51 protein-coding genes (1 of these 51 only partly in view) are annotated in these 56,585 nt (G+C 74.4%); 30 read left to right on the forward strand and 21 right to left on the reverse strand.

Annotated features, from left to right (window positions below; all coding sequences use genetic code 11):
- Positions 1-171: 171 nt before the first annotated feature.
- Entirely contained in the window at positions 172-1,380 is a 1,209-nt protein-coding gene (locus ACFU9E_RS06770; RefSeq protein ID WP_380714828.1) for an ROK family transcriptional regulator, read from the reverse strand.
- 152 nt (positions 1,381-1,532) lie between these two features.
- Between ACFU9E_RS06770 and ACFU9E_RS06775 the strand changes: the two genes are divergently transcribed.
- From ACFU9E_RS06775 to ACFU9E_RS06830, 12 genes are all read left to right on the forward strand, one after another.
- Entirely contained in the window at positions 1,533-2,792 is a 1,260-nt protein-coding gene (locus ACFU9E_RS06775; protein WP_380690175.1) for an MFS transporter, read from the forward strand.
- Positions 2,793-2,885: 93 nt separating this feature from the next.
- On the forward strand, positions 2,886-3,683 hold the full coding sequence (locus ACFU9E_RS06780) for a dienelactone hydrolase family protein (protein WP_380714830.1): 798 nt from the start codon (positions 2,886-2,888) through the stop codon (positions 3,681-3,683).
- Entirely contained in the window at positions 3,680-4,231 is a 552-nt protein-coding gene (locus ACFU9E_RS06785; RefSeq protein WP_380690111.1) for an RICIN domain-containing protein, read from the forward strand. Before ACFU9E_RS06780 ends, ACFU9E_RS06785 begins: the two co-directional genes overlap by 4 nt.
- Before the next feature lie 77 nt (positions 4,232-4,308).
- A complete protein-coding gene (locus ACFU9E_RS06790; protein WP_380690109.1) occupies positions 4,309-4,872 on the forward strand; it encodes an RICIN domain-containing protein in 564 nt (187 codons plus the stop codon).
- A 67-nt stretch (positions 4,873-4,939) separates the two neighbouring features.
- Positions 4,940-5,476 (forward strand): RICIN domain-containing protein, encoded by a 537-nt coding sequence (locus ACFU9E_RS06795; RefSeq protein ID WP_380689272.1) that lies wholly within the window; start codon positions 4,940-4,942, stop codon positions 5,474-5,476.
- A gap of 58 nt (positions 5,477-5,534) precedes the next feature.
- Positions 5,535-6,077 (forward strand): RICIN domain-containing protein, encoded by a 543-nt coding sequence (locus ACFU9E_RS06800; protein WP_380689273.1) that lies wholly within the window; start codon positions 5,535-5,537, stop codon positions 6,075-6,077.
- Positions 6,078-6,133: 56 nt separating this feature from the next.
- On the forward strand, positions 6,134-6,673 hold the full coding sequence (locus ACFU9E_RS06805) for an RICIN domain-containing protein (RefSeq protein WP_380689275.1): 540 nt from the start codon (positions 6,134-6,136) through the stop codon (positions 6,671-6,673).
- 17 nt (positions 6,674-6,690) lie between these two features.
- A complete protein-coding gene (locus ACFU9E_RS06810; protein WP_380689276.1) occupies positions 6,691-7,200 on the forward strand; it encodes an RICIN domain-containing protein in 510 nt (169 codons plus the stop codon).
- Between the two features lie 74 nt (positions 7,201-7,274).
- The gene (locus ACFU9E_RS06815; RefSeq protein ID WP_380689277.1) at positions 7,275-7,988 is read left to right on the forward strand and encodes a TVP38/TMEM64 family protein; all 714 of its coding nucleotides are present in this window, start codon (positions 7,275-7,277) and stop codon (positions 7,986-7,988) included.
- A gap of 353 nt (positions 7,989-8,341) precedes the next feature.
- A complete protein-coding gene (locus ACFU9E_RS06820) occupies positions 8,342-8,734 on the forward strand; it encodes a cell division protein SepF (protein WP_380689280.1) in 393 nt (130 codons plus the stop codon).
- Positions 8,735-8,881: 147 nt separating this feature from the next.
- Positions 8,882-9,436, forward strand: coding sequence for a TetR/AcrR family transcriptional regulator (locus ACFU9E_RS06825; protein WP_380681020.1), 555 nt, complete (start codon positions 8,882-8,884; stop codon positions 9,434-9,436).
- A 51-nt stretch (positions 9,437-9,487) separates the two neighbouring features.
- A complete protein-coding gene (locus tag ACFU9E_RS06830) occupies positions 9,488-11,065 on the forward strand; it encodes an MFS transporter (RefSeq protein WP_380681017.1) in 1,578 nt (525 codons plus the stop codon).
- A 90-nt stretch (positions 11,066-11,155) separates the two neighbouring features.
- Here ACFU9E_RS06830 and ACFU9E_RS06835 read toward each other — a convergent pair whose 3' ends face one another.
- The 8 genes from ACFU9E_RS06835 to ACFU9E_RS06870 all read right to left on the reverse strand — a co-directional run bounded on the left by ACFU9E_RS06835 (position 11,156) and on the right by ACFU9E_RS06870 (position 23,960).
- Complete coding sequence (locus ACFU9E_RS06835) at positions 11,156-13,621, reverse strand: SpoIIE family protein phosphatase (protein ID WP_380681014.1); 2,466 nt, start codon at positions 13,619-13,621, stop codon at positions 11,156-11,158.
- A 145-nt stretch (positions 13,622-13,766) separates the two neighbouring features.
- Positions 13,767-14,390: a TetR/AcrR family transcriptional regulator gene (locus tag ACFU9E_RS06840; protein WP_380681011.1), complete on the reverse strand. Its 624-nt coding sequence runs from the start codon at positions 14,388-14,390 to the stop codon at positions 13,767-13,769.
- 130 nt (positions 14,391-14,520) lie between these two features.
- The gene (locus tag ACFU9E_RS06845) at positions 14,521-16,113 is read right to left on the reverse strand and encodes a 4-coumarate--CoA ligase family protein (protein ID WP_380681008.1); all 1,593 of its coding nucleotides are present in this window, start codon (positions 16,111-16,113) and stop codon (positions 14,521-14,523) included.
- 340 nt (positions 16,114-16,453) lie between these two features.
- Positions 16,454-17,626, reverse strand: a complete 1,173-nt coding sequence (locus tag ACFU9E_RS06850; RefSeq protein ID WP_380681005.1) for an acyl-CoA dehydrogenase family protein — start codon at positions 17,624-17,626, stop codon at positions 16,454-16,456.
- A 13-nt stretch (positions 17,627-17,639) separates the two neighbouring features.
- Positions 17,640-19,643, reverse strand: a complete 2,004-nt coding sequence (locus ACFU9E_RS06855) for an acetyl/propionyl/methylcrotonyl-CoA carboxylase subunit alpha (protein WP_380681002.1) — start codon at positions 19,641-19,643, stop codon at positions 17,640-17,642.
- Positions 19,644-19,654: 11 nt separating this feature from the next.
- The gene (locus ACFU9E_RS06860) at positions 19,655-21,253 is read right to left on the reverse strand and encodes an acyl-CoA carboxylase subunit beta (protein ID WP_380680999.1); all 1,599 of its coding nucleotides are present in this window, start codon (positions 21,251-21,253) and stop codon (positions 19,655-19,657) included.
- Positions 21,250-22,920: an acyclic terpene utilization AtuA family protein gene (locus ACFU9E_RS06865; RefSeq protein WP_380681023.1), complete on the reverse strand. Its 1,671-nt coding sequence runs from the start codon at positions 22,918-22,920 to the stop codon at positions 21,250-21,252. The genes ACFU9E_RS06860 and ACFU9E_RS06865 overlap by 4 nt, the downstream gene beginning before the upstream one ends.
- A 221-nt stretch (positions 22,921-23,141) precedes the next feature.
- Positions 23,142-23,960 carry a hypothetical protein gene (locus ACFU9E_RS06870; protein ID WP_380680996.1) on the reverse strand — a complete coding sequence of 273 codons (819 nt, stop codon included), beginning with the start codon at positions 23,958-23,960 and terminating at the stop codon, positions 23,142-23,144.
- A gap of 271 nt (positions 23,961-24,231) precedes the next feature.
- On the opposite strand from ACFU9E_RS06870, the gene ACFU9E_RS06875 reads away from it, so the two are divergent.
- From ACFU9E_RS06875 to ACFU9E_RS06890, 4 genes are read left to right on the forward strand one after another with little or no spacing between them, the layout of a single operon-like run.
- Positions 24,232-25,476 carry a hypothetical protein gene (locus ACFU9E_RS06875; protein ID WP_380680993.1) on the forward strand — a complete coding sequence of 415 codons (1,245 nt, stop codon included), beginning with the start codon at positions 24,232-24,234 and terminating at the stop codon, positions 25,474-25,476.
- 43 nt (positions 25,477-25,519) lie between these two features.
- Positions 25,520-26,557 carry a hypothetical protein gene (locus ACFU9E_RS06880; RefSeq protein ID WP_380680990.1) on the forward strand — a complete coding sequence of 346 codons (1,038 nt, stop codon included), beginning with the start codon at positions 25,520-25,522 and terminating at the stop codon, positions 26,555-26,557.
- A complete protein-coding gene (locus ACFU9E_RS06885) occupies positions 26,554-27,717 on the forward strand; it encodes a hypothetical protein (protein WP_380680987.1) in 1,164 nt (387 codons plus the stop codon). The genes ACFU9E_RS06880 and ACFU9E_RS06885 overlap by 4 nt, the downstream gene beginning before the upstream one ends.
- Positions 27,718-27,765: 48 nt before the next feature.
- A complete protein-coding gene (locus ACFU9E_RS06890) occupies positions 27,766-28,749 on the forward strand; it encodes a hypothetical protein (RefSeq protein ID WP_380680984.1) in 984 nt (327 codons plus the stop codon).
- Positions 28,750-28,781: 32 nt separating this feature from the next.
- On the opposite strand, the gene ACFU9E_RS06895 is transcribed toward ACFU9E_RS06890, so the two are convergent.
- Positions 28,782-30,539 carry an ABC transporter ATP-binding protein gene (locus tag ACFU9E_RS06895; RefSeq protein WP_380680981.1) on the reverse strand — a complete coding sequence of 586 codons (1,758 nt, stop codon included), beginning with the start codon at positions 30,537-30,539 and terminating at the stop codon, positions 28,782-28,784.
- Entirely contained in the window at positions 30,536-32,335 is a 1,800-nt protein-coding gene (locus tag ACFU9E_RS06900) for an ABC transporter transmembrane domain-containing protein (RefSeq protein WP_380680978.1), read from the reverse strand. The genes ACFU9E_RS06895 and ACFU9E_RS06900 overlap by 4 nt, the downstream gene beginning before the upstream one ends.
- A 186-nt stretch (positions 32,336-32,521) precedes the next feature.
- Here ACFU9E_RS06900 and ACFU9E_RS06905 point away from each other — a divergent pair, with 186 nt between their 5' ends.
- The 6 genes from ACFU9E_RS06905 (at position 32,522) to ACFU9E_RS06930 (ending at position 37,774) form a co-directional block, all read left to right on the forward strand.
- Positions 32,522-33,895 (forward strand): FAD-dependent oxidoreductase, encoded by a 1,374-nt coding sequence (locus ACFU9E_RS06905; RefSeq protein WP_380680975.1) that lies wholly within the window; start codon positions 32,522-32,524, stop codon positions 33,893-33,895.
- A gap of 73 nt (positions 33,896-33,968) precedes the next feature.
- Entirely contained in the window at positions 33,969-34,571 is a 603-nt protein-coding gene (locus tag ACFU9E_RS06910; RefSeq protein WP_380680972.1) for a hypothetical protein, read from the forward strand.
- Positions 34,572-34,664: 93 nt separating this feature from the next.
- Positions 34,665-35,429 (forward strand): SOS response-associated peptidase, encoded by a 765-nt coding sequence (locus tag ACFU9E_RS06915; RefSeq protein WP_380680969.1) that lies wholly within the window; start codon positions 34,665-34,667, stop codon positions 35,427-35,429.
- Between the two features lie 47 nt (positions 35,430-35,476).
- On the forward strand, positions 35,477-36,148 hold the full coding sequence (locus tag ACFU9E_RS06920; protein ID WP_380680966.1) for a helix-turn-helix transcriptional regulator: 672 nt from the start codon (positions 35,477-35,479) through the stop codon (positions 36,146-36,148).
- Positions 36,149-36,181: 33 nt separating this feature from the next.
- Entirely contained in the window at positions 36,182-36,685 is a 504-nt protein-coding gene (locus ACFU9E_RS06925; RefSeq protein ID WP_380680963.1) for a DUF3291 domain-containing protein, read from the forward strand.
- Between the two features lie 9 nt (positions 36,686-36,694).
- Positions 36,695-37,774, forward strand: a complete 1,080-nt coding sequence (locus tag ACFU9E_RS06930; protein WP_380680960.1) for a hypothetical protein — start codon at positions 36,695-36,697, stop codon at positions 37,772-37,774.
- A gap of 39 nt (positions 37,775-37,813) precedes the next feature.
- On the opposite strand, the gene ACFU9E_RS06935 is transcribed toward ACFU9E_RS06930, so the two are convergent.
- Positions 37,814-38,323 carry a GNAT family N-acetyltransferase gene (locus ACFU9E_RS06935; protein WP_380680958.1) on the reverse strand — a complete coding sequence of 170 codons (510 nt, stop codon included), beginning with the start codon at positions 38,321-38,323 and terminating at the stop codon, positions 37,814-37,816.
- 189 nt (positions 38,324-38,512) lie between these two features.
- Between ACFU9E_RS06935 and ACFU9E_RS06940 the strand changes: the two genes are divergently transcribed.
- Positions 38,513-39,505: an aldo/keto reductase gene (locus tag ACFU9E_RS06940; protein WP_380680955.1), complete on the forward strand. Its 993-nt coding sequence runs from the start codon at positions 38,513-38,515 to the stop codon at positions 39,503-39,505.
- Positions 39,506-39,595: 90 nt separating this feature from the next.
- Here ACFU9E_RS06940 and ACFU9E_RS06945 read toward each other — a convergent pair whose 3' ends face one another.
- Entirely contained in the window at positions 39,596-40,441 is an 846-nt protein-coding gene (locus ACFU9E_RS06945; protein ID WP_380680952.1) for a class I SAM-dependent methyltransferase, read from the reverse strand.
- Positions 40,442-40,713: 272 nt separating this feature from the next.
- On the opposite strand from ACFU9E_RS06945, the gene ddaH reads away from it, so the two are divergent.
- The 5 genes from ddaH to ACFU9E_RS06970 all read left to right on the forward strand — a co-directional run bounded on the left by ddaH (position 40,714) and on the right by ACFU9E_RS06970 (position 46,575).
- Positions 40,714-41,532: a dimethylargininase gene (gene ddaH / locus ACFU9E_RS06950; RefSeq protein WP_380680949.1), complete on the forward strand. Its 819-nt coding sequence runs from the start codon at positions 40,714-40,716 to the stop codon at positions 41,530-41,532.
- Positions 41,533-41,757: 225 nt separating this feature from the next.
- On the forward strand, positions 41,758-43,212 hold the full coding sequence (locus ACFU9E_RS06955) for a hypothetical protein (protein ID WP_380680946.1): 1,455 nt from the start codon (positions 41,758-41,760) through the stop codon (positions 43,210-43,212).
- Positions 43,209-44,426 carry a hypothetical protein gene (locus ACFU9E_RS06960; RefSeq protein ID WP_380680943.1) on the forward strand — a complete coding sequence of 406 codons (1,218 nt, stop codon included), beginning with the start codon at positions 43,209-43,211 and terminating at the stop codon, positions 44,424-44,426. The genes ACFU9E_RS06955 and ACFU9E_RS06960 overlap by 4 nt, the downstream gene beginning before the upstream one ends.
- Positions 44,427-44,620: 194 nt before the next feature.
- The gene (locus ACFU9E_RS06965) at positions 44,621-45,283 is read left to right on the forward strand and encodes a Tat pathway signal sequence domain protein (protein WP_380680940.1); all 663 of its coding nucleotides are present in this window, start codon (positions 44,621-44,623) and stop codon (positions 45,281-45,283) included.
- A gap of 182 nt (positions 45,284-45,465) precedes the next feature.
- Positions 45,466-46,575 (forward strand): hypothetical protein, encoded by a 1,110-nt coding sequence (locus ACFU9E_RS06970; protein ID WP_380689632.1) that lies wholly within the window; start codon positions 45,466-45,468, stop codon positions 46,573-46,575.
- 15 nt (positions 46,576-46,590) lie between these two features.
- Here the strand turns inward: ACFU9E_RS06970 and ACFU9E_RS06975 are convergent, their stop codons facing one another.
- Positions 46,591-47,109 (reverse strand): hypothetical protein, encoded by a 519-nt coding sequence (locus ACFU9E_RS06975; RefSeq protein ID WP_380689634.1) that lies wholly within the window; start codon positions 47,107-47,109, stop codon positions 46,591-46,593.
- Between the two features lie 199 nt (positions 47,110-47,308).
- Between ACFU9E_RS06975 and ACFU9E_RS06980 the strand changes: the two genes are divergently transcribed.
- A complete protein-coding gene (locus tag ACFU9E_RS06980) occupies positions 47,309-48,667 on the forward strand; it encodes a M14 family metallopeptidase (protein WP_380689636.1) in 1,359 nt (452 codons plus the stop codon).
- Between the two features lie 130 nt (positions 48,668-48,797).
- Positions 48,798-49,466 (forward strand): hypothetical protein, encoded by a 669-nt coding sequence (locus ACFU9E_RS06985; RefSeq protein WP_380689195.1) that lies wholly within the window; start codon positions 48,798-48,800, stop codon positions 49,464-49,466.
- 51 nt (positions 49,467-49,517) lie between these two features.
- Here ACFU9E_RS06985 and ACFU9E_RS06990 read toward each other — a convergent pair whose 3' ends face one another.
- From ACFU9E_RS06990 to ACFU9E_RS07020, 7 genes are all read right to left on the reverse strand, one after another.
- The gene (locus tag ACFU9E_RS06990) at positions 49,518-50,996 is read right to left on the reverse strand and encodes an MFS transporter (RefSeq protein WP_380689193.1); all 1,479 of its coding nucleotides are present in this window, start codon (positions 50,994-50,996) and stop codon (positions 49,518-49,520) included.
- Positions 50,993-51,355: a MarR family winged helix-turn-helix transcriptional regulator gene (locus ACFU9E_RS06995; protein ID WP_380689191.1), complete on the reverse strand. Its 363-nt coding sequence runs from the start codon at positions 51,353-51,355 to the stop codon at positions 50,993-50,995. The genes ACFU9E_RS06990 and ACFU9E_RS06995 overlap by 4 nt, the downstream gene beginning before the upstream one ends.
- A 319-nt stretch (positions 51,356-51,674) precedes the next feature.
- Complete coding sequence (locus ACFU9E_RS07000; RefSeq protein ID WP_380689197.1) at positions 51,675-52,583, reverse strand: Gfo/Idh/MocA family protein; 909 nt, start codon at positions 52,581-52,583, stop codon at positions 51,675-51,677.
- Positions 52,584-52,757: 174 nt separating this feature from the next.
- A complete protein-coding gene (locus tag ACFU9E_RS07005) occupies positions 52,758-53,318 on the reverse strand; it encodes a hypothetical protein (protein WP_380683124.1) in 561 nt (186 codons plus the stop codon).
- Between the two features lie 140 nt (positions 53,319-53,458).
- The gene (locus tag ACFU9E_RS07010) at positions 53,459-54,667 is read right to left on the reverse strand and encodes an MFS transporter (RefSeq protein ID WP_380683123.1); all 1,209 of its coding nucleotides are present in this window, start codon (positions 54,665-54,667) and stop codon (positions 53,459-53,461) included.
- Between the two features lie 465 nt (positions 54,668-55,132).
- A complete protein-coding gene (locus ACFU9E_RS07015; RefSeq protein ID WP_380683121.1) occupies positions 55,133-56,170 on the reverse strand; it encodes a hypothetical protein in 1,038 nt (345 codons plus the stop codon).
- Positions 56,163-56,585 carry the 3' portion of a GAF domain-containing protein gene (locus ACFU9E_RS07020; protein WP_380683120.1) on the reverse strand. The gene runs 231 nt beyond the window's last position, so the window shows 423 of its 654 coding nt (coding positions 232-654); its start codon lies off the right edge, out of view; its stop codon occupies positions 56,163-56,165. The genes ACFU9E_RS07015 and ACFU9E_RS07020 overlap by 8 nt, the downstream gene beginning before the upstream one ends.

Consider the following 56,585-nt stretch of genomic DNA (forward strand, 5'->3'; position numbering starts at 1 on the left):
CTGGTCCGCCCCCGCCCGGTCCCGGCCCGCGGCCCATCCTGCCGTACCGGCCGACCGCCGGTGCACACCCCCGTAGGGGCCTCCTTCGAACTGCCGCCCACCGAGCCGCGTCCCGGCACGCACTCCCCCGGCTCGCGGTCCGGGCCGGGGGCGGGAGTTCGACGACGGCGCCTACGGTTCGCCGAAGAGGTCCCGGCGGACGGCGTCGCCGGCGGTGAGCACGGCGCCGCCGAGCACCGCGCCGCCGCCCGCCTCGCCGGGGCGGACCTCGGTGCGCAGCGGGGAGAGCCCGGCGAGCCGCCGCTCCACCCGGGCCGCGAGTTCGGCGCCGCCGGCCCGGCCGATCTCGCCGCCGAGCACGACGCAGCCGGGGTCGAGCACCACGCAGACCGCGGAGACGCCGAGGGCGATCCGCTCGGCGAGCTCGTCCAGGAACGGCCCGCCCGGCAGCCCGTCGCCGAGGGCGTCGAGGGCCGCGCGGACGGCGGTCTCGGCGGCCGCGGCGTCGTCGGCCGGCCCGGCGGGCAGCCCGTGGGCGCGGGCCAGCGCGCAGACGGCGGCGCTGCCGGCGACGCTGTGGAAGCCGCCCTCGCAGCTGGTCGCGGAGGGCAGGGAGACGGTGCCGGGGACGGGCAGGAAGCAGATCTCACCGGTGCCGCCGCCCGCGCCGCGGCGCAGCTTGCCGTTCAGGACGACGGCCGCGCCCACGCTGTGGCCGAGCCAGACGAGCACGAAGTCGTCCCGGCCGCGGGCGGCGCCGATCCGGTACTCGGCGCGGCCGGCGAGGTTGACCTCGTTCTCCAGGATCACATCGGTGCCGGGCAGCTCGCGCAGGGCGGCGAGCAGGTCGACGTGCCAGGCGGGCAGCACTCCGGTGGACTGCAGCCGGCCGGTGGCCGGGTCGACCAGGCCGGGGGCGCCGACGGCGACGGTGTGCAGGTGCTCGACGCCGGCCCGGCGGGCGGCGTCGAGCAGGGCGGCGACGATCCGGTCGGCGGCGGCGCGGTGGGCGGCGGCGTCCGGCCCCGGCTCGGCGACGGCGACTTCGGCGCCGGCCAGCGTCTGCCCGGCCAGGTCGGCGACCACCAGGGTGACGCCGCCGGAGCGGACGTCGACGGCCCCGAGGTGGGCGCGGGAGGCGACCAGGGCGTAGAGCCGGGCGTTGGGGCCGCGGCGCTGCTCGCCGCGCTCGCCGACGACGGCGACCAGCCCGGTCCGCTGGAGCCGGTCGAGCAGGTCGGCGACCGTGGGGCGGGAGAGCCCGGTGAGATCGCGCAGCTCGGTCGCGGTGAGTGGTCCCTGGTCGAGCAGCAGGTTGAGCGCCAAGCGGTCATTGATCGCCCGGGCGGTGCTCGGCGTGGCCGTGCGCGCGGTGGTCATGGCCGGACATCCTTCCAGAGTGTTTCTATCAGGGTCCCTTCCTGATAATTTATCGAACCGTCGCCGCACTGCCACGTCGACGGGCACCACCGCACCCCCACACCACCCCCAGGGCACCGCCGCGCCGCGCGCGGCCGGGAGGGAAGAACCGGATGACCACCAGCCCGACCACAGGACCACTCTTCGACGACCGGGGCGCCGCACGCCGGGCCCGCATCGCCGTCGCCCTCGTCTTCGCCGTGCACGGCGCCGTCGGCGGCACCTTCGCGAGCCGGATCCCGTGGCTCAAGGACCACCTCGACCTCTCCCCCGGCCAGCTCGGGCTGGCCCTGGTGATGCCGGCCATCGGCTCGTCCCTCGCGATGCCGCTGGCCGGCCGGATCGTGCACCGCTACGGCGGACGGGCCGCGGTGGGCGGACTGCTGGCGCTCTGCTGCCTGATCCTCCCACTGCCCTCACTGGCCCCCTCACTGCCGGTGCTCTGCCTGTTCCTGCTGACCTACGGCGCGGCGGCGGGCATGTCGGACGTCGCGATGAACGCGCAGGGCGTGGAGATCGAGCAGCGGCTCGGCCGCTCCATCATGTCCGGGCTGCACGGGATGTGGAGCGCGGGCTGTCTGGTGGCGGCCGGCGTCGGCATCCTGGCCGCCCATCAGGACTTCGACCCCCGGGTGCAGATCGCCGTCACCGCCGTCGTCCTGCTCGCCCTCACCCAACCGGCCTGCCGCGCGCTGCCGGACCTGCGGGCGCCCGAACAGGCCGAGGCGCCACCGCGGTTCGCGCTGCCGCCGCGCAGTTCCCTGGTGATCGGACTGGTCGGCTTCTGCGCGGTGTTCGCCGAGGGCGCCTCGATGGACTGGAGCGGCGTCTACCTGCGCGACGTCACCGGCGCCTCACCCGCCGTGGCGGCGGCCGCCTACACCGCGTTCTCGCTCACCATGGCGGTCAGCCGGCTGGCCGGTGACGCGGTGATCCGCCGGCTGGGCGCCGTCCGGGCCACCCGGCTGAGCGGTGCGATCGCCACCGCCGGCGGGCTGCTGGTGGTCGCGGCCGACCGCCCCGCGCTCGCCGTCCCCGGCTTCGCCCTGATCGGGATCGGCGTCGCCGTGGTGGTCCCGCTGGCCTTCGCGGCGGCCGGCCGGAGCGGTGGCAACCCCAGCCAGGCCATCGCCGGCGTCGCCACCGTCACCTACACCTCGAGCCTGATCGCCCCGGCGATCGTCGGCGGACTCGCCCAGGCCACCTCGCTGACCGCCTCCTTCGGCGTGGTCACCGCGCTCTCCGTGGCCCTGCTGCTGAGCGCGGGGGCGCTGCGCCGGGCCGAGGGGCAGGCCGCGGACGGCCCCGGCCCGGAAAGCGTGATCACTCCGGAATCAAAGAATGCTTTCGAAAAAAATACCCCTGCGATATGATGGGAAATTCCTCGGGGAATTCTCGCTAACATCTCGAACCGCCGGGCACGCGCACCGCGTGCCCGGCGGTTCCGCTGTTGCGAAGGATTTCCCATGTGCTACGAGGCCGATGCCGCCCCGCCCGTCTTCACCCCCGCCACCCACGCCCTCGCCGAGACCGCCGACCTCACTCTGACCTCGGCCGACGGCACGGCGCTCGGCGCCTTCCTGGCCCGCCCGGAGCACCCGGCCGGGCCGGGCGTGCTCGTGCTGCCGGACAACAAGGGCCTTTCCGATTTCTACCGGCGGACCGCCGTCCGACTCGCCGAGCAGGGATTCCCGGCGCTCGTCGTCGACTATTACGGCCGCACCGCCGGAGCCGAGCCGAAGGACCGCGCGTCGGAATTCGGCGAGCTGCCGAACCTGCTGCCGCACCTGCTCGCCCTCACGCCCGAGGGCCTCGACGCCGACCTCGCCGCGGGCATCGACCGGCTGCGCGCGCTGGGCGCCGCCGAGGTCGTCGCGCTCGGCTTCTGTTTCGGCGGCCGCCAGGCCTTCCGCACCGCCGCACCGCGCTTCGGCCTGGCCGGCGCGGTCGGCTTCTACGGCTACCCCGACACCATCAACGGCGCCCCGGGGCCGACCCAGCTCGCCGCCGGACTGAGCGCGCCGATCCTCGCCTTCTGGGGCGGCGCCGACGAGCACATCCCGCCGAGCGCGGTCGCCGCCTTCGACGCCGCGCTCACCGGAGCCGGCTGTGAACACGAGTTCATGACTTTTCCTCAGGCTCCGCACAACTATTTCGAACTGACGGCTGTCCAACACCGCGACGCCGCAAGGGAGTCCTGGATCCGACTCCTCGGCTTCCTGTCCGAGCGCACCACCCGTCGCACCTCAGGAGGACAACCGTGACCGAAGACGCCCCCGCCCGAAGACGCCGCCTCGGCGCGGCCCTCGGCGCACTCGCCACCGCCGCCGCGGCCGCGCTGGTCTCACCCGGCGCCGCCCATGCCGAGCAGATCCCCCGCTACACCCTGTACTTCGAGCTCCGCAACGCGGCGACCGGCAAGTGCCTGGAGGTCGCCGACTGGCGCAAGGACGACGGCGCCCCCGTCCGCCAGTGGACCTGCCACGGCGGCGCCAACCAGCTGTGGACCGCCAACAGCAACGGCCAGCTCCTCAACGCGGGAAGCAGCTCGTGCCTGGACGTGCCCGGCTCCAGCACCGTGCTGGGTACCCAGCTGGTCATCTGGGGATGCCACTTCCGGCCCTCGGCCGACAACCAGCTCTGGTCCGTCCCCCACGTCAACCGGCCCTCGCCCGACTACGTGGGCAGCGCCTTCGGGGTCCTCGACGTCTACGGCTTCGACCCCTCCGACGGTGCCCCGGTCGTCACCTGGGGGCCCAACGGCGGCGCCAACCAGATCTGGACGGGCCTGGAGACCCGGGTCAACTTCTGACGCCGAACCCTGCCCGATCCCGGTTCCGGCGCCTACGCCGACGACCGGCGACCCCACCAGTAGAGGAGAACCGCACCGTGTCCACCCGCACCACCTCCCCCACCCGCCGTCTCGGCGCCGCGCTCGGCGCGTTCGTCGCCGCGGCAGCGGCCGTCCTGGTCTCACCCGGTGCCGCCCACGCCGGGCGGGTCCACAGATTCTCGCCCTACTTCGAGATCCGCAACGTGGCCACGGGCAAATGCCTTGAGGTCGCCGACTGGAGCACCGCCGACCGCGCGCCCGTCCGCCAGTGGACCTGCACCGGCGGTGCCAACCAGCAGTGGAGCAACAGCAACTACGGCCTCCTGACGAACCTGCACAGCGGCAAGTGCCTGGACGTCCCGTGGGACTCCACCGCGTGGGGCACCCAGCTGATGCAGTGGCCCTGCATCGAACTCGGAACCCCTTACGGCCAGTCCTGGCGGACCCCCGGCGTCGGCCGGCCCTCGCCCAACACCGTGCCCACCCCCCTCGGGCTGGTCCTCGACGTGTACGGCTACGACACCTCCGACGGCGCCCCGGTGGTCACCTGGGGGGCCAACGGCGGCGACAACCAGCTCTGGATCGGGATCGACCCCCAGATCACCCTGCCTTCCTTCTGACAGTGGACCCCGGTGCCGGGACGCGTCGCCGTCCCGGCACCGGGACCGATCACCCCCGAGGAGTCCCATGTCCATCCGCCCCGCCGCCGTCCTGCTCGCCCTCACCGCCGCCCTCGCCCTCGCCGCGCCCGCCGCGCAGGCCGACACCTCCAACCCCACCCCGCCCACCGACCCGTTCGCCATCACGAACCTCGACTCCGGCAAGTGCCTGGAGGTGGCCGACTGGCGCACCGACGACGGCGCCCCCGTCCGCCAGTGGACCTGCACCGGCGGCGCCAACCAGAAGTGGTTCCGGGCCGCCGGCGGCCTGCTGGTCAACGTGAACAGCGGAACGTGCCTGGACATCCCCGGCTACAGCACCGAGCCCGGCACCCAGCCCGTGGTGTGGCGCTGCAACGGCGGCACCAACCAGCAGTGGTCCGAGCAGCTGATGCACTCCGGGACGCGCCGCTACGCCAACGTGAACAGCGCGCTCGTCCTCGACGTCGCCTTCGGCAGCAAGGCCGACGGCGCGCCCGTCATCCAGTGGAACCCGATCGACGTGCCCGTCGCCTACAACCAGATCTGGATCCCCTCGAACTTCACCCCGGGCCCGACCGCCTGACCACCCGCACCCGGCCAGGCCCCGGCCAGGGCCCGCCCACCGACCCGCAGGAGGAACCGTGAGCACCCCTCTCCGCACCCGCGCGGCCCGTCTCGGCGCCGCCACCGCCCTCGCCGCCGCCCTCGCCGCGACGCTGCCCGCCGCACCGGCGGCGGCGGAGGAGAACAGCCCGCAGATCGCGCTCCTCAACGTCGCCAGCGGCAAGTGCCTGGAGATCGCCGACTGGCGCACCGACGACGGCGCCCCCGGCCGCCAGTGGACCTGCACCGGCTACGCCAACCAGAAGTGGCACTGGACCGACGCCGGCCAGCTGGTCAACGTGAACAGCGGCAGATGCCTGGAGATCCCCAAGGCCTCGACCGTCTGGGGCGTCCAGGTCGAGCAGCGGACCTGCAACGGCAACCCCGAGCAGCGGTGGAGCGACGCCAACCGCCTGCCCGACGGCACCCGCCTGATCGTCAACCTCAACAGCGGGCTCCTGCTCGACCTGGCCGGCGGCAGCGCCGCCAACGGAGCCAGGGTCGTCCAGTGGGCCTGGAACGGCGGCAACAACCAGAAGTGGTCCTACGACACGCTCCCCTGGACCGGCCCGCACAGCTGACCGCGCGACCGACCGCGCGGCGATCTTCCCGTCCCGTACGCATCGAGGGGATTCCCATGATCCGTCGTCGCACCACCCGCCGCCTCGGCGCGGCGGCCGCCGTCCTCACCGCCGCCGGAACGCTCGGCCTCGTCACCCCGACCACCGCGCAGGCCGGACCCGACGAGCCGTTCGCACTGATCACCGCCAACCACTCGCCCGTCGAGCAGTGCCTGGACGTCACCGGCCAACGGACCGACCCCGGCGCGCCCGTCGAGCAGTGGCCCTGCAACGGCGGCGACAACCAGAAGTGGTACTGGACCGCCGACCACGAGCTGATCAGCGTGCAGAGCGGCAAGTGCCTGGACATCCCCTTCAGCAGCACCGAGGAGGGCGTGCAGGCCATCATCTGGCCGTGCAACGGCGGCAACAACCAGAAGTGGAGCACCAGCCTGGTCCACCACGTCGGCCTGTACACCCTGACGAACGTCAACAGCGGGCTGCTGCTGGACGTCCGCGCCGAGGACCCGACGCCCGGCACACCGGTGATCCAGTGGCACGGGAACTACGGGCTCAACCAGAAGTGGTTCTACTCGCCCAGGCCGGCCGGCTTCTAGTCACCCGGGAGATCACCGTGCGCACCCACCGCACCACCCCTCGGCGTCTGAGCGCGGCCGCCGCCGTGCTCACCGCCGCCGGCGCGCTCGTCCTCGCCGCGCCCACCGGAGCCCACGCCGAATCGGCCCCGACGACGATCAGCAACATGGCCGGCCGCAAATGCATGGAGGTCGCCGACTGGCGGACCGACGACGGCGCCCCCGTCCGCCAGTGGAGCTGTCACAGCGGCGCCAACCAGCAGTGGATCAGAACCGACTACGGAGAGATCGTCAACGTCCACAGCGGTAAGTGCCTGGACATCCCCAACTACAGCACCACCCCGGGCACCCAGGCCGTCCAGTGGACCTGCAACCGCGGCCTCAACCAGGCGTGGCACGTCTACCCTCGCGGGTGGAAGCCGGAGTTCTACGTGTCGAACCTGTACAGCGGGCTCCACCTCGACCTCTTCGAGGGAAGCACCGCCGACGGCACGCCTATCGGCCAGTGGAAGCTGAACGCCGACCCCAACCAGCGCTGGTACTTCTGACCGGCCCCTCCCCGCGCCCGGTCCGCCCCGCACCCGTGTGCCGGGCGGGCCGGGCGCCCGGTTAGGCTCGGGCCGTGCCCGAACCCGTGACCTCCCCGCCTCCGCCCGGTCCCGCCCCGGCCGACCCGCCGGAGCGTTCGCCGTGGCCGCGGTTCGCCCTGCTGGTGGCGATCCTCGGCGCGGCGACGGCCTCGCTGCTGCTGTGGAGCCCGACCGCCCTGTTCGACGGCAGCCTGTTCACCGGGGCGCCCTGGTACTGGCGCGTTCCGCTGTTCACCGCGGTGTACGCGGTCGGTACGGTGGCCTTCTTCCCCCGGCCGGCCCTGAACGCGGCCGCCGGACTGCTGCTCGGCGTGCAGCAGGGGCTGCTGCTGGCCGTGCTGGGCACCACGCTCGGGGCTGCGGTCGCCTTCGGCCTGGCCCGCTGGCTGGGGCAGGACGCGCTCCGGCGCTTCCTGCGCGGGCGGATGCTGCTGGCGCTCGACCGGCGCTTCACCGACCAGGGGTTCCGCAGCGTCCTGCTGCTCCGGCTCCTCCCCGGCCTGCCGTTCCAGGCGGCCACCTACGGCGCGGCCGTCTCCGGGGTCCGCTTCCCGGCGTTCATCCTCGCGACCGCGCTCGGGGTGGTCCCGGTCACGGCGGTCTACGTCGCCGCGGCGGCCACCGCGCGCGAGCCGGGGTCGACCGGCTTCCTGCTCTCGGCCGGGCTGGTCGGGCTGATCGGCGTCGCGGGCCTGGTCCCGGTGGTCCGGGCGGCCGTCCGGCGGCGGCGCGCGGTCCAGGCCTGAGCGCGGGGCGCCCGGGGCGGCGCGCCGGGCGCGGGACACGCCGATGCGCTCGGCCGGACGGGGCCGTTGTCGGTCCCGTGTGAAATCGTTCCCGCATTGTTGACAGAAGGTCAATTGCCCGGTGGACCCGACCGATATCTTCTACGCGCGCAACCGTACGTCCCTCCGCCGCGTCGCTTCTGGTGCCCGGGTCCGCCCGGGCCGTCGGCACGGCGCGACTCGTACGGACGGCGCGAGCGGGCACGACACCGGTGATCAGTGCGATACTCGGACAGTTCCGACGAGTGGATGACGTGTCAAAAGGGCACGCGCACCGGGGGACCTGTATCGGAACAGAGGCAGGGAGGCGCGGCATGGGAGCACTTCGCGACGAGCACCACAACGGGTGGCTGATGCCCTCCGGGAGCTACCCGGCCGCGGTGTACGAGGACGAGTGGGTCGAGCAGGAGACGGTACCGTCCTCCCCCGCCCCCACGAAGATCGTCTCCCTGCGGCCGACCGGATTCGAGGCGGCCCGCACGGTCGGCGAGCACATCCGGGCGAGCACCCCGGTGGTCATGGACCTCACCGAGATGGAGGAGGCCGAGGCCAAGCGCATGGTCGACTTCGCCTCCGGTCTGATCTTCGGCACCCGCGGCGGCATCGAGCGGATCGCCCGCCGGGTGTTCCTGCTCACCCCGGCGGACGTCGAGGTGATGGTGATCGACCGCCCGCTCGACGACACCGGCTTCTACAACCAGAGCTGACCGGCCGGGACGGGCCGGGACGAGAACCGGGGACGGCAGGCGCCGTCCCCGGTTCTTTGTCGTCCGGCCCCGGTACGGACACGCCTCGAACGAGACGTCCGAATTAATTCTGAGACATCCGCGTCTCATTCGACGTACACTCGTTCCATGGCCACCGACCGTGACTCCGTGCTCGAAGCCGCCGTCGGCGTGCTCTCCCGCCGCCCGACCGCCCACCTCGACGAGATCGCCCGCGCCGCGGGCATCAGCCGCGCCACCCTGCACCGGCTCTTCCCGGGGCGGGAGGCGCTGATCCGCGAGGTCGGCATGCTCGCGCTGCAGCGCCTCGCCTCGGCTTTCGACACCGCCGCCGTCGAGGAGGGCGACGCGCACGACGCGCTGCGCCGGCTCACCGAGGCGGTCGTCCCGGACGCCATGCTCTGCGCCTACCTGACCGGCGAGAGCCAGCTCTACGACGACGAGGCCGTCAACGAGCTCTGGGAGGTCCAGGTCGCCCGGCTGCACGCGCTCTTCCTGCGCGGACAGCAGCAGGGCGTGTTCCGCATCGAGCTCTCCGCGGCCTGGCTCAGCGAGGCGTTCCTGGACCTGCTCGCCGGGATCGGCTGGGCCGTCCAGGACGGCCGGCTGGCCCCGCGCGACGCCACCTTCTCGCTGGCCGAGCTCTTCCTCGGCGGCGCCCTGCGCACCCCGCGCCCGCACTGATCCCCACCCCCGTCCACCGCACCGCGGACCGGAAACCGGATACCGATACCCATGAGCAGCACCGTCCACCTCCAGCCCCGCCAGCGCTGGACCGGCCTCGCCGTCCTCGTCCTGGCCGTCACCCTGGTCGCCGTCGACGCGACCGTCCTGTCGCTGGCCATCCCCTCGATCAGTGAGACCCTGCGCCCCAGCGGCACCCAGCTGCTCTGGATCGGCGACGCCTACTCCTTCGTCCTGGCCGGCCTGCTGGTCTCGATGGGCTCGCTCAGCGACCGGATCGGCCGCAAGCGGCTGCTGCTGGCCGGTGCCACCGCGTTCGGCGCCGCCTCGCTGCTCGCCGCGTACGCGCCCAGCGCCGGCTGGCTGATCCTGGCCCGGGTGCTGCTCGGCGTGGCCGGGGCGACCATCATGCCGTCCACCCTCTCGCTGATCCGCACGCTCTTCCCGGACGACCGCGAGCGGGCCACCGCGATCGGCATCTGGGGGGCCGCCGCGTCCGCCGGTGCCGCGCTCGGTCCGGTGGTCGGCGGCGTGCTGCTGGAGCACTTCTGGTGGGGTTCGGTGTTCCTGCTGAACATCCCGGTGCTGGCGCTGCTGCTGGTCTTCGGCGCCTGGCTGCTGCCGGAGTCCAAGGACCCGAAGCCGGGCCGCTGGGACGTGCTGAGCGTGCTGCTGTCGCTGGCCGGGGTGATCGGTGTGGTCTACGCGATCAAGGAGGCCGCGGCGCACGGTGTCGCCCGCTGGGACGTGCCGGTCGCGGGCCTGCTGGGCGCGCTGGCGCTGATCGTCTTCGTCCGGCGTCAGCTGCGGCTGGAGACCCCGCTGCTGGACGTCCGGCTCTTCCGCAACCGGCGCTTCACGGCCGCCGTGCTGGCCTCGCTGATCGCGCTGGTCGGGCTCTCCGGGGTGGTCTTCGTGACCTCCCAGTACCTCCAGCTGGTCCGTGGTTACCCGCCGCTGAAGGCGGGGCTGGCCGAGCTGCCCGCCTTCGCCGGTGCGATGGCCGGCGGTCTGCTGACCGCCTGGCTGGTGCGCCGCACCGGGGCCCGGGCGGCGCTCACCCTCGGCCTGCTGGTGATGGGCGCCGGGATCGGCATCCTCGGCTGGGTCCAGCAGGACACCACCTACCTGGTGATGGCCGTCGCCTTCCTGCTGGTCGGCACCGCTGAGGGCGTGGTCTACACGCTCGGCGCGGACCTGGTGCTCGGCGCCGCCCCCGCCGACAAGGCGGGCGCCGCCTCGGCGGTCTCCGAGACCGCCTACGAGCTGGGCACCGCACTCGGCATCGCCCTGGTCGGCTCGCTGGTCGGCGCGCTGTACGTGGACCGGCTGGTCGTCCCGGCCGGGACGGACCCGGCGGCGGCCGCGCAGGCCGGGCACTCGCTGGGCGGCGCGGTGGAGGCCGCGCACGGGCTGCCGGACACCCTGGCCGGGCCGCTGCTGGCGAGCGCCAAGGAGTCCTTCGTGCACGGCCTCAACACGGCCGGGATCGTGGCGGGCGTGATGCTGCTGGGCGCGGCGGCACTGGCCTGGCGGCTGCTGCGCGGGCTGAGCGGCGGCACGGCGGCGGAGTCGTCGCAGGAGACGGCCGCGGTCCGGGAGCAGACACCGGAGAAGGCGAGCGCCTGAGACATGACGGTTCCCCGTACCCCCACCGACCGGGGGTGCGGGGAACCGTCATGTCCGCCGGGGCTCGAACGGGTGGCCCGGACGGGCGGCTCAGACGGTGCCGAAGGGCAGTTCCAGCTCCGCCCAGACCACCTTGCCGTCCCGGGTCAGCCGGCTGCCCCAGCGCTGGGCGAGTTCGCTGACCAGGAACATGCCCCGGCCGCCCTCGTCCTGCTCGGCGAAGGGGCGCAGCTGGGGCGTCTGGCCGCCGGCGTCGGCGACCTCCAGGGTGAGCACCCGGTCGCGGAAGAGCCGCAGCCGGCGCGGGGCGTCGGCGTGCAGCAGGGCGTTCGTGACCAGTTCGCTGACCAGCAGCTCGGCGTAGTCGCAGAGCGCGCTCAGGCCCCAGGCGTCGAGCGTGGCGCGGGTGAAGCGGCGGGCCTGGCCGGGCAGCCGGCCGCCGCCGGTGAGCGGGAGGGTGGCGACCCGGTCGGCGGGCAGCGGCAGCACCCTGGCCATGATCATCGCGATGTCGTCGTCACTGCCGCCGCTGACCAGCGCGCCGAGCACGGCGTCGCAGTTCTCCTCCAGGGTCCGGCCGGAGCCGGACAGGGTGCGGGCGAGCAGGTCGATGCCGTCGTCGAGGTCCTGCCCGCGCCGTTCGACCAGGCCGTCGGTGTAGAGGGCGACCATGCCGCCCTCGGGGAGCGCGAACTCGATCGACTCGAAGGCCACCCCGCCGACGCCGAGCGGCACGCCGGGCGGCATCTCGACCCGGCGGGGCGTGCCGTCCGGGGCGACCCAGACGGGCGGCAGGTGGCCGGCCGAGGCGACCTGGAGGGTGCGTTCCAGCGGGTCGTAGACGGCGCAGATACAGGTCGCGAACTGGCCCTCGCCGATGCCCGAGGCGGTCTCGTCCAGCCGGGTGAGCACCTGCTCGGGCGGCATGTCGAGGGTGGCCAGGGTGCGGGCGACGGTGCGCAGCTGGCCCATCGTGGCGGCGGCCCGGATGCCGTGGCCCATGACGTCGCCGACGACCAGCGCGACCCGGCCGCAGGAGAGCGGGACCACGTCGAACCAGTCGCCGCCGACCTCGCTGGTGACGCTGGAGGGCAGGTAGCGGTAGGCGATCTCCAGGCCGAGGGTGCGGTGGATCTCCTGGGGCAGCAGGCTGCGCTGGAGGGTGAGCGCGGTCTCCCGCTCGCGCCGGTAGAGGCGGGCGTTGTCGATGGCGAGGGCGGTGCGGGCGACGAGCTCCTCGGCGAGGGCGACGTCGGCGGAGGTGAACGGCTCGGGGTTGCGCATGCGGATGAACTCGGCGCCGCCGAGCACCATGCCCCGGGCGGTGACCGGCAGCATCAGGTAGGAGTGGATGCCCGCCGCGAGGCCGGGGGCGACCCGGTCCGGGCTGGCGACCAGTCCGCGCAGCACCTCGGCGTCGACGCGGGCGCGCAGCAGCGGCCGGCCGCTGCGCAGGCACTGGTTGTAGCTGCGTTCGGGGGCGTACTCGGAGACCTCGCCGACGACGTCGACGGCGTTCGCGAGCCCGGTCTCGTAGGCCTCGCCGACGGCGAGGGCGCGCAGCTGGACGGGGCGGTCCTCCGGGACGGGGGTGGGTTCGGCGCCGCGCAGCACCGTCTCCAGCAGGTCGACGGTGGCGAAGTCGGCGAACCGGGGGACGACGGCCTCGATGAGCTCCTCGGCGGTGCGCTGGAGGTCGAGGGTGGTGCCGATCCGGGCGGTGGCCTCGGCGATGGTGGCGAGGCGTTCCTGGGCGCGGGCGGCGCGGGCCTCGGCCTGGAAGCGCTCGGTGACGTCGATGATCGAGGAGCAGACGCCGAAGACCCGGCCGGCGGAGTCCTCCAGCCGGAAGTAGGAGGCGGACCAGGCCCGGTCGCGGCGCGGGTCGCCGGGAACGCGGCCGTGCGAGCGGGCGTCGACCACGGGCCGGCCGGTGGTCAGCACCTGCTTCATGAGCTGTTCTATCTCGGTGCTGTTGATGCCGGGCAGGATGCTGCTGATCCGCCGGCCGAGGTGGTCGGCGACGGGCAGGCCGTTCATCCGGGCCAGGGACTCGTTGAGCCGGACGTAGCGCAGCTCGGTGTCGTAGACGGCCATGCCGATCGGGGACTGGCCGAAGATGCCGTCGAGGACGGCGAGGTCGGCCTCGACCCGGTGCAGGGCCGCGGTGTCGGAGGCGGTCGCGAGCACCAGCAGGGTGCCGCCGGGGCCGGCGATCGGGTACGTGCGGAACTCCAGCTCGACGGTGTGGCCGTCGCGGTGGCGCAGCGGGTGGATGCCGGACCAGCCCTTGCCGCCGAGGATGCGCGCGAAGAGTTCGAGGACCTCGGGGCGGTTGTCGTCCTCGGTGAGCAGCCGGGCGGCGTGGCTGCCGACGGCCTCCTCGGCGGTCCAGCCGAGCAGGGCCTCGGCGTCCTCACTCCAGTGCAGGATGCGGCCGTCGTCCTGGAGCAGGGCGGTGGCGAGCGGAAGGAGGCGATGGCCGTCCAGGCGTGCGGGCGTGGCGCCGGCTCCGGGGCCGGTGGCGTTGGTGGCGTCCCACTCGTCTCTCCGCATGATCAGGCTGTACCCCGGTTCGGCTCGTGCCCGGCCGGACGGACCTCGTGGGTCCGTGCGGTCGGGGTTCTTCTCCAGACTGCACGGACATCGGCCGCCCGGCGACCCCTTGGTGAGGGGCGCGGGTCGTCCAGGTGTACGGGCGTCATGGGCCTACCGGCCGCAGCGTACTCTCCAGAAGGCCCGCCCACTGCCGGATCACTCCGGATCGTCGGGCGCTGTCGTCCGTGAGCAGATTGGCGAGGCCGAGGCCGCGGGCCATGTCGAGGGTGGCCTGCACGGTTTCGCGCACACCGGGGTGCGTCTCGTCGGCCCCGAGGAACTCGACGGCGGCGCGGTGGGCCTCGCGGCCGACGTGGCCCTCCAGGCCGATGATCCGCTCGCGCAGCGGTTCCTCGGTGGCGGCGGCGACCCACAGGTGGAGGGCGGCGCGGAACAGCGGGCCGGTGTAGAGGCGGACGATCATGTCGACGACCGCCTCGGTGCGGGCCGGGCCGGCGGCGGGAAGTGCGTCGGCGTGGGCCCGGACGGCGGCCAGCCGTTCGGCGGTGACGTGTTCGACGGCCGCGGTGAAGAGGTCCTCGCGGGTCGGGAAGTGGTGCTGGGCCGCGCCCCGGGAGACGCCGGCGCGCTCGGCGACGACGGCGACGGTGGAGCCGTTCCAGCCGAGCTCGGCGAGGCAGTCGACCGCCGCGGCGAGCAGCCGGGCCCGGGTGGCGCGGCTGCGGTCCTGCCGGGGGGTGCGGGCGGCGCCCGGGTGGGTGGTCATCGGCGGCGGCGGTTCCTGTCCGTGCGGGGGTGTCGGCCGGTCGATCCTCGCAGACGGTGGCCCCGCGGACGCTGGTGAGGGGCGGTGCGGCCGGTGGGACGGCCGCACCGGGAGTCGCCGGGCGGCCGGTTCAGCGGGCGGCGGCCGCCTCGCGCTCGCGCAGCTCGCGGCGCAGGATCTTGCCGGCCGCGGACTTCGGCACGGCGTCCAGGAACTCCACCGACCGCACCTTCTTGTACGGCGCGACCTGGCCGGCCACGAAGGCGGTGACCTCCTGCTCGGTGAGGGCGCTGCCGGGGGCGCGGACCACGAAGGCCTTGGGGCTCTCGGTGCCCTCGGCGTCGCGCACCCCGATCACGGCGGCGTCGGCGATCTGCGGGTGGCTGAGCAGCAGCGCCTCCAGTTCGGCGGGGGCGACCTGGTAGCCCTTGTACTTGATCAGCTCCTTGACCCGGTCGACGATGTACAGGTAGCCGCGCTCGTCGACGAACCCGATGTCGCCGGTGTGCAGCCAGCCGTCGTCGTCGACGGTGGCGGCGGTGTCGGAGGGGCGGCCGAAGTAGCCCTTCATCACCTGCGGGCCGCGGATCAGCAGCTCGCCGTGCTCGCCGGTGCCGAGGTCGGCGCCGGTACCGTCGAGGGCGGTGACCCGCAGTTCGGTGGAGGGCACCATCCGGCCGACCGAGCCCGGGGAGGGGTCCGGGTCGGTCGGGTCCATCACGTGGCAGACCGGGGAGAGCTCGGTCATGCCGTAGCCCTGGAGGATGTGCGACAGCCCGAGCCGGCGGGCGCAGGCTTCGGCGAGTTCGCCGTCCAGCGGGGCGGCCGCGCACAGCAGGTACTCCACGGAGGAGAGGTCGTACTGCTCGACGACCGGGTGCTTGGCGAGGGCGAGCACGATCGGCGGGGCGGCGAGCACGGACTGCACCCGGTGGTCCTGGACGGTGCGGCAGAACTGCTCCAGGTCGAAGCGGGGCAGGACGACGACGGTGGCGCCGCAGCGCAGCGGCTGGTGGAGCAGGGCGGCGAGGCCGTAGATGTGGAAGAAGGGCAGGACCGCGAGGAGGCGCTCGCCGGGCTTGGGGCGGAAGACGGCGTCGGTCTGGGCGAGGTTGGTGGCGATCGAGCGGTGGGTGAGCATCACGCCCTTGGGCAGGCCGGTGGTGCCGCTGGAGTAGGGCAGGACGGCGATGGACTCGGCCGGGTCGAGGGCGATATCGGGCTCGGGGCCGGTGGCGGCGAGCAGGTCGGCGAGTGAGAGGTGGCCCTCGGCGCCGTCCAGGACGACGATCCCGGCCAGCGGACGGCCCTCGGCGGCGATCCGGTCGGCGGCGGCGCGGGCGGTGGGCAGGAACGGCGAGACGGTGATCAGCCAGCGGGCGCCGCTGTCGGCGAGCTGGACGGCGAGTTCGCCGTGGGTGGTGAGCGAGGAGACCGGGGTGACGGTGGCACCGGCCCGGGTGGCTCCGAAGAACGCCATCGGGTAGCGGATGCTGTTGGGGCTGAACAGGGCCACCACGTCGCCCGGGCGGACGCCCGCCTCGGCGAGTCCGGCGGCCACCCGCCGGACGGCATGCGCGAGTTGTGCGTAGCTGACGGTCTCGCCGGTGATCCCGTCGATGAGGGCGGGCCGGTCGCCGTGCCGCTCGGCCTCGCCGAGGACGGCGTCGTGCAGGGCGAGGTCGACGATGCCGACGTCCGGGAACTCGCTGTGGAACACCAAGGCGTGCCTCCTGTGCGGTTGTTGGCGCGGGGCGGGACGGCCGGCTGGAGGTCGTTGCGACCGGCCGTGCGGCGTGCGGACAGGAGCATACGGACAGTGGGCGCCCGGTGCGCCCCAGTGACGGACGTTTGGCGGAGCGCGCGGGGCGCGGGGGTGGCGCGGTATGGCGAATTCCGAGGTGGGGGCAGGTCCAGGGGGTTCCCGTGCGGGGGGTTCGGTCAGATGTCAGAACGATGATGCGACGATCCGTTCGAGAATCCGGGCCCCGGCCGGCCCGCCGGTTCCCGTGGAGGGCTTCGGCAGGACCTCAGTAGGACCTCAGCAGGACCTCAGCAGGACCTCAGTAGGACCTCGGCAGGCCGAGGGTGTGCTGGGCCACGTAGTTGAGGACCATCTCGCGGCTGACCGGGGCGACCCGGCCGACCCGGGTGGCGGCGAGCAGCGCGGCGAGCCCGTACTCCTGGGTGAGGCCGTTGCCGCCGAGGGTCTGCACGGCCTGGTCGACGGTGCGGGCGGCGGCCTCGCCGGCCGCGTACTTGGCCATGTTGGCGGCCTCCCCGGCGGCGGCGTCCTCGCCCGCGTCGTAGAGCAGGGCGGCCTTCTGGGTCATCAGCCGGGCCAGTTCGATCTCCACCGCGCACTGGGCGAGCGGGTGCGCGAGGCCCTGGTGGGCGCCGATCGGGGTGGACCAGACGGTGCGGGTGCGGGCGTACTCGACGGCCTTGCCGAGCGCCTGGCGGGCGAGGCCCAGCGAGAACGCGGCGGTCATGATCCGCTCGGGGTTGAGGCCGGCGAACAGCTGGAGCAGTCCGGCGTCCTCGTCGCCGACCAGCGCGTCGGCCGGCAGCCGGACGTCGTCCAGGAAGACCTGGAACTGCCGTTCGGGGGCGACGAGTTCCATCGCGATGGGCCGGTACTCGAAGCCGGGCGTGTCGCGCGGGACGACAAACAGCGCGGGCTTCAGCCGCCCGGTGCGGGCGTCCTCGGTGCGGGCGACGAACAGCACGGCGTCGCAGTGGTCGATGCCGGAGACGAACACCTTGCGGCCGGTCAGCAGCCAGTCCACGCCGTCGCGCCGGGCCACGGTGGAGATCCGGTGGGAGTTGGAGCCGGCGTCCGGTTCGGTGATGCCGAAGGCCATCCGGCGGCTGCCGTCGGCGAGGCCGGGCAGCCAGTGGCGCTTCTGCTCCTCGGTGCCGTAGCGGGCGATCACGGTGCCGCAGATCGCCGGGGAGACGATCAGCAGCAGCAACGGGCAGCCGGCGGTGCCGAGTTCCTCCAGGACGATCGCGAGGTCGCCGATCCCGCCGCCGCCCCCGCCGTACTCGGCGGGGAGGTTGACGCCGAGGTAGCCGGCCTTGCCGGCCTCGGACCAGAGTTCCTCGGCGGGTTCGTGGGCCCGGGCCCGGGCGAGGTAGTAGGCGGACCCGAAGCGGGCGCCGAGGGCGGCGACGGCGCCGCGCAGGGCGCGGCGTTCGGGGGTTTCGAGGAGCTGGCTGCCGATGGCGGACATGCGCGGTCCTTCCTCAGACCTCTTCGGGGGACGGTGCGAGGGGCTGCACGGGAGACGGTCCGGGGGACGGTGCGGGGGACGGTGCGGGGGACGGTGCGGGGGGCTTCACGACGGCGAGCAGGGTGCCGGTCTCGACCTGCCGGCCCGGGGCGGCGCGCAGTTCGACCAGGATCCCGTCGGCCGGGGCGGCGATCCGGTGCTCCATCTTCATCGCCTCCAGCACGAGCAGCGACTGGCCGGCGGTGACGGCGTCCCCGACGGCGGCGGTGGTGCGCACCACGGTGCCGGGCATCGGGGCGAGCAGCGCGCCTGGGTCGGTGCGCACCGGGGCTTCGGCGAAGCGCGGCAGGGCGGTGAGCGCGGTGGCGCCGGCGGGCGTGTCGATGTGCACCCGGTCCCCGTAACGGGCGACCCGGTAGGCGCGCCGCACCCCGCCCTCGCGCAGTACGACCAGGTCGGGCGCAGCGTCGAGCAGTTCGACGTCCGGGTGGCCCTCGGCCCGCAGCCCGGTGCGGGTGAGCCGGTAGCGGACCTCCCGCTCGGCGCCGTCCTCCGACCGGTAGCGCTTGAGCTGCGGCTGGGAGGGCAGGTTGCGCCAGCCGGAGGGCAGCGCGGTGCGGCGGGCGGCGGCGTCGGCGAGCGCCGCTGCCAGGGCGGCGAGCCGCTCGGCGTGCGGGTCGGGCAGGGCGGTCAGGGCGTCGGCGTGCTCGGCCAGGAACCCGGTGTGCAACCGCCCGGCCAGGAACGCCGGGTGGCGCAGGGCGCGGACCAGTGACGCCCGGTTGGTGGCGGGCCCGTGGATCCGGGCGCGGGCGAGCGCGTCCGCCAGCCGCCGGGCGGCGGCGGCCCGGGTCGGCGCCCAGGCGATCACCTTGGCGAGCAGCGCGTCGTAGTGCGGGGTGATCGCGCAGCCGTCCCCGACGCCGGAGTCCAGCCGGACCCCTCGACCGGTGAACTCCTCGTGCGGGACGGTGAGTTCGATGCGGTGCAGGGTGCCGGTGGCGGGCCGCCAGTCGTGTGCCGGGTCCTCGGCGTAGAGCCGGGCCTCGATCGCGTGGCCGGTGATCGGCGGGGCGGTCGGACCCGGCAGCGCCCGGCCCTCGGCCACCGCGAGCTGCAGGGCGACCAGGTCGAGGCCGGTGACCGCCTCGGTGACCGGGTGCTCGACCTGCAGCCGGGTGTTCATCTCCAGGAACCAGCAGCGGCCGTCCGGTCCGAGCAGGAACTCGGCCGTCCCGGCGCCGGTGTAGCCGATCGCCTTGGCGGCGGTCACCGCGGCCTCGTTCAGGGCTGCGCGCACCGCCGGGTCGAGCCCGGGCGCGGGGGCCTCCTCGACGACCTTCTGGTGGCGCCGCTGGAGCGAGCAGTCCCGGTCCCCGACCGCCCAGACCGTGCCGTGCGCGTCCGCGAGCAGCTGCACCTCGACGTGCCGGCCGGCGGGCAGGTAGCGCTCGCAGAACACCTCGTCCGAGCCGAAGGCCTGGGCGGCCTCGGCGCGGGCGGCGGCGAGTTCGCCCGGCAGGTCGGCGAGGGCCCGCACCACACGCATACCGCGCCCGCCGCCGCCGGCCGCCGCCTTGACCAGCAGCGGCAGGTCGGCCTCGGTGGGTGCGTCCAGCGCGTCGAGCACGGGTACCCCTGCGGCGGCCATCAGGCGCTTGGCGGCGGTCTTGGAGCCCATCGCCTCGATCGCCGCCGGTTCCGGGCCGACCCAGACCAGCCCGGCCGCCCGCACGGCCCGCGCGAAGCCGGCGTCCTCGGAGAGGAAGCCGTAGCCCGGGTGCACGGCGTCGGCGCCGGCGGCGAGCGCGGCCTCGACGATCAGCGCTCCCCCCAGGTAGGTGTCGGCGGGCGCCGCGCCGGGCAGCCGGACTGCGGCGTCAGCCTCCCGGACGTGCGGCGCCCCGGCGTCCGGGTCCGCGTACACCGCGGTGGTGGCGATGCCGAGGTCGCGGCAGGTGCGGAAGATCCGGCGGGCGATCTCGCCGCGGTTGGCGACCAGCAGGTTGGTGATCATGTGGTTCTCCCCTACATCCGGAAGACGCCGTAGCCGGCGGCGCCCTCGACCGGCGCGTTGTGGATCGCGGAGAGGCAGAGCCCGAGCACGGTGCGGGTGTCGCGCGGGTCGATCACCCCGTCGTCGTAGAGCCGCCCGGAGAGGAAGGCGGGCAGCGACTCGGCCTCGATCCGCTGCTCCACCACGGCCCGTACGGCGGCGTCCGCCTCCTCGTCGTAGGGGCGCCCCTTGGCCGCCGCGGACTGCCGGGCGACGATCGACAGCACCCCGGCGAGCTGCTGCGCGCCCATCACGGCCGACTTGGCGCTCGGCCAGGCGAACAGGAACCGCGGCTCGAAGGCCCGCCCGCACATGCCGTAGTGGCCGGCGCCGTAGGAGGCGCCCATCAGCACGGACAGGTGCGGGACGGTGGAGTTGGCGACGGCGTTGATCATCATCGCGCCGTGCTTGATGATGCCGCCCTGCTCGTAGTCCCGGCCGACCATGTAGCCGGTGGTGTTGTGCAGGAACAGCAGCGGCGTCGCGCGCTGGTTGGCGAGCTGGATGAACTGGGCGGCCTTCTGGGACTCCTGGCTGAACAGCACGCCCTGCGCGTTGGCCAGCACGCCGACCGGGTAGCCGTGCAGCCGGGCCCAGCCGGTGGCGAGGCTGGTGCCGTAGCGCGGCTTGAACTCGTCGAAGTCGGAGGCGTCGACGATCCGGGCGATCACCTCGCGCGGGTCGAACGGCACCTTGAGGTCGCCGGGGACGATGCCGAGCAGCTCCTCCTCGGGGTACTCCGGCGGCTCGGCGGCGGGGTCGGGGCCCGGTCCCGGCTTGCGGTGGTCGAGCCGGGCGACGATCCGGCGGGCCAGCCGCAGCGCGTCCGGCTCGTCGAGCGCGAAGTGGTCGGCCAGGCCGGAGACCCTGGCGTGCATGTCGGCGCCGCCGAGCGACTCGTCGTCGGACTCCTCGCCGGTGGCCATCCGCACCAGCGGCGGCCCGCCGAGGAACACCTTGGCCCGCTCGGCGACCATCACCGTGTGGTCCGACATGCCGGGCACGTAGGCGCCGCCGGCCGTCGAGTTGCCGAACACCACGGCGACGGTGGGGATCCCGGCGGCGGACAGCCGGGTGAGGTCGCGGAAGAGCGCGCCGCCGGGGATGAAGATCTCCTTCTGGCTGGGCAGGTCGGCGCCGCCGGACTCGACCAGGTTGACCAGTGGGAGGCGGTTGACCAGGGCGATCTCGTTGGCGCGCAGCGCCTTGCGCAGGGTCCACGGGTTGGACGCCCCGCCGCGCACGGTCGGGTCGTTGGCGGTGATCACGCACTCGACGCCCTCGACGGTGCCGATGCCGGTGACCAGCGCGGCACCGACCGGGTACTCGCTGCCCCAGGCGGCGAGCGGGGAGAGCTCCAGGAACGGCGAGTCCTCGTCGATCAGCAGCTCGATCCGCTCGCGGGCGAGCAGCTTGCCGCGACCGCGGTGGCGTTCGACGTAACCGGGGCCGCCGCCGGCCAGCGCCTTGGCCTGCTCGGCGTCCAGGTCGGCGAGCCTGGCGAGCATCGCCTCCCGGTGGGCGGCGTACTCGGCGCCGCCCGGGTCCAGGCGGGTGGGCAGCACGGTCACAGCAGGGCCTCCGGGATGTCGAGGTGGCGCGAGCGCAGCCACTCCCCCAGCGCCTTGGCCTGCGGGTCGAACCGGTGCTGGGCGGCGACGCCCTCGCCGAGCAGGCCGGTGATGGTGAAGTTGAGCGCGCGGAGGTTCGGCAGCTGGTGCCGGGTGATCGGCAACCCGGCCGTCTCCGGGAGGAGTTCGCGCAGCCGGTCGGTGTTGAGGGTGCGGGCGAGCCAGCGCCGGCCGGGTTCGTCGCGGGCCCAGACACCGAGGTTGGCGTCGCCGCCCTTGTCGCCGCTGCGGGCGCCGGCCACCAGGCCGAGCGGGGCGCGGCGGGTGGGGCCGAGGTCCTCGGCTCCGCCCGCCGGCTCCTCCACGGGCGCCGAATCCGGCGCGATGACGGGCGGCGTGACCGGCGTCGTGACGGGCGTCGTGACCGGCGCGGGCGGGATGCCCACCCGCCGCCCGTCCGGCAGCACGGCGGTGTGCTCGACGGCCGCCGGGTCGACGTACGCTGCCTCGAACACCCCGTACGGCGCGCCCGGTCCCGGTGGCGCGGTGAGGTGGAAGCCCGGGTACCCGGCCAGCCCCAACTCCACGGCCACCCGGCCCAGTTCCCGGCCCACCCGGTCGGGGTCGCGGTCCCTGGCGGTGAGCCGCAGCAGCGCGGAGGCGGCCTCCTCGGTGGCGGCGTCGACGTGGTCGGTCCGGGCCAGGGTCCAGCGCAGCTCGGCGGGCCGACGCACCAGCGCGTCCTCGAACTGCCGCCGGACGAGTGCCGCCTTCGCCTCGACGTCGAGTCCGGTGAGCACGAACACCACCTCGTTGCGGTGGCCGCCGAGCCGGTTCAGCCCGGCCTTGAGGGTGGCCGGCGGCGCCTCGCCGCGCACCCCGTCGATCCGCACCCGGTCCGGCCCCTGCCCGGTGAGCCGGACGGTGTCCAGACGGGCCGTGACGTCCGGCCCGAGGTAGCGCGGACCGGCGGTCTCGTAGAGGAGTTGGGCGGTGACGGTGCCGATGGTCACGGCGCCACCGGTCCCCGGGTGCTTGGTGATGACGCTGGAGCCGTCCGGGTGCAGCTCGGCCAGCGGGAAGCCCGGCCGGGTGACGTCGTGCTCGCGGAAGAACGCGTAGTTCCCCCCGGTGGCCTGCGCCCCGCACTCCAGCACGTGCCCGGCCACCGTTGCGCCCGCGAGCGCGTCCAGGTCCCCCGCGCCCCAGCCGAACCGCGCGATCGCCGGCCCCACGACCAGCGACGCGTCGGTGACCCGTCCGGTCACCACCACGTCCGCCCCGGCCCGCAGGCACTCCGCGACACCGAACGCCCCCAGATAGGCGTTGGCGGCCAACAGCCCCTCGGGCAGGCCAAGTTCCGACCGGCGCGGCAGCAGGTCGTCGCCCTCGACGTGCCCGACCGCCGCGTCCAGCCCGAGGCCCTTCGCCAACTCCCGTACCGCGTCCGCCAGTCGCGCCGGATTGAGCCCGCCCGCGTTGACCACGATCCGCACCCCGCGCTCCAGCGCCGGCCCGAGGCACTCCTCCAATTGCCGCAGGAACGTCCTGGCGTACCCGAGCGAGGGATCCTTCAGCCGGTCCCGCGCCAGGATGAGCATGGTCAGCTCGGCCAGGTAGTCCCCGGTGAGCACGTCCAGCGGCCCGCCGGTGAGCATCTCGCGCATCGCCGAGAACCGGTCCCCGTAGAACCCCGACGCGTTCCCGACCCGCAGCACCGGCCCAGCTCCCACCGCCCGCACCCGCGACCCCACGTGCACGCCTACCCCCACAGGTGGCCCAACGTTCGCCGTCGGTCAGCAGGTTGACACTCCGCGCGAGAGAAAGCAATCACGCGTGCTTGTTTTCGCCCCCACCCCGGCCGCCGAGCAACGCGCCGCCGCGACGGTCAGCGACGGTCGGCCGTCACCGACGGCTTCAGCTGCCGCAGGCGCGCGGCCTGCTGGTTGAGCGCGGTGACGCTGAACTCCGGCAGGCCCGCCGCCTGCAGGGTGGCCGCGATCCGGTCGATGGTGTCCGGGAGGCCCGTGGAGCGGACCTCCCGTTCGTCCGGCGTCACGGCCAGCCCGAACTGCTCGGCGCGCCCGACGATGTAGTTGGCGATGGCCTGGGCCGTGGTCGTGATGCCCACGAGCGGGTTCGCGTAGCTCCCGTTACTGGGGACGGTGGTCTCGACGAAGCGCAGGATCGTCCGCACCTCGATCCAGTAGGCGAAGGGCTCGCCCTGGTGCTTCGGATCCGCCAGCCCCAGCAACGCATGACCCATCTCGTGCAACGGGACCATCGCCGAACGGAAGTTGACCTCGGCGTCCTGGAGGTCGTCCAGCCAGCTCGGCGGGCACCTCACCAGGATCACGGGCAGGTGGAACCGTGGCGGTGCCCCTGAAGGCGGGTCCGACTGCGAGCCCGGCTCGTACAGCAGGTACTCCGGCATCGGGTATTCCGGAGGAGGGCCGTAGGTCTCGTTGTAGTCGTTCATGCACTTCTGGATGCTCTGCGCCTGCATCCGGCCGCGGGGCCTGTCCGGCAGGTACAGGGCGTAGTTCGCCTGGCCGAGGTTGACGGCGGCATCCGGGCCGAAACAGAGGATCCTGACGTTCTCCAGGCTCGCCGGTTTCGGGTACAACACGTCGGCCACCTGGGCGTTCCGGGCGTACCACTCCCTCAGTCGCGCGTACCGGTCGATGATCATCTGTGGCAGAGGCATCGTCCACCTCACCTCGCGACGCCTGCACGCCTCGCCGGCCGAGGGGCCGACAGGCTCCTCCTTCCATCTACGCACCGGTGGCGGGCGCCCGCATCTCGACGCCGGAGCGACCGGCCAGAACGTCAACTCCTCGCTCCGCGCAGCCAGTCGAGGGCCCTGCGGATGCGTCGGCCACCGGACGGGCGCACCCTGGAAGTGACATGAGGGCAGTTGCATGCACCTGCGGCAGCGAGTCGGTGACCGCACCTGTGCCGACGGAAGGGACGGGGACGTGAGAAGGCAGGCCGAGAAGGTCTACAGCATCATCGAGGTGGCCCAGCAGGACGGGACGTGGGGGTACTCCGACATCAACTTCTCCGAGCGGCGCCCGGCCGGTTCCCCCGGGTCCGGCACCGGGCCGGAGTGGCGGCAGGTCAGTCCGTTGCCGCTCGCGGGCAGCGGTCTGGCGGCCGCGGGTTCGGAGGACGACCGGCGGCGCGTCCACTACCAGGAGCAGGACCGGGGTGTGGTCGGCACGGCGTACGAACCGTCGTCGCCGGACGGACGCTGGACCGGGTACCGCGTCCTCACCAGGGAGACCGGCGCCCCGGCCGCCCACGCGGGCGGCGCGGTGGCGGTGACGGGCCGGATCGGGGAGCTGCGGGTCTACTACCTCGACGGCGGGCAGGGCGAGGAGGGCCTGCGTCCGGTGCGGCTGGCGGAACGGGGAGCGGAGTGGACCTACGCGGCGTGCGACGAGGCCCCGCGCGGTTCCCCGATCAGCCCGCTGGCCGCGGTCACCACCGAACGGGGCGAGTACGCCTACTACATGGACACGCCGGGCCGGCTGGTCGAGGTGTCCTGGCTCGGCGAGGAGGGCTGGTCGGTCCATGACGTGACCTCCGGTGTCGAGGGGTGTCCGGCCCCCTCCGCGCTCAGCCGACTCGCCGCCGTCGGCCACGGGACCGACTCCCGCCTCGTGTTCTTCCTGGACGAGGACAACCGCCCGGTCCAACTGGAGCACACGGTCGTCGCGGGCACCAAGAAGCGGCCCGAGGGCGGCGAGGAGTGGCGGGTGCGCCGCCTGTCCGCGTACGGGGCGCCGGTCGCGGCGGCGGGCGGTCAGCAGGCGGTCGTGCTCTGCGCCGACGGTCATCCGCGGCTCTACTACCTGGACGTGGACCGGATGGTGGTCGAGGTGGGGTTCAACGGTCGCGGGTGGGAGGTCAACCACGCCGGGGCGGAAGCCGATCGGGGCACGGGGGCGCCCGCCGCGGCCGCGGCGAGTTCCCTGGCCGCCGTGCCGGAGGCCGACGGCCGGGCGGTCCAGGTGTTCTACCTGGGCGCCGTCGACCCGGGTGACGGCGCGGGCGCGGGTGATCACCACCTGATCGAACTGCGCGGGTCCGGGGCCCGGTGGAGCTCCCGCGACCTGGGCGCCGAGCTGGACCTCCCCGACGTCGCCACCGGCGTCCCCAGCCCGCTCGCCGCCATCCGCACCACCGGCCCGCGTGTCTACTACACCAGCGAGGAGTAGGCGGCGGCGCGGCCCGCGGGCCGTACGCGCGAAGGAGCGACCCATGCAGACGGACGACACGTACCGGGACGCCGTGAACGGCACGCTCGTGTCCGTGGACAACGGCAACCGGACCACCATGACGGTCACCAACGGCACCCCGGTGCACCTGCTGGTGTACTGGGTCGGCCTCGACGGCCTGCTGTACGGCCGCAACCCGCGGACCCGCAGGCTCGCCCCCGGCTACCCGGGCCAGGTCCTGGACCCCGGGGCGAACGCGACCTGGACGAACATCGACCGCACGTACTACTTCGTCGCCAAAGCCGGCTACTCGGGCGCCTTCGCGGCGGTCTGGTGCGCCGCGGAGGACAACGCCGCGGTGACCCTCACCGGCCGGGACCTGAGGGATCCGGACGACGTCGGGGAGACCCCGGTGCCGACCAGGTCCGTGATCGTCCCCCCGAACGGGCCGAGGATCCTGGTGGGCGCGGGCACGCTGCCGAACGGCAATCCCGTCACCCGCGAGCAGTTCTGGCAGCGCCTGCCGGAGTCGTACAGTCTCGCGGCGGGTGAGGAGAAGGCCGTCAACCACACCCAGACACAGGGGATGCAGTCGAACTCCTCGGACACCAGGACGGTGACGGCGTCGGTCAGCGCGAGCGCGAGCGCCGGCTGGGGCCCGTTCAGCGCCTCCGTCAACGCCTCCCTGAGCAAGTCCTCGACCAGGACCCAGCAGGTCACCGTGTCCACCCAGACGACGAGCTTCACCTCCAACCAGTACAGCAACGACACCGCCCACGGACGGCTGTGCCTGTTCTGGCAGCTCACGGACGTCCTCACGGTGTTCGACGCGACGGGGACGCCGCTGTCGTCGGTCGTCTCCGCCAAGGGCCCGACGGTCGTCTGGGGGCCGGTCGACGTCGATGCGCTGGACGCCGGGAAGCCGGGCACTTCCGCGCGGCGCGTCGACGCACCGGACGTGCCCGAGCTCGTCTCGGTGCGGCCGGCGGCCGGAGCGCCCCGACCGGCGCTCCCGCAGCGTGCAGGCACGGGCCGCGCTCCGGGCGCGGCGGCGTCCACCGGAAGCCGGAGGCCGTCATGACGACAACGCGTGCCCGCCCCCTGGGTGTGACCCCGGGCGGAGGCTACACGGCGGTCATCGAGGTGGCCCGGAAACCGGACGGCTCGTTCGGGTGGACCAACCTCAACATCGCCGCCGGGAAGGAGGTGGGCCCCGGCATCCTCCGGCCCGCCCCCTTCCCCTCCCTGACCGGCGGCTTCGCGGCGACCGGCTGGGGTACCGACAGCCGGCGGGTCTACTACGCGAACACCGACGGCGCCGTCGGCGAGTTCGCGACCGACGGGGACGGCTGGACCTACCACAACTTCACCAGCACCGAGGGGACGCCCGCGGCCGCCTGGAACAGCCCGCTGGCGACCGGCGGGATGCGGTCCGGGACGATGATGGTCCACTACGCGGACGAGACCGGCCAACTCGTCGTCATGAAGTTCACCGGCAGTTGGACCTGGGGCGCCAATCCCGCGCTCCCCCGGGTCCCGGAGTGGAGCCCGCTGACCGCGCTGCACAACGGGAGGGGCCGTTTCGGCTACTACTTCGACGCCGACGACCACCTCACCGAGGTGGAGGAGTACGGGGTGGCCGGCAGGTTCACCGATCTCACGAAATACGTCGGCCTGCCCGCCGCGTCCCCGATCAGCGGACTGTCCGCCGTGGGCTGGGGCAGCGACAGCCGGCGCGTCTACTACGCCGACCGCGAGGACAACGTCGTCGAACTGGTGGGCTTCGGGGACGAACGCGGCTGGAGGTGGCAGAGCCTCACCCCGCTGAGCGTCAGGCAGGCCAAGGCGGGCAGCCCGCTGGCGGCCGCGGCGAGCTCCCAGGGCCTGGCGGGCGTCGCGCTGTGGAACCGGGCTTCCGAACCGTTCTGGGCGGGCCGGGTGGGCGGATGGCGGAGCCAGGAGATCCGCGCGACCGGGGACGGATCCCGTCCGGTGGTGGCCGCCAACAGCTCCGTGGCGTCCGCGGTGGCCGGCGACGGCCGCCCCTGGGTGTCCTACGTGGCCGAGGACAACCACCTCGCGCTGTGGCGGGGGCCGCAGGAGGACCGGCTGTGGTGGGACCTGACCGCCGACCTCGGCCTTCCGGCGGCCGCCAAGGTGGCCACGCAGGGTCCGCTGGCCCTGGTCCACACCGAGCGCGGTCCTCGGGTCTACTACCTGACCGACGAGCCCGAATTCTGACCGACCCCGCTCCGCGCGCGGACGCGCGGCAGGCGATCGGAGCCCACCATGCGCATGACCGAGACCTACCAGGCGGCCCTCGACGGGACCCTCGCCTCGCCCCCGAAGAAGTCCCGGGCCGAGGTCCTCGTGATCAACGACCTCTCGATCCCGCTCGACCTCTTCTACCTCGACCAGTCCGGCGACCTGTGCGGGCCCGTCAACGGGCGCTGGACCGCGGGCGTGCCCGGGCTCGTGCTGGAGCCCGACGGCGGCAGCGTGGTGATCAGCGGGGACTGCTGGGCGGACGGCTACTGGCTGGCCAAGTCCCACTACTCCGGTGCCTTCGCCGCCGTCCTGCGGAACCTGCCGGGCAAGAGCACCATGACCTTCTCCGGATCCGACCTGCTGGACCCCAACAACATCGGACCGGTCCCCGAGCCCACCGCCGACGTGCTCATCCCGCAGGACGGCCCCAGCGTCCTGGTGGCCACCGGTCCCGTCCAGCACGGCGCCACGACCCGCACGCCGGTGACCGTGCCGGGGGACGACCAGACCGGCCTCGGCGCGTCCGTCACCCGTGAGCAGTTCTGGCACTGCACCGGCGAGTCGTACAGCCTCGCCCCCGGGGAGAGCCGGACCGTGAGCTACACCGTCACCCAGGGGAAGCAGGACAGCAGTTCGGAGTCCGACACCACCAACGCCTCGGTCGGCGTGAGCGCGAGCGCCGGCTGGGGACCGTTCAGCGCCTCCGTCTCCGCCTCGCTGAGCGAGTCCTCCACCACCACCCAGCAACTCACCGTCTCCACCCAGTCGACCTCCTTCGTCTCCAGCACGTACATCAACCTCGGCCAGTACCCGGAGCTCAACCTCTTCTGGCAGCTGACCGACGTCGTCACCGTCCACGACCGGACCGGACAGCCCCTGGCCTCCGTGATCTCCGGCGAGGCGCCGTCCGTCGTCTCCGGCCCCTGGGAGGTCCAGGAGATCGAGGAGACGAAGAAGAAGAAGCTGGAGCAGAAGGCCGGCCACGACCGGCCCACCAGGAAGTGAGCGGACCACGGGTGCGCACGGCCGCCCTGCGGTCAGGCGCCGTGCCAGGACCTCCAGAGCGCCGCGTAGCCGCCGTCGGCCGCCAACAGCTCGGCGTGGCTGCCCAGTTCGGTCACCCGGCCGCCGTCCATGACCGCGACCCGGTCGGCGTCGTGGGCGGTGTGCAGGCGGTGGGCGATGGCGATCACGGTCCGGCCCTTGAGCACGGCCGCGAGCGAGCGCTCGGTGTGCCGGGCCGTGGTCGGGTCGAGCAGGGAGGTCGCCTCGTCCAGGATCACCGTGTGCGGATCGGCCAGGACCACCCGGGCCAGGGCGAGTTGCTGGGCCTGCTGGGCGTCCGGGCGGTATCCGCCGGGGCCGAGTCCGGTGTCCAGCCCGCCCGGCAGCCCGTCCACCCAGTCGACGTCGACGGCGGCCAGCACCGCGCGCAGCTCCTGGTCGGTGGCGTCGGGCGCGGCGATCCGCAGGTTGTCCCCGACGGTGCCGAGGAAGACGTGGTGCTCCTGGGAGACCAGCACGACGTGGCGGCGCAGCAGCGCCGGCTCCAGCTCGGCGACCGGCACCCCGCCCACCGTGACCCGGCCGGCGCGCGGCGCGTCCGCTCCGGCCAGCAGCCGGCCCAGGGTGGACTTTCCGGCGCCGGAGGGGCCGACCACCGCCAGCCGCTCGCCCGGGCGGACCGTCAGGTCGACGCCGTGCAGGACGTCCCGCTCCCCCTGGTAGGCGTACCGGGCGCCGACCACGTCGATCCGGTCGTCGGCGGGCCGCCCGCCGCCGGCCGCGACCGGCGCCTCGATCCGTCCGATGCCCTCCACCCTGGCGAAGGAGGCGTTGCCGCGCTGGAGTTGGTCGACCCAGAGCAGGACCTTGTCCAGCGGCTCGGCGAGCTTCCAGAAGTAGAGGGCGCAGGCGACCACCGCGCCGACGCTCACCGCGCCGGTGCCGCGCAGGGCTCCGCCGATCAGCAGGATGCCCGCGACCGGCGCGATGTACGAGAACTCGACCACCGGGAACAGCACGCTGCGCAGCTGGAGCGTGTGGGTACGGGTGACCCGGCAGCGCTCGATCGCCTCGGCGGCGGCGGCGATCCGGCGCTCCTCCAGGCCCAGCGCCTCGACCGTCCGGGCTCCGGCGGCGGTGGAGCCGAGCACCTCGGCGACCTCCGAGGTGGCGGCGCCCTCGGCGAGGTAGCCGGCGTGGGCGCGGCGCAGGTACCAGCGGGTGGCGAACCAGATCCCGGACAGGCAGAGCACCCCGAAGGCACCCAGCAGCGGGCTGACCGCGAGCATGGCGGCCAGGATGAGGACGACCTGGACAAGCGCGACCGACACCTCGGGTCCGGCGTCGCGCAGGGTGGTGCCGACGGTGGCGACGTCGGCGGTGCCGCGTGTCATCAGGTCACCGGCGCCCGCGCGCTCGCCCACCGGGGCGGGCAGGGCGAGCACCCGCTCGACGAAGCGCTCGCGGATCCGGGCCAGGGTCCGTTCGCCGAAGCGGTACGCGGTGTACCGGGCGAAGCGGCCCAGCAGCAGCTGCGCCAGCGCGAAGCCGAGGATGCCCAGGGCCAGCCGGTCGACGTGGCCGGTCCCGGACCCGGTCCGGACGTCGTCGATGATCCGGCCGAGCAGCCAGGGGCCGCCCAGCCCGGCGATCGCCGCGAGCCCGTTGAGGGCCAGCATCGCGACGACCGCCCGGCCGTCCTGGCGCACCAGGCGCACGGCGGCCCGGCGGACCTCGGGGGCCCCGGCGACCGGGAGACCTCCGCCGCCCGGTGGTGTCGGAGCGGTCATCGCACAACCTCCTCGGGGAGCGTGGTTCCGGTGGCCAGGGGCTCGGCAGCGGCGGGCCCGGTGGCACTGGACGCCGTGGCGGCGGGCGCGGCCGGCTCGCCGTCGCCGCGGGCCACCAGCGCGCGGTAGCCGGGCTGCGAGGCGAGCAGCCCCCGGTGCGGACCGGCGGCCACCAGGCGGCCGTCGGCGAGGTAGCAGACGGTGTCGGCCTGCTCCAGCAGGACGGGGGAGGTCGAGGTGAGCGCGGTGGTGCGCCCGGCCCGCGCCCGGCGCAGCCCGGCCGCCATGGCCGCCTCGGTGTGGGCGTCCACCGCCGAGGTGGGCTCGACCAGCAACAGCACCTCCGGGTCGGCCAGCAGGGCGCGCGCCAGGCGCAGCCGCTGGCGCTGCCCGCCGGAGAGGTTGCCGCCCCCGGCTTCGACGGCCGTGTCGAGGCCCTCGGGCAGGGCCTGCACGACGTCCTGCGCGGCGGCGTCCCGCACGGCCCGGGCGATGGCCGCGTCGGTGTGCTCCGAGCGGCCCCCGACCACCGTCCGCAGCGGGCCGGCGAAGAGGTCGGCCTCGTTGTCCGCCACCACGATCCGGCGGCGGACCGCGGCCGTCGTGACCTCCGCGAGCGGAACGCCGCCCCAGGTGGCGGCGGACTCGCCGTACCGGCCGAGCCGGTCCACCACGGCCGCGGACTCGGCCGGGCGGGCGCCGACGATCGCGGTCAGCCGTCCCGGGGCCAGTTCCACACCGCTGTCGGGGTCGTACAGGGCCGCGGGGCCCTCGGGGGCCGGGCGGAGGGTCGCGGCGTCCTGGACGGCGGGTGCCAGGTCGAGCAGGCGGACCACCCGCCCGGCGGCCACCAGTCCCCGGGTGAGGTCGTACCCGCTCTCGATGAAGCCGGCGACCGGCACCACCAGGACGGCGACGTAGCCGTAGACGGCGACCAGGGTGCCGACCGTGATGGTTCCCTCGGCGGCCATCCGGGCGGCCAGCCAGGTCACCAGGGCGAGGAAGAGGGCGGGCAGCCCGACCGCGAGTGCCTGGATCCAGCTGGTCACGGCGCCGACCCGGTAGCCCTCGGCGCGCAGCCCCCGCGAGCCGTCGCGGTAGCGGCCGGCCAGCAGTTCCTTGCCGCCGATGCCGTTGAGGACGCGCAGGCCGCCGACGATGTCCCCGATCCTGGCGGTCAGCACGCCCTGCCGCTCGCGGTACTGCGCCTCCGCGCCCTGGAGCCGCTCCAACAGCGGCCCGACCAGGACGGCGAGCAGCGGTACGCCGAGCAGGACGACGGCCGCGAGCAGGGCGGAGACCGGAAGCAGCAGCGCGGCCGCGGCGAGGTACGCGACGACGGCGCCGACGCCCGGGCCGGTGATCGTCAGGGTCTGGCTGATCCGCGCGACGTCGCCGGTCCCGATGTTGACCACCTCGCCGACCGAGACCCTGCGGGGCAGTTCGGCCCCCAGCCGGGTGACGTGCGCGACCACGACCTTGACCGTCCGGAAGGTGGCGTCCATCCGGACCCGCGTCATGGTGCGGTGGCGCATGATGCCCAGCCAGGCGTTGAGCGCCGCGACGCCGACCAGTGCCGCCACCCAGCCGACCAGGACACCGGTGTTCCCCGGTTGGAGACCGTCGTCGATCGCCCGCGCCATGAGGTACGGCGGGAGCATCAGGCAGACCATCCAGCAGGTGCCCAGCGCCGCTCCGCCCACGACCCTCCGGCGCTGACTGGCCGTCAGCCACCACAGGTAGCGCGCCGCGCTCCGGTGATCGGGAGCACCCGGATCCGCGTACGAGTCCATCATGTGGGACACCCTAGGTGTCGCTCCGAAAGCCGATCAAGGTCTTTACGCTGATCGCGACCAGGGTGGATCTGATGATCATTCAGATAAAAGGCCTGGTCAAGGGGTGGTCAACCCCCGGGCCCGGCGGCCGATCGGGCGATCCGATCACGCTAAGATCATTTCGCAACACGACGCGAAGGAGAGCTTGTGGCGCGGGTTGCGGTGATGGGCGCGGGCATCAGCGGGCTGGGGACGGCACTGATGCTCGGGCGGCGGGGCCACACGGTCACGGTGTTCGAACAGGACACCCGCGAGGCCGGGGACGACCCGCACGAGGACTTCCACCACTGGGACCGGCCGCGGGTGCCGCAGGCCGTCCAGCCGCACTCGTTCCTCGCCCCCGTGCGCACCGTGCTGCGCGCCGAGGCCCCCGACGTCCACGCCGACCTGCTGGCGCGCGGGGCCCAGGAGTACCACGACTTCGACTGGTTCGACGAGCATCCGCCGCACCGGGACGGGGACGAGGAGCTGGTGACCCTGCGCACCCGCCGGATCGTGCTGGAGGCGGCCCTGGCGGCGGCCGTCCGACGGGAGGCCGGCGTCGAGGTGCGGCGGGGCCGCCGGGTGCGCGGCCTCACCGTCGAAGCGGGCCGTCCGCCCCGGGTCACCGGCGTGCGGACGGATGCCGGAGCGCACGCCGCGGACCTCGTCGTCGACGCGGCCGGGCGCCGCTCGCCCGTCCCCCGCTGGCTGGTCGCGGCCGGCTGCCGCCCGCCCGTGGTCGAGAGCCACCGCGCCGGGATCGCCTATCTGTGCCGCTGGTACCGGCTGCGCGCCGAGGGCCCGCGCGACCCCGGCCGGGTGCGGCCCGGCTCGGCCGCGCCGTTCGCGCTCGCCGGCGTCTTCCCCTCCGACAACGACACCTTCGCGGTGAACCTGGTGCTCTCCACCGGCGATCCGACCCGCGGCGCGCTCACCGACCCCGCCGTGTTCGAGGCCGCCGCCCGTCGCTTCCCCGCCACCGCCGCCTGGCTCGACCTGGCCCCCGAACCGCAGTCCCCCGTCCTGGCGATGGCCGGCCTGGACAACCGCTGGACCTCCCTCGTCGACGACGCCGGCCCCGTCGTCATGGGCCTGGTCAACGCGGGTGACAGCCTCATGCACACCAACCCCACCCTGGGCCACGGCGTGGCCCTCGGTCTGCGCGCCGCCCAGTACCTCGCCACCCACGCCGACCGGATCGCCGTCGACCCCGCCGGCTACCACGCCTGGACCGCCGAGGCCCTGCGCCCGTGGTACGACGCGCAGGTGACGGCCGACCGGGCCAACGAGCAGCGCCTCACCGACGACGCGCCGCTCCCGGACCGCCGCGCCGCCGCACTGGCCGCCTGCGCCTTCGACGACCCCGTCGTCATGCGGGCCCGCGCCCAGGTCCGCCACCTGCTGCGACCGGCCGACGACGCCTACGGCACGGACGAGGTCGACCGCCACGTCACCGCCTGGCTGGCCGCCCGCCCCGGGTTCGCCCCGACGCACGACGGCCCGACCCGCGACCAGTGGGACGCCCTGATCCCGGCCTGAGCGCCCACCGTCGGTGGTACGTCGTAGGGTTGCCGCTCGGATCCCGTCCACGCGACCACCCCGGGAGCAGCCCATGTCCTCGCTGGAAGCCCTGCGGGCGCTGCTGGGCGCCCCCACCCGTCCGCACCGACCGGCCGGAGCGGACGGGTGGGCCGGGGTCGAGCGGTACGTCGGCCGGGCGCTGCCCGGGGACTTCAAGGCGTTCCTGGACGAGTACGGCAGCGGCGCCGTCTCCGGCGAACTCCTCGTCTTCCATCCGGAGGGGTCGATCCCACTGGCGGTCCGGATGGCCGGGATCCACTGGACGTTCTCCGAGCGCCGGCGCAGGGCGCTGGAGCGCGGCGACGCGCGGCACCTCCCCTACCCGTTCCACCCCGAGCCCGGCGGGCTGATCTCCTGGGGGTTCGACCAGAGCGGCCACGAGCACTTCTTCCTGCCGTGCGACCCCGATCCGGACCGGTGGAAGGTCGTCACCATGGTCCACGAGGAGGGCTGCGAGACCTTCGACGGCTCGTTCACGGACTTCGTCCTCGCGTTCGTCCGGGAGCTCTCCGAGCTGGACCGGGACCACGGCATCGACCCCGCCGCGCTGGAGTTCCTCGAACCGGAGGACCTGGAGGAACTCGCCGCCGAGGAGGGGATCGGCCCCGTCCCGCCGGGCTTCGAACCGTTCTGACCCCAGCGGCGGGAACCGCGGGAGGAGCGACGGGAACCGCGGGAGGGCAGGGACGCGTGACGGGCGGTGGGGCCAGGGGGCAGGATGGGGCGCATGTGCGGTCGCTTCGTCTCCACCACCACCCCGTCCGATCTGGCGGACCTGCTGCGCGCGTCGGTGTGGCCGGCGACGGAGGCGTCGGCACCGTCCTGGAACGTGGCGCCGACCGACCAGGTCCCGAGCGTGCTGGAACGGGTCGACCGGGAGACCGGGGAGCTCACCCGGCAGGTGCGGTCGCTGCGGTGGGGGCTGGTGCCGTCCTGGTCCAAGGATCCCGGCTCCGGGGCGCGGATGATCAACGCGCGGGTGGAGACGGCGCACGAGAAGCCCGCGTTCCGCAAGGCGTTCAAGGAGCGGCGGTGCGTGGTGCCCGCCGACGGCTACTTCGAGTGGCGGCCGGTCCCGGCGGCCGAGGGGCGCAAGGCGTACAAGCAGCCGTACTACCTGCACCGGCCCGACGGCGGTCTGCTGCTGATGGCGGGGCTCTACGAGTTCTGGCGCGACCGCGCGGTGGAGCACGACGACGACCCGGCCGCCTGGCTGGTCACCTGCACCGTGCTGACCACCGAGGCGACCGACGCGGCCGGCCGGATCCACGACCGGATGCCGGTCACCCTCGCCCGCGACGCGCTGGACGAGTGGCTGAACCCGTCCGTCACCGACCCGGGCGAGGTGCGTGACCTGCTGCACGCCCCGACCGGTGAGCTGCTGGTGCGCCCGGTGGCCACGACGGTCAACAGCGTGCGCAACGACGGCCCCCGGCTGCTGGACCCGGTCGAGGACCCGCTGCCGGAGGTCACCGGGGGCCACTACACCTGAGCGGCGGCCGCTCTATGACCTATCCGCGTCGTTCTTAGAATGGCCGGATGGAGGACATCGACGCGATCGCGCTGCTGCAGGACCCGGTACGCCGCCGCCTGTACGAGTACGTGGCGGCCCAGGGTCGCGAGATCGGCCGCAACGAGGCGGCCGAGGCGGCCGGAGTGGCGCGCACGCTCGCCGCGCACCACCTGGACCGGCTGGCCGAGGCCGGACTGCTGGAGACCGGCAGCCGCCGGCTCACCGGCCGTTCGGGCCCGGGGGCGGGCCGGCCCGCCAAGGTGTACACCCGGGCGCGGGCGGAGCGGACGGTGTCACTGCCCGCGCGCGACTACCGCACCGCCGCCGAACTGCTCGCCGAGGCCGCCGAGGAGGCCGGGCTGGACTCCGGGCTCGGCGCGGCCGCGCGCCGGCGGGGCGAGGCCCTGCGCACCGCGGCGGGCCCCTGCGACGGCCTCGCCGGGGCGGTGGAACTGCTGGCCGCCCGCGGCTACGAGCCGTACCTGGAGCAGGTCGGGGACGCGGGCCCTGAGGTCCTGCGGATGCGCAACTGCCCGTTCCACACCGTCGCCGAGCACTTCCCGCCACTGGTCTGCGGCATGAACCTGGCCCTGCTGGAGGGGCTGATCGGCACGGGCGGCCCGCTGCGCGCCCGGATGGACGCCCGCCCCGGCGAGTGCTGCGTGATCGTCGAGGTTTCTAAAAACAATGCTGATTGACATAGAAATCGGGGCCGTGCTGGAATGCGGGACATGACCGCGCCCACGCCCGCACCCGCGCCCGCCGTGCCCACCGCCCACCTCGCCCAGCTCAACGTCGCCACGCTCAGCCACCCGCTCGACGACCCGCGGATCGCACCGTTCGTCGACCTGCTGGACCCGGTCAACACCGCCGCCGACGGCGCGCCCGGCTTCGTCTGGCGGCTGGTGGGGGACGGCGCCGCGGACGCCACCGGACTGCGTCCGGCGGGCGAGGACGTCATCGTCAACCTGTCGGTGTGGGAGAGCCCGGAGGCCCTCTGGGACTTCACCTACCGCAGCGGGCACCTGGAGGCGGTTCGGCGGCGGCGCGAGTGGTTCGAGCGGCACGTCCAGGCGCACCTGGTGCTCTGGTGGGTCCCTGCCGGGCACCGGCCGGGCGTCGAGGAGGCGCTGGAGCGGCTGGCGGACCTGCGGGCGAACGGGCCCTCCCCGCGGGCGTTCACCTTCGCCTCGGCGTACCCGGCGGCCGACGCCCCTGTCAGTGCTGCGCGGTAACGTCGAGGCATGTCGATCACCGCGGTGTCGATCACCGCACATCTGCGCGCCTCGGTGGAGCTGCCGGACGGCGCCGCGCTGGTCAACGGCTTCGCCCTGGAGCGCCGCGGCAACGGGCCGCGCCGCGCGCTGCTGCGGCGCGGGCGGGAGTTGGAGGTGTACGACCTCGACCGGCTGCTCGCCGGGGATCCCGCGCCGGCCGGGGTCTTCCCGGTGCCCCGACCAGGGTGGGAGGACGGCGGGCAGTCGGTGAGTCCCGACGGATCGTTCGCGGTGTTCGCCGGCCAGCGCGCCGTGCGGGCCGTGGCCCGGGACGGGTCGACGCTCTGGGAGCACCCGCACACCTGCTGGGGATGCGGGAGCAACCACCCCCGCACCGCCGACGAGCGGGAGCCCTGCCCCGCCCGCGCGCACGGGTCCTGCCTGGTCTCCGACGACGGCCGGCTGGTCTGGGCGCACATCGCCTCGGTGTCGGCGGCGCAGCACTGCCGGGAGCACTGGGTGGTCCTGGACGCAGAGGACGGCGGGGAGTTGGCCCGGCTGCCCCTGCAGAGCGACTCCTCCGGCTCGTTCCAGCTCTCCCACCCGGACGGCGCCCACGTCGGCCTGGGCATCGGCATGGGCCAGGACGGCGTCCTGCTCCACTGGGCGCGCCGGGACGGCGCGGAGCTCAGCAGCTGGGACGTCAGCCAGGAGCTGGACCGCATCCTGGCGGACGTCCACCCGGGCCACCCGGGGTTCCTGACGGTCGAGCACGGCGGCGCGGACGTGCGGCTGCACGCACTGGACGGCACCGTGCTCGCCGAGCGGGAGCCCGAGCAGGGCGAGGACGAGGACCCGCCCTGCTGGGACCACGGCTGCGGCTTCGTCGACGCCGACACCGTCATCGCCTCCACGCTCGACTCCGACTACGACACGGACCGCGCACGGCACTGGCTGCTGGACGCCCGCACCCTGGAGATACGGGGCAGGGTCGACTATCCCGACGGTCCCGTCGACAGCTATGTGCGCCCGCTCGGCGACGGCACCTGGCTGACCTACGACGACAAGTACCGGACGCTCGACCGCTGGAGCACGACCGAGGAGTGAGCGCGGCCGAGGCGTGAGCCCTGCTGAGGTGCGGGCCCGTCAGTCCAGCGGGAGGGCCATCTCCAGCTCGCGGGCGGCCGGGTCGAGCGGGTACGGCTTGGTGGTGCCGGTGAAGGCGAAGCCGCGGCGGCGGTAGAAGGCGGCGGCCCGGCCGTTGTCCTCGTGGACGGTGAGCAGCAGGCGCCGCGCCCCTGCCTCGTCGCGCGCCCAGGCGACGACGGCGTCCAGCAGCAGGTCCGTCACCCCGCGCTCGCGACCGCGGTGCTCCGGGGCGACCCAGACGCCGACCAGCAGCGCCGCATCGGGCTCGGGGGTGAAGCCGATCATCGTACCGACCCACTCCCCCGGCGTCCCGGTGACGGCGACCAGACCGACGCTGCCGGGCTCGTTCACCCGGCGGACCCGGGCCTGCCACTCCTCGTCGCCGTGGGCGAGCGCCGTCTCGTGGGTCTCCAGGAAGGCCATGGGCGTGTCGAGCAGTTGCGCGAGACGCACCTCTCTCAGCCGCTCCCAGTCCTCCAGCCCGATCCGTTCGATCCGGTAGCTCATGGCCGTGCCTCCCCGTGAAGACGATCATTCTGTCGGCTCAGGAGCCTAGATCACCGGCCAGGGCCGCCGACAGGGCGTCGGCGCAGGTCAGGGACGGCCCGGTGGATAGGGTGCAAAAGGGCACGCGGACCGTGCGTCCCGTTCCCCGCACCCGCGCCCGCACTCGCACCCGTCTCAGAGGAGCCCGCCATGCCGACCGCCCCCGCCGCCGAAGCCGCCGAACCGTCGATCGCGCGGTTCGGGCTGGGCACCGCGGCCGTCGGACGGCCCGGCTACATCACGCTCGGCCGCGACCTCGACCTGCCCGCCGACCGCACCGTCGACGCCCTGCGCCAGCGCACCCACACCCTGCTCGACGCCGCCTTCGCCGCCGGGGTGCGCTACTTCGACACCGCCCGCTCCTACGGGCGCGCGGAGGAGTTCCTCGGCGGCTGGCTCGCCGCCCGGCCGCAGGCGGCGCGGGAGGTGACGGTCGGCAGCAAGTGGGGCTACACCTACACCGCCGACTGGCGGGCCTCCGGCGTACCGGTGCACGAGGTCAAGGAGCACTCGACGGCGGTGTTCGAGCGTCAGATCGAGGAGACCCGGGCGATGCTCGGCGGCCTCCCGGACGTCTACCTGGTGCACTCGGTCACGCCGGACAGCCCCGCCCTCACCGATCCCGCGCTGCACGCCGGGCTCGCCGCGCTGGCCGCCGAGGGCGTCCGGGTGGGCCTGTCCACCAGCGGCCCGGCGCAGGCCGCGGCGGTGCGGGCGGCCCTGGAGGTGACGGTCGACGGGCGGCCGCTGTTCGCCGCCGTGCAGTCCACCTGGAACCTGCTGGAGCCCTCCGCCGGCCCCGCCCTCGCCGAGGCCCAGCAGGCCGGGTGGCTGGTGGTGGTCAAGGAGGCCATGGCCAACGGCCGGCTCGCCGACCGCAACGCCACCGGCCCCGACACCGCGGCGCTGCGCACGCTCGCGGCCCGCACCGGCGCGTCCTGCGACGCCCTCGCGCTGGCCGCCGTCGCCGCGCAACCCTGGGCGGACGTGGTGCTCTCCGGCGCCGCCACCACCGGCCAGCTGGCCTCCAACCTGGAGGCCGTCGGGCTCACCGTGGACGCCGCCGGCCTGGCCGGCCTCGCGGCGCTCGCCGAGCCGGCCGAGGAGTACTGGCGCACCCGCTCCGCGCTGCCCTGGGCCTGACGGCGCCCGACCCGCCCGGCCCGCCCGACCCGCCCGGCCCGCCCGACCCGCCCGGCCCGCCCGGCCCGCCCGGCCCCTCCGCCGCCCCCGTCAGCGCGGGGCGCGGCGGACCGTCAGCATGTCCTGGGTGTGGCCGATGGCGTAGCCGCCGTCCGGCCGGGTGAAGTGGCGCCGGACGTAGGCGGCCAGGTCGGCGCGGTCGGGCAGCGGGTCCATGACGGCCAGGTCGGCCACGTTGACCATGAACTCGGCGACGTCCACCGCCTCGTCCAGGCGGTCGGTGCGGTAGTGCAGGTCGAGGGCTTCGAGCGCGTACGCGTACTCCGCGGCGGGCCGCTCGGCGTCCTGGGCCGCGTCCTGGGCCGTCTCCCAGGCCCGGTCCTGGGCCGCCAGCTGCTCGGCCAGCGGCCGCAGGTCGTAGCGCGCGCCCGTGAAGTGCGCGGCCATCCGCATGCAGGGGCTCTCCGGGTTCTGGAGCACCACCAGCAGCGTCCCGCCGGGCGCCACCCAGTCCAGCACCCGGCGCACCGTCGGCAGCCAGTCCCGCGGCGGCACGTAGTACAGCACGTGGGAGAGGTGCACCAGGTCCGCCGGCCCGGGCGGCTCGGCCGCGCCGACCGGCTCGGGCAGCACGAGCGCGTCCGGGCAGGCCAGCCGCAGCTTCTCGCGCATCGCCGCGCTGGGTTCGACGGCCACCGTGCGCTCGAAGTACTGCGCCAGGTACGCGGTGGTGCGCCCCTCGCCGGCGCCCACGTCCAGCAGCATCCGGCGGTGGTCCAGCCCGGCGACGACCTCGCCCAGCCGGGCGTGGGTGAGCGGCTTCTCGTCGGTGCCCGCGAGGAACAGCTCGAAGGCCCGGCGGTAGTCCGGGCCGGCGACGTCCAGCACCCGGACCGGACCGGCCCCCGCCGCCCTCGTTCCCGTCTCCGTCCCCATACGACGACCTCCTCCACGACGGCATGACCTGCCGGGCCAGTGCACCCCGCCGGGGCGCGGTGCCGTTGCAGGTACGTTCCTGCCCGCGTGTCCGGCGACGGGCGGGGCGTCGGCCGCCCCCGCTGGACCTCCGCCGTCCGACACCCGTGCACGCCACGGCCATGTCCACGATCGCCTCGCCCGGCACGCTCGGGGCTGCCGGAGAGCGCCACCGCGCCGACCGCGCACCACCGCCCCTCCGCATCACCCCGCCGGAAGGAAGACGACCGCCCGTGTCCCGTACCGCCCGCCCCCGCCACTACCTGATGTGCCGTCCGACCCACTTCACGGTCGACTACTCGATCAACCCGTGGATGGAGCCGGCGAAGCCGACCGACGCCGCCCGCGCCGTCGCCCAGTGGGAGCAGCTGTACACGCTCTTCCGGGACCTCGGCCACACCGTCGAGCTGATCGAACCCGTCCCCGGCCTGCCCGACATGGTGTTCGCGGCCAACGGCGCCACCGTCGTCGACGGCACCGCCCTGGTGGCCCGGTTCCGGCACGCCGAGCGGGCAGAGGAGGCCCCGGCGTACCGGGAGTGGTTCGACTCGCGCGGCTACCGCACGGTGGTGCAGGCCGAGTTCACCAACGAGGGCGAGGGCGACTACCTGCTGGTCGGGGAGCGGCTGCTGGCCGGGACGGGCTTTCGCACCGACCGCCGGGCGCACGCCGAAGCGCAGCGCGTGCTCGGCCGCCCGGTGGTCACCCTGGAGCTGGTCGACCCGCGCTACTACCACCTGGACACCGCGCTCGCGGTGCTCGACGACGACGAGATCATGTACTACCCGGCCGCGTTCTCGCCGGAGAGCCGCGCCACGCTCGCCGCGCTGTACCCGGACGCCGTGCTCGCCTCGGACGAGGACGCCGCCGTCTTCGGCCTGAACGCCGTCTCGGACGGCCGCCGGGTGGTCCTGCCGGAGGCCGCGGTCGGGCTGGCGGCCCGGCTGCGCGCGCGGGGCTTCGAGCCGATCGGGATCGACGTCACCGAGCTGCTCAAGGCGGGCGGCAGCGTGAAGTGCTGCACCCTGGAACTGCGCGGCGCACCCGCCTGACCTGCCGTTTTCGCCGGCGGCCGCCGGCGAAAATCCGGTGTCCCGCGACGGCCGGCCGGTGTTAGGGTCGTCCGGCCGGCCGCGGGACTCCGGTGCGACTTCCGAAACGTGCCTCTACAGCGATGATTCGCAGTTCGTGCCCCCATTCCCCGGCCGGCATCCATCACGGAACCGCGCGGGCGGGACCGCGCGGACGGGACCGCGCGGACGGAAGGGGACGGGGCGGTGGAGACGTACGGCGACCTGGTCGCCGCCGAGGACGTGCTGCTGTTCGTCAACGCCGCGATCACCGGCACCGGCCAGCGCGAGTTCCACAGCGGGGCCGCCGAGCAGCAGCTCTCGCTGGACTTCCTGCACACGTACATGTGCGTCAACTACCGGGGCCCGTACGCCGCCGCGCTCGCCCTCGACATCAACGACCACAACGCCGCCCTGATCGTCCGCCGGCTGCTGGAGACCTCCCGGGAGGCCACCGAGGAGCAGCGGCGCACCGAGGGCCGGCTGATCGCCCGCCGGCTGGAACTGCTGCCGCCGCAGCGGGTCTACCGGCTGATCGGCGAGCTGCGCCGGGCCAGGGTCAACAACCGCCGCACCCGCGCCATCCTGCGCGACTGGCTGGCCGCGCGCCCCGACCAGACCCTGGACGCCGTCAAGTACCGCGCCGGGCTCAAGCGGGCGCTGCGCCACGCCCACCTGCGGCCCGCCGAGGCGGAGACCGGCGACTTCCTGTACGCCCCGGGCCGGCGGGCCAAGTACCGGGCGCCGCTGCTGGACGCCTGGCGGCGCGCCCACCACCAGAAGGCCGCCGTCTTCGAGCTCCCCTACACCGTCGCCGAGTCCTTCGCGCAGCGGCACGGCATCCCGCGGGCCGCCTTCCTGGAGCGGATCGCGCCCCGGCTGACCACCCTGGAGCGGCTGCGCCTGCAGGAGTCGGCCCGTGCCCACGGGGCCGACGCCGTCGCCGCGGACCTCGCGGCAATGCCGCTCACCCGGCTCGCCTCGTACGTGCTGGGCCTGCCGCCCACCGACCGGATCGCGCGCCGCGCGGAGCTGACCGACGCCCTGCGCGGCTCGGCGCGCCGGGCCGCCCGCGCCTCCGGGGGTGTATCGGCCGGGGGCGGCTGGGGCCGGGTCGCCGCCGTACTGGACGACAGCTGGTCGGCGTACGGCTCGGGCGTCAAGCGCCGCCGGCCGCTGGCCGCCGCGCTCGCCTGCCACTTCCTGCTGGAGGCGCTGGCCGACGAGTACACGGCGCTGTGGACCTCCGGGCGCACCGACGCGCTGCTCGCCCGCCCGTCCGGACCGACCCCGCTCGGCCGCCGGATCCTGGACGCGCTCGACACCGCGCCGCAGCGGCTGGTGATCGTCTCCGACGGCTGGGACAACGCCCCGCCAGGCCTGGCCGCCGAGGTGCTGCGGGTGTGGCGCACCCGGCTGGACCCGGAGCACCGGACCAGCATCGTGCACCTCAACCCGGTCTACGACGCGGAGGGCTTCGACGTGCGCCGGCTCGCCCCGACGGTGCCCACGGCCGGGCTGCGCGACGCCGAGGACCTGCCGGCCCTGGTGGAGTTCGCCCGCTTCGCCGAGGGTCGCACCGACCTCGCGGAGCTGACGGCGCACCTCGCGGCCCGCACCGCGCGCTTCCTGTCCGCCGCTCCGGAGGGGACCGTCCGATGAGCCCCGCTTTCCCCGCCGGCCCGCCCGCCTTCCGTCTCGACCTCACCGGCCTCGACACCCGGCCCGCCCAGGTGTGGGGCGGGGTGCGCCTGGTCCCGCTGGTCCGCCCGGAGCCGATCGCCGACCTGCGGCTGCACCAGGAGCTGTACGAAGCCGAGTACGCCGCCGTCCCGGTGGGCCGCCGCGCCACCTACCACTCCTATATCCCGCACGGCTTCGTCGCCGACTGGACGCGCGACGGCACCCCGGCGGCCGCGTACGGCACCCGGCTCGACCCCGCCGCCGCCCCGTCCGCCACGCAGTCCGGCACGCCGTCCGGCACGCTGCCCGCCGCGCCGCCCGAGCGCGTCCGGGTCCGGGTGCCACGCCGGCTGGCCAAGCGCGAGGGCCGCACCCGGCTGCGCTTCCTGCCGCTGCACCTCGCCCTGGAGGGCTACCTGGCGCTGCACTTCGGCGGCCCGTCCATCGCCTGGGAGCAGTGGTCCGACCGGGCCCTGCGGCGCGGCCTGTCCCCGCGCGCCGAGGAGGCCTACTCCGGCGACCAGGTCCGCGGCCTCGCCGACGCCCTGCGCGTCTTCGAGCTCCACCCCGGCCAGTGCGGCCTGCTCGTGTACGTCGCCGACGCCCTCGCCGCCGCCTTCGTCGTCCCGCACCCCGACGACTACCGCGCCCTGCACCGCACCCTGCTGCTGGACCTCTACGGCGAGCTGATCCACCACTACGCCCTGCTGTCCGCCCCCGTCCCGGACTTCCGGGCCGACCTGCGCGGGGCCGGCCCGATCAACTCCGTCGCCGACCTGCGCGCCGCCGTCGCCCGGCAGGAGCACGCCTGGACCGCCTTCCACGACGACACCATGGCCGGCGGCCTCCTGGACACCGCCTACCGGGCCCGCACCGTCCACCGCCTGGGCCGGTTCACCCTCAGCCGCTTCCTGCCGGAGTTCCGGCCCCGCCGGGAGAACCACATCGGCGAGGCGGTCACCGACGAGCACGGCCGCATCGCCTACCTCAAGACCTTCCGCCTCCCCGAACCCCAGATCCGCCGCGGCTACCTGCTGGACCGCCTCGCCGCCCACGACTGGCACCTGCCCACCACCGCCACCGCCCTGAACCTCACCGAACCCCAGCTCGCCCTCCGCCTGGACGCCGCCGGCTTCGGCGAACTGCTCCGCCAGGACGTCCTCGGCCACTACCGCCGCGCAGCACGCGGGTAGCGCCCGACCTCCCTCGTCGACGCCGGACCTCGGGCGATCGTTGCTGACGAATTGTCAACAAGTGCCGCTCCACTCCTTGACGGTGTGCGGACAGCGCTCTACAACGTAGTCAACTGCCGGGCGCCGGGCCCCACTTCCTTCGGCGTCGCCGGCCGTCTGCCCGCTCGTCCCCCCACCGAGAACGAGGCACCCTCATGCGTTTGCACCCCTGCCTTGCCCTGGCCGCGGCCGCCATCACCCTGGCCGTCGGTGCGCTGCCGGCCGCCGCGGCGCCCGCCGCCGGGTCCGTGCTGACCGCCGGCGGAACGGCCGTCGCGGTCGGCGACGTCCTTCAGGCGCCGCTCGCCGCCGGCACCCGCGCCACCTTCTCCTCGGACACCACCGGCTCGACCGGGGTCTTCTGCGGCACCTCGCCGCTGACCGCCAAGGTCCTGAGCAACCCCGCCGCGCCGGGCACCGCCACCGCCTCCCTGACCGGCCTCACCTTCGGCTCCTGCACGGCCAACGTCACCGGCGTCACCTCGGTCAAGAGCCTCACGGTCGGCAACCTCGCGTACGGCGTGACGGTCGCCGACTCCGCCGGACTGCCGGTCACCCTCACCGCCGGGCCGGCCGGACCGATCCAGGCCTCGGCCGTGCTCAACAGCTGGTTCGGCACCCTCACCTGCACCTACCAGCTCAGCGGCGCCTTCACCGGCAACGCCGACAACACCGCGCACGCCCTGGTCTTCCGCAACGCGCACTTCGTCAAGAGCGCCGGTTCCGGCCTCTGCCCCGGCGAGGGCTACTTCTCCGCGACCTACGGCCCGATGGCCGACTCCACCCAGCCCGGCGGCCCGGCGGTCTCCGTGAACTGACCCCCGGCCCAACCCGACCCGGCCCGCGAGCGGTGTGCCCCCGCCCACCGCTCGCGGGCCGCCGCCGGAAGGGCCGCCGCCAAAAAGTGTGGCGCCGGTGATCCCGACGTCGCTAAGCTCGCGCCGATGATGATTCCTTCTCTTCACGAAGTGGGGGTCCCGTCCGCGCAAGGTGAGTGCTGATGGTCATGCACTCCGCGCGCGGGGATTCCCGGCTCTCCTTCTGGCTGCACGTGCGCGAGTTCGCCGTGCCGGCCTCGGTCATCGAGACGACGACGGCCCGGCGGCTCGCCGGGGACTGGGCGGGGGCGTGTGCCGCCGCCGGAGTCGAGGTCGACCTCGATCTGCGCACCGCCGCACGCCGGTACGGGCGCGAACTCGCCGCCCGGGTCCGGGGCGACCTCCAGGGGTTGGCACCCGACCTGCTGCGCTGGCACCTCCCGCGCATCGCGACCGACGGGCTGCTGCGCCCCGGGCTGACCGTCCCGCTCGCCCGGTACGGTGACGTGCGGCTGGTGGTGCGCACACCTCCCGCCGGGGCGAGCGGCACGCAGCGGTTCGGGCTCGCGCTGCACGACGTCCGCGACGGCACCGCCGGCCGGGCGAACGCCCACCCCCACCCGCACCCCAGCCGACGGTTCCGGCTCGACCTGCACCGGCACCTGTGGGACGCCCGCCGCAGCGGCGAGTTGGCCGTCCGCCTCGGCGGCCCCGAACGGTGGGTGGCCGAGGCGCGGATCCTGCTCCGGACCGACGGGCACCCCGACGGGGCCGGCACCGTGCTCGTCAGGCTCGGGGCACGACGGCAGCTGGTGGTGGACACGGGCGACGGTCACGCCATGCCGCCCGACCTGCCGCGGCTTCCGCTGCTCCCGGACGCGGCGGCCCACGTGCCACCCGACCTGGAGCTGCTGCGGGCCGGGCTGATCGGGCCCGAGCGGCTGCACCCGCTGGTCGCCGAGGCCCTGGCACCCGGCCACTCGGTAGCCGCCGGCAGCCCGGATCCCGGTCCCGGCCCCGACGGGCCACGCCTCGTCGACTGTCGCGGGGCCCGGCACCGGATCGGCCTGGTCGACGGGGTGCTGACGGCCCTGGACCACTCCCCGGCGGAGATCCGTCGCGAGGAGCTGCTGATGGCCCTGACCGGCACCCCTCTCCCCTGCCTGCAGGCCGTCGACGACGCGCACCGCCGCCCGGAGAGCCTCGCCGACGTCCGCGCACGCCTGTTGCACGGCGACACCGCCGGCGCGCTGTCCGGCTGGGCGCGGGTGGTGCGGCTCGGGGGTGGCTGACGGCTCCCGGCCGGCTCAGGCGATCTTGGCGCAGAGGGGGTCGGCGGAGCCGTGCCGGAGGGTGAGGGTGCGGTAGCCGGTGGCGCCGATGTCGACGGTGTAGACGCCGTCGACGGTGTAGAGGTCGCGGGGCAGGCTGCCCGCGCCGGTGCCGAAGCCGAGCAGGATCGGGCCGTGCGCCTGCCAGGTCTGCGAGCCGTCGGGGCGGTACTCGACGTGGGAGCGGCCGCCGGCGTCGGCGTCGTGGTGGGCGCCGGTGAGGGTGTTGGTGAGCCGCATGACCAGGGCGCCCCGGTAGGCGACGCGGCGGACGGTGCCGTCGGGGTCGGCGGCCAGCACGTGCCGCTCGACACGGTCGACGACGGGTTCGAGGTGCACGGGGAAGTCGCAGCGGGCGCCGGCCGGCAGGTCGAAGGACGGCGAGGGCCAGGGCTCCCAGCCGCCGCGGTCGTCGGCGCCGGCCGTCGGCGCCGCGGCCAGGACCGCGGCGAGGGCGGTGGCGGCGGTGGCGAGGCGGAGCGGAATACGGTGCACAGCGGTTCTCCTGACGGTTCGGCGGACGGTGCGGCTCCCCAGCCTGACAGCGGCCCCTGACCGGATTCAACCACCGTCTCCCCGCTCGGGCCGCCCAACTCCTTGACGATTGCATGACATTGACGGACCATCATGCTCGCGGCGCCGCACCCGCCTCCTCCACCGTTCCGTCCCTACGGACCCCCACAGGAGGACAGTCATGCGACTGCCCCGTCGAGGATCGCCCGCCACGGTCACCGCCGTCCTGCTGGCCCTCGCCCTCGCCGTCCCGCTCACCACCCAGGCCACCGCGCAGCCGGCCCCCGCGGCCGCCGCGAACGCGGGCCCCGATGCCACCTTCGCCCGGCAGTACCGCCTCGACGGCCCCCGGACCGTCGCCGAGCGCACCGCCGTCGCCGCCACCGGCGCCTCCGTCGACGCCGTCCGGCCCGACTCGCTGACGGTCACCGCGACCCCCGCCGAGGTCGCCCGGCTGCGGGCGCTCGGCTGGTCGCCCGTCCCGCTGCCCGGCCCCCGGTACGGCGCCGAGCCCGGCCTGGAGGGCGTCGGCGCGGCGCTTTACGACTTCCCGTCCGCCGACTCCGGCTACCACAACTACGCGGAGGCCTCGGCCGACATCGACGCCGTCGTCGCCGCGCACCCCGACATCATGAGCAAGCGGGTGATCGGCACCTCCTACGAGGGCCGGCCGATCGTCGCCGTCAAGATCAGCGACAACGTCGGCACCGACGAGGACGAGCCCGAGGTGCTCTTCACCGCCCACCAGCACGCCCGCGAGCACCTCACCGTCGAGATGTCGCTCTACCTGCTGCACGAGTTCGGCGACAAGTACGCCTCCGACCCCCGGATCGCGAACGCCGTCAACAGCCGGGAGATCTGGGTGATCCCGGACCTCAACCCGGACGGCGGCGAGTACGACATCGCCACCGGCCGCTACCGCAGCTGGCGCAAGGACCGCCAGCCGAACCCGGGCAGCAGCTACGTCGGCACCGACCTCAACCGCAACTGGGACTACCGGTTCGGCTGCTGCGGCGGCTCCTCCGGCTCCACCTCCAGCGAGACCTACCGGGGCAGCGGACCGGAGTCCGCCAAGGAGACCAAGGTGGTCGCCGACTTCGTCCGCGGCCGGGTGGTGGGCGGCAAGCAGCAGATCACCGCGGCCATCGACTTCCACACCTACAGCGAGCTGGTGCTCTGGCCGTTCGGCTGGACCACCGCCGACACCGCCACCGGCATGAGCGCCGACGAGTACAACACCTTCGCCACCCTCGGCCGCTCGATGGCCGCCACCAACGGCTACACGCCCGAGCAGTCGAGCGACCTCTACATCACGGACGGTTCGATCGACGACTGGCTGTGGGGCGCGCAGCGGGTGTTCGCCTACACCTTCGAGATGTACCCCGGGCCGAACGGCGCCAGCGGCTTCTACCCGCCCGACGAGGTGATCGGACGCGAAACCTCCCGCAACCGGGAGGCCGTGCTGCGGCTGGTGGAGACGGCCGACTGCGTCTACCGCGCGATCGGCAAGCAGCAGCAGTACTGCGGCATCGCCAACTGACCGCAGGAGAAGCGGCCCGCCCGGACCCCCGTGGTCCGGGCGGGCCGTTCCCCTGTCGGCGAACGTGCCCACCGGAAGGGTCCGTTTGGGTTAGGAAGGTGGTCCGGGGCGAGTGGAACGAGGGGAATCCATGACCGGTACCGCGAAGTTCGGAAGGCTCTACCGACGGTCGTTCCCGGTGCGGTTCACCACCGTCACCCTCGCCTACCTGCTGGCGGTCGTCGCGCTCGCCTGGCTGCTGTCCAGCCGCGACCGCCACTTCCCCTGGTTCCCACCGGGGTTGCTCTACATCGCGGCGATCCTCGGCTACCCCGTGCTGCTGCTCGTCCCGTGGCAGTGGACGCAGGCGGTCTGCCGCGAGCACCGCACCGGGCCGCTGGCCAGGGCCGGCCTGGTGGCCCTGCTGCTCGGCGGCGGGGCCTTCGCCGCCCTGTCGCTCGGCCGCGCTGAGCAGCAGGCCCTGCACGAGCGGGGCACGGCGGTGGCGGCGGCGGTGGTGCGCCACGAGGAGGATCCGGGCGACCCGGAACTCGGCGCCTCCGCGTCCTACCGGTACGTGGTGCGGCTGCCGGGCGGCGGGGAGGAGTCCTTCTCCGCCGACAAGGACGAACTGCCGCTGACCGAGCAGCCGGTGACCGTCACGGTCGACCCGCTCGGCAAGGTCGACAGCATCGCGGGCACGCCCCCGTCCGCACCCGCCACCGCGCCGTGGGCGGCATCCTTCGCGCTCGCGTTCGCGGGGGCGCTGACGGTCGCCGCCGCCACCCGCTTCCATCCCCGCGCCCGCCCGTCGGCCTGACCCGAGAAGCAGTTCCACCCCGGCCCGGGCCGACGGCCCCGGCGACGGCGGTCATCCGGAGGGCGTCCGAACGGCGCCGGGCGAGGCCGCGGTCAGGACGGCCCCGGGCGGGCGTAGGCGGGCGAGAGCGAGGCAGGCCGTGGTCGTGACCGCCATCGCGGCGATGCCGACCACCGCCGCCGTGGTGTAGGCGCCGTCCTTCGGGAAGGGATGGCCGGCGTCGGTGCCGGCGGACAGGATCAGGCCGCCCATGGCGCTGCCCAGGGAGTATCCGACGCTGCGGACGACGTAGTTGAAGCTCATGGCGCTCGACGTCTCACTCCTGGGGGTGACGGCCAGGATGACGCCGGGCAGAGCGGCCGAGAAGCCGCCGACGCCAAAACCCAGCACGCCCATGGCCACGAACAGCTCGGCCGGGTTCGACCGGGCCGTCGCGAAGAGAACGAACCCGCCACCTACGACGACGGCGCTGCCGGCCAGGAGCAGGGGCGCGTCGATCCGCGCCCGGACCCGAGGCGTGAGCTTGCCGGCGACGAACCCCAGCGCGGAGAACGGGACGAGGACCAGCCCGGCGACGAAGGTGGTCAGCCCAAAGCCGTAGCCGGCGCTGTCCGGCGTCTGCGCGTACCGGGTGATGAGCGTGAGGAGGAGGTACATGCCGATCCCGCCGACGAACGTGGCGATGTTCGCCCCGGCGACCACCGGGTGCCGAACCGCCCGGACGTCGACCAAGGGCGTCTCGCTACGCAGCTCCGAGGCGGTCCAGACGCAGAGCAGGAGCACGGCGACGACGGCGAGGAGCACCGCCACGACGAGGTGCCGGCTCCACAGACTCGTCTGGCTCGCGAGGAACAGGACGAGGAACAGTCCGGCCGCCAGGAGCAGCGCCCCCGCCGCACCCACCGGGGCGGAGCGGCCCTCGGGAGCCATCGGCATGGAGCGCCGCGCGGCCAGGAACGCGATCGTGGTGACGACCAGACCGAGGCCGTAGGCGGCGCGCACCCCGCCGACCTCGGTGAGCAGCGCGGCAAGCGGGTAGCCGATTCCGGCCCCGATGATCGAGACCACCGAGAGCAGAGCGATCGTGGCCGCGCTGCGCTCCTCCGGGAGATGGTCCCGCGCCACGCCCATCATCAGCGCTGTCAGACCGAGCCCGACGCCTTGAGCCGCCCGCCCGACGAGCAGCCACGCGAACGGCAGTGGCAGCACCGTGAGCGCACTGCCGACGACGACGACCGCCAGCGTGACGAGAATCGTGGCACGTCGGTGCGGGCCGGCCCCGAGCCGGCCGAGGACGGGTGTGGCGACGGCGCCGGTCAGCAGCGTGATGGTCAGCGTCCACTGCGCGCTGTCGAGTGAGACGTGGAAGGTGGTCGCCACGCTGGTGATGAGAGGCGTTCCGAGGCTGCCGACCGCTGCCACGACCAGGGCTATGAACATCAGGGAGGGGACCAGCCGCCGCGCTTCGGAGCGCCCCGGGGTTCCGGCGGTCCCGCCGACCGGCCACCTCGTCGAGGATCGCCACGTCATTGTTTCGGCCCTTCTCGATCCTGGTCGTCGAGCGCCGCCAGATGCAGCAGCGCCGGAAGAGCGGCCGCCAGGGCCTCGACCTCGTCGTCGGTGAGGCTGCCGATCAGTCCTGCGAACGCATCGACACCCGTCTGGCGCCGCGCCCGGACGTAGGACGCGCCGGCCTCGGTCAGGAACACCAGCGTGACCCGCTTGTCGGACGTGTCGCGTCTCCGCTCGACCAGCCCGGACTCCTCCATCACCCGGACCAGGACGGTCATCGCGGGCTGGGTGACGCCTTCGATCGCGGCCAGATCGGTGATGCGCCGTGGGCCGGTCCTGTCCAGGGTCGCCAGGGTGGCGGCGGAGGTGAGGCTCATGTCGCGGGGAAGGCGTCTCACAGCCCTGGTGGCCAGTCCGTAGAGGACTGACCCGATGTCGGTGGTAGCGCCACGCGCGGCGTCTTGACGGCCCATGGCTGAAGCATAGTCGATTTATATGAAGTCTTTATGCATATGGCCGAGCGGCTCTGCCCGCGGATCTCCGCCGCCCACACCCCCCTTTACCGCAGGCGGTGCCGTGGTGCGGGCCCCAGCGGCGTGCTGACGCGCCCGCACCACGGTGGAGTCCACCAGGATGTCCCGGTCGAGTCCCCCGTCCCGGTTCACACGGCGGGGGATTCCATGCGCTGATGTGACGTCAGAGGCTCTTGACGCTCTCGATGCGCTCCACGATCAGTTCGCAGAGTTCGTGGGTGCGCAGGGCGTCGTGGGCGTCGAGGGTGCGGCCGGTGCGGACGGCGGCGAGGAAGGCGAGGACGACCTGCTCGATGCCGCGCTGGCGGGCGACCGGGACCCAGTCGCCGCGGCGGCGGACGGTGGGCTGGCCGCGGTGGTCGATCACCTCGGCGAGGTTGTGGACCTCGCGCTTGGAGTCGGCGCCGGAGACCTCCAGGATCTCCTCCGTCGATCCGGAGAGGCGGTTCATCAGGCCCAGGGCCGTGAAGCCGTCGCCGGCGAGGGTGAGGACGACGTGCTCGACCAGGCCGTCACGCACCCGGGCGCGGACGTCCACGTGCTCGATCTCGCCGGGGGCCAGGAAGCGCAGGGTGTCGACGACGTGGATGAAGTCGTCGTAGACCAGGGTGCGGGCGGCCTCGGGCAGGCCCTCGCGGTTCTTCCGGAGCACGATGAGGTCGCGCGGGCGTTCGAGGGCCTGGGCGTAGCCGGGGGCGTGGCGGCGGTTGAAGCCGACCGCCAGGGAGCGGCCGGTGCGGTCGGCGAGGTCGACCAGGCGGCGGGCGCCGTCGAGGGTGTGGTCGAGCGGCTTGTCCACGTAGACGTCGACGCCGGCGGTGAGCAGCTGCTCGACGATCGGCACGTGCTGGTCGGTCGCCGCGTGCACGAAGGCGGCCCGGATGCCGCTGTCGATCAGTCGGCCGAGGTCGGTGAACCGCTGCTCCGGGGCGATCCGGTACGCCTCGCCGAGCCGGTCCAGCTTGGCGGCGTCCCGGGTCATCAGCCGCAGGTCCAGGCCGGGCAGCGCGCCGAGGACCGGCAGGTAGGCCTTCTGCGCGATGTCACCGAGCCCGATCACCCCGACGGGCAGTGGGGCGTCGGGAACAGCGGTCGAACTCATCAGATCTCCACAGGTGCGTGAGCCGGTGTCGCCCCCACCCTATGCACCGCCCGAACAAAACCGAACGGGGCCGGACCGGCCCGGGCCGGTCGCGGACCGGGCCGGTCGCGGACCGCCGGGTCCGCGACCGGCCCCGAGGAGGGATCAGGGGCAGAGCTGGTGGGTCGTCGGGGTGCACTCGGGGTCGGGGTCGATCGGGCCGGTGCCGCCGGGGTGGTAGTTGGACCACCAGAGGGGGGTGCTGCCGTAGTAGACGACCAGGTTGCCGCCGTTCTGGATGGCCAGGTAGGCGCCGGGGTGGCGGCCGGTGCGGCTCTCCCAGAGCGGGCGCCACGCGGCGTCGTAGGCGGTGAGGTTGCCGTCGGCCTGGACGTAGAAGTAGGTGCCGAGCCCGTAGGTGCCCACGGCGGTCCAGATCGCGACGCCGTTCTTGTAGAGGACGACGTGCCCGTCGTACTGCTGGTACAGGACGGTGCTGCCGTCGGGCGAGGACCAGCTCTGGCCTCGGGTCAGGCCGGCGGTGGCCTGGATGACCGTCTGGTTGGCGTCGGAAGCGGGAGCCGCGGCGACCGTGACGGCAGCGGCGGGGGCGGAGGCGGGGGCGCCGTCGGCCGCCTGGGCGGGAGCGCCCAGCAGCCCGGTCGCCATCAGGACGGCGCCCAGCGCGACGCCGGCGCGGGGAACGAGGGAACGCGCGATGCTCATGACGGACACTCTCCTCAAGTCACTTCTCCGAACGGCCTGCTGTTGGCCTGCCGAGGAGAAGTCTCACCGCACGCGAACCGGGCGGGCAAAGCCCTTCGACCCAGCCCGAATCCGGACACCGGTCGGCCGCGATCCCCGGCTCAGGCGGTCGACAGCCCGGCCCGGCGCAGCAGGTAGAGGCCGGAGGCGGCGGCCAGCACGGCCATGCACGCGGCGAAGACCAGGCCCGCGTCCGACAGCCCGAGGGGCTGGGCCAGCAGGCCGACGCCGATGACGGGGATCGAGATGCCGAAGTAGGCGACGACGAAGAGCGCCGAGAGCGCGCCGCCGCGGTGTTCGGCGGGGGCGGCGGCGGCGATCTCGCCGACCGCGCCGCGCAGGCCCATGCCCTGGCCGGCGCCGCCCACCAGGGCGGCGAGGACCAACGGCGCCAGCAGGGTCCAGGCGAGCGACGAGGCCAGCAGGGCGAGCCCCGCGATGAGCACCAGGCAGCCCAGCGGGATGGCCCGGGCGGTGCCCAGCTTCGGCACCAGGAGCTGGCCGAGCGTGGAGCCGAAGAACGCCAGGAAGACGATCAGGCCGGTGGCCGCGTGGTTGTGGACGCCCAGGCCCTGCGCGAGGAAGGCGGGGCTGACCGAGGTGAAGACACCCAGCAGCGAGAAACCCGCGAAGGCGGCGAGGCCGGCCGGCACGAAGACACCGCGGACCTCCGGCGGCAGCGACGGCCGGCGCGGGCGGGCGGTGCGCAGCGGCCGGGCGCCCGCGACGGTCTCCGGCAGGGAGCGGAGGACCGCGAACGAGGCGGCGAGCAGCACCAGGTGCACGGCGAACGGCAGGATCAGCGGGTGCGGCGCGTACTCGGCGAGCACGCCCGACAGCAGGGGTCCGCAGCCGAGGCCGCCCATGTTGGCGGCGGTGGCGGCGAACGCGGCCCGGGCCCGGCGGCCGGGCGGGGCGAGTTCCAGGACGTAGGCGGTGGCGGTGCCGGTGAACAGGCCGGCCGACAGTCCGGAGAGCAGCCGGCCCAGGCAGAGCATCGGCAGGCCGCCCTCGGCGAGGAAGGCGACGGCGCTGCCCGCCGCGCAGGTCAGCCCGCAGAGCAGCACGGGGCGGCGGCCGACGGAGTCGGAGACGTTGCCGACGAGCAGCAGGACGCCGATGACACCGAAGGCGTAGATGGCGAACACGACCGTGACCATCAGTTCGGAGAAGCCGATCTCCTCCTGGTAGAGGCCGTAGAGCGGGGTGGGCAGGGTGGTGCCCGCCATGCAGACGGCGAAGGCGGCGGCGGCCCCGAGGTAGTCCAGGTGGCGCGGGGTCCGCGGAGAGCCGGTCGGACGATCGGTCACCAGCCCACGGTAGGCGGCCGGGGACGGGCCCGCGGCGGCGGGCTGCGCCGAATGGCCGCCCGGGTGACCGGTGCGGGCGCCGGTCCGGGGCCGGGCAGCGGTCCCGGGTGCGGTCCCGGCACCGGGCGGGGTGCGGGCGGGGGCGGCGGATCGGGCAGCACCGGCGGCGGGCCGGGCGGCACGGGATCCGGCCCGCCGGGGCCGGGCACCGGCCCGGGCAGCGGTCCGGGGCCGGGCGCCGGTCCCGGTCCTGGGGGCGGGGTGGGGCTGGGCGGCACGGGGTCGTTCGGCGGCGTTCCCACGGCGGGTCGTTCCTCTCCGGTCCTCGGCTGCGTTCCCGCGCGCGGCTACCCCGTCGGCCGCCGTCCACACCCGCCATCGGCGGCACGCTACGGCCCGTGGCGGACGCTACGACCGGTGACGGGCACTACGGCCCGTGACGGGCACTACGGTCCGTGACGGGCGCTACGCCCGGTGACCGGGTGCGCCCCGGGCCGCCGTGCGGTGGAGTGCGGCGAGCATCGCGGCGAGGGCGGCCGTGACCGGGGTGCCGCGGGTGCGGCGCTCGGCCCAGCGCCAGTCGCCGTCGGGGTTCACCTCCAGGAAGACCGGAGTGCCGGCGCTGAGCAGGAAGTCGAAGGCCCCGTACCGCAGCTCCATCGCCGCGGCCAGGGTGCGGGTCGCGGCGGCGACCCGCGCCGGGGGCGACGGCAGGAGACGGACGTCGAGCCGCTCCGGGGCGGTCCACGGGTCGGCGGGGTCCGCCTTGCCGAGTTCGAAGGCGTACAGCCGCCCGGCGACGAAGTACACCCGCAGCTCTGCCTGGTGCTCGACGTACTCCTGGACCAGCACCGGCGGTCCGGGGCGCGGGCCGTCCCCGCGACCGGCGGCGAGGTCCGCCCGCTCCAGGACGGTGGGGAAGACGCCGTGCAGGCGGCCCGGCACCGGCTCGACGAAGTGCTGGTGGACCGCCTTGACCACCACCCGCGGCCCGTCGAAGGCGTCGCCGACCAGGTGCGGATCGGTGGTCAGCACGGTGCGCGGGGCGGCGACGCCGTGCCGCCGGGCGAGCCGGAGCTGGGAGAGCACGCCGGGGCGCTCGGGGCGGATCGCCGTGCCGGAGAGTTCCGCCAGCTGCCCGGCGGCCGCCCGCCAGGAGTCGCGCAGGAAGGCGGTGCGGGCGGAGTCGGGAGCGCGGTCGTCGCCGGCCGCCAGCGCGGACGCGGCGAAGTGGCGGATCCAGGTGACGGTGGGTGTCAGCGGGCGCCCGTTCAGGCGCACCGCGCGGTCGTCGGGCCCGACCGTCAGCGAGGTGGCGGCGAGCTCCTCGGCGTTCAGGCGGACGGTGCGGATCCCGGCGCCGATGAGCAGCCGCTCGACCGGGTCGAGGTCGGTGTCACAGGCGCGGCTGAGCAGCAGCACGCACCGCTCCGGCGCCGGGCTCACGTCGAACACCCGGCCCGGGTCGTCGAGTTGGGCGAGGAAGGGGGAAGCTTCAGGCATCGGCGTCGGAGGTGGCGAGCAGGTCGTCGGCCATCGCCAGCAGCTTGACGACGGTCGCGGCCACCTGGTCGGGAGCGGTCGGCAGACGGTCGGCGACGCGCTGCAGCACCGCCAGGTCGAAGGCCGGCGGCTTCGCGGTCACCGGCGCCGGGACGGCCGGGCCCGCGGCCGAGCCGGGTGCCGACAGGAGTTCCAGCACCGTCGCCATCTCGGTGGCCAGCAGCCCGAGCGAGGCCATGTCGCCGAGGTCACAGCGAGGCCGGCTGTCGCGGTCCAGCACCGACAGCACGCCGACGCAGTCGCCGTCGCAGATCAGCGGCGCCGCCATGATGCCGCGCGGCACGTAGCCGGTGGACTCGGCGGCCGAGCGGGCGAACTGCGGGCTCTGCGCCACGTCGTCCACCATCACCGGCTG

The sequence above is a fragment of the Kitasatospora sp. NPDC057595 genome, assembly GCF_042800875.1.
Lineage (GTDB): Bacteria > Actinomycetota > Actinomycetes > Streptomycetales > Streptomycetaceae > Kitasatospora.

Coding starts and splice junctions, on each gene's coding strand:
- ACFU9E_RS06820 (WP_380689280.1), top strand. CDS start 8,342: ATGGGAGCACTTCGCGACGAGCACCACAACGGGTGGCTGATGCCCTCC.
- ACFU9E_RS06995 (WP_380689191.1), bottom strand. CDS start 51,355: ATGAGCCTCACCTCCGCCGCCACCCTGGCGACCCTGGACAGGACCGGC.
- ACFU9E_RS06910 (WP_380680972.1), top strand. CDS start 33,969: ATGTCCTCGCTGGAAGCCCTGCGGGCGCTGCTGGGCGCCCCCACCCGT.
- ACFU9E_RS06970 (WP_380689632.1), top strand. CDS start 45,466: ATGGTCATGCACTCCGCGCGCGGGGATTCCCGGCTCTCCTTCTGGCTG.
- ACFU9E_RS06830 (WP_380681017.1), top strand. CDS start 9,488: ATGAGCAGCACCGTCCACCTCCAGCCCCGCCAGCGCTGGACCGGCCTC.
- ACFU9E_RS06920 (WP_380680966.1), top strand. CDS start 35,477: ATGGAGGACATCGACGCGATCGCGCTGCTGCAGGACCCGGTACGCCGC.
- ACFU9E_RS06825 (WP_380681020.1), top strand. CDS start 8,882: ATGGCCACCGACCGTGACTCCGTGCTCGAAGCCGCCGTCGGCGTGCTC.
- ACFU9E_RS07015 (WP_380683121.1), bottom strand. CDS start 56,170: ATGCCTGAAGCTTCCCCCTTCCTCGCCCAACTCGACGACCCGGGCCGG.
- ACFU9E_RS06935 (WP_380680958.1), bottom strand. CDS start 38,323: ATGAGCTACCGGATCGAACGGATCGGGCTGGAGGACTGGGAGCGGCTG.
- ACFU9E_RS06980 (WP_380689636.1), top strand. CDS start 47,309: ATGCGACTGCCCCGTCGAGGATCGCCCGCCACGGTCACCGCCGTCCTG.
- ACFU9E_RS06865 (WP_380681023.1), bottom strand. CDS start 22,920: ATGCGCGAGATGCTCACCGGCGGGCCGCTGGACGTGCTCACCGGGGAC.
- ACFU9E_RS06900 (WP_380680978.1), bottom strand. CDS start 32,335: ATGATGGACTCGTACGCGGATCCGGGTGCTCCCGATCACCGGAGCGCG.
- ACFU9E_RS06855 (WP_380681002.1), bottom strand. CDS start 19,643: ATGATCACCAACCTGCTGGTCGCCAACCGCGGCGAGATCGCCCGCCGG.
- ACFU9E_RS06930 (WP_380680960.1), top strand. CDS start 36,695: ATGTCGATCACCGCGGTGTCGATCACCGCACATCTGCGCGCCTCGGTG.
- ACFU9E_RS06770 (WP_380714828.1), bottom strand. CDS start 1,380: ATGACCACCGCGCGCACGGCCACGCCGAGCACCGCCCGGGCGATCAAT.
- ACFU9E_RS06895 (WP_380680981.1), bottom strand. CDS start 30,539: ATGACCGCTCCGACACCACCGGGCGGCGGAGGTCTCCCGGTCGCCGGG.
- ACFU9E_RS07005 (WP_380683124.1), bottom strand. CDS start 53,318: ATGAGCATCGCGCGTTCCCTCGTTCCCCGCGCCGGCGTCGCGCTGGGC.
- ACFU9E_RS06840 (WP_380681011.1), bottom strand. CDS start 14,390: ATGACCACCCACCCGGGCGCCGCCCGCACCCCCCGGCAGGACCGCAGC.
- ACFU9E_RS06795 (WP_380689272.1), top strand. CDS start 4,940: ATGTCCATCCGCCCCGCCGCCGTCCTGCTCGCCCTCACCGCCGCCCTC.
- ACFU9E_RS06850 (WP_380681005.1), bottom strand. CDS start 17,626: ATGTCCGCCATCGGCAGCCAGCTCCTCGAAACCCCCGAACGCCGCGCC.
- ACFU9E_RS06880 (WP_380680990.1), top strand. CDS start 25,520: ATGCAGACGGACGACACGTACCGGGACGCCGTGAACGGCACGCTCGTG.
- ACFU9E_RS06915 (WP_380680969.1), top strand. CDS start 34,665: ATGTGCGGTCGCTTCGTCTCCACCACCACCCCGTCCGATCTGGCGGAC.
- ACFU9E_RS06945 (WP_380680952.1), bottom strand. CDS start 40,441: ATGGGGACGGAGACGGGAACGAGGGCGGCGGGGGCCGGTCCGGTCCGG.
- ACFU9E_RS06925 (WP_380680963.1), top strand. CDS start 36,182: ATGACCGCGCCCACGCCCGCACCCGCGCCCGCCGTGCCCACCGCCCAC.
- ACFU9E_RS06940 (WP_380680955.1), top strand. CDS start 38,513: ATGCCGACCGCCCCCGCCGCCGAAGCCGCCGAACCGTCGATCGCGCGG.
- ACFU9E_RS06835 (WP_380681014.1), bottom strand. CDS start 13,621: ATGCGGAGAGACGAGTGGGACGCCACCAACGCCACCGGCCCCGGAGCC.
- ACFU9E_RS06885 (WP_380680987.1), top strand. CDS start 26,554: ATGACGACAACGCGTGCCCGCCCCCTGGGTGTGACCCCGGGCGGAGGC.
- ACFU9E_RS06965 (WP_380680940.1), top strand. CDS start 44,621: ATGCGTTTGCACCCCTGCCTTGCCCTGGCCGCGGCCGCCATCACCCTG.
- ACFU9E_RS06990 (WP_380689193.1), bottom strand. CDS start 50,996: ATGACGTGGCGATCCTCGACGAGGTGGCCGGTCGGCGGGACCGCCGGA.
- ACFU9E_RS06780 (WP_380714830.1), top strand. CDS start 2,886: ATGTGCTACGAGGCCGATGCCGCCCCGCCCGTCTTCACCCCCGCCACC.
- ACFU9E_RS06960 (WP_380680943.1), top strand. CDS start 43,209: ATGAGCCCCGCTTTCCCCGCCGGCCCGCCCGCCTTCCGTCTCGACCTC.
- ACFU9E_RS06870 (WP_380680996.1), bottom strand. CDS start 23,960: ATGCCTCTGCCACAGATGATCATCGACCGGTACGCGCGACTGAGGGAG.
- ACFU9E_RS06890 (WP_380680984.1), top strand. CDS start 27,766: ATGCGCATGACCGAGACCTACCAGGCGGCCCTCGACGGGACCCTCGCC.
- ACFU9E_RS06805 (WP_380689275.1), top strand. CDS start 6,134: ATGATCCGTCGTCGCACCACCCGCCGCCTCGGCGCGGCGGCCGCCGTC.
- ACFU9E_RS06985 (WP_380689195.1), top strand. CDS start 48,798: ATGACCGGTACCGCGAAGTTCGGAAGGCTCTACCGACGGTCGTTCCCG.
- ACFU9E_RS06775 (WP_380690175.1), top strand. CDS start 1,533: ATGACCACCAGCCCGACCACAGGACCACTCTTCGACGACCGGGGCGCC.